43 protein-coding genes and 3 pseudogenes (1 of these 46 running past the window's edge) are annotated in these 57,671 nt (G+C 67.6%); 26 read left to right on the top strand and 20 right to left on the bottom strand.

Annotation, left to right across the window (positions count from 1 at the left end):
- The first annotated feature begins 696 nt into the window (after positions 1-696).
- The 3 genes from OG251_RS36350 to OG251_RS36360 all read left to right on the top strand — a co-directional run bounded on the left by OG251_RS36350 (position 697) and on the right by OG251_RS36360 (position 6,879).
- The gene (locus OG251_RS36350) at positions 697-3,219 is read left to right on the top strand and encodes a DEAD/DEAH box helicase (RefSeq protein WP_326681542.1); all 2,523 of its coding nucleotides are present in this window, start codon (positions 697-699) and stop codon (positions 3,217-3,219) included.
- A gap of 40 nt (positions 3,220-3,259) precedes the next feature.
- The gene (locus tag OG251_RS36355; RefSeq protein WP_326681543.1) at positions 3,260-4,405 is read left to right on the top strand and encodes a hypothetical protein; all 1,146 of its coding nucleotides are present in this window, start codon (positions 3,260-3,262) and stop codon (positions 4,403-4,405) included.
- A 626-nt stretch (positions 4,406-5,031) separates the two neighbouring features.
- Positions 5,032-6,879, top strand: a complete 1,848-nt coding sequence (locus OG251_RS36360; protein ID WP_326681544.1) for a hypothetical protein — start codon at positions 5,032-5,034, stop codon at positions 6,877-6,879.
- 236 nt (positions 6,880-7,115) lie between these two features.
- Here OG251_RS36360 and OG251_RS36365 read toward each other — a convergent pair whose 3' ends face one another.
- Complete coding sequence (locus tag OG251_RS36365) at positions 7,116-7,562, bottom strand: hypothetical protein (protein WP_326681545.1); 447 nt, start codon at positions 7,560-7,562, stop codon at positions 7,116-7,118.
- Between the two features lie 333 nt (positions 7,563-7,895).
- Between OG251_RS36365 and OG251_RS45055 the strand changes: the two are divergent.
- The 6 genes and pseudogenes from OG251_RS45055 to OG251_RS36390 form a co-directional block, all read left to right on the top strand.
- Positions 7,896-8,030: pseudogene (locus OG251_RS45055) on the top strand (helicase associated domain-containing protein); the annotation flags it as partial.
- Positions 8,031-8,068: 38 nt separating this feature from the next.
- Positions 8,069-8,632, top strand: coding sequence for a helicase associated domain-containing protein (locus tag OG251_RS36370; protein ID WP_326682813.1), 564 nt, complete (start codon positions 8,069-8,071; stop codon positions 8,630-8,632).
- A 12-nt stretch (positions 8,633-8,644) separates the two neighbouring features.
- Positions 8,645-8,752, top strand: a complete 108-nt coding sequence (locus OG251_RS36375) for a helicase (protein WP_326681546.1) — start codon at positions 8,645-8,647, stop codon at positions 8,750-8,752.
- Positions 8,753-8,871: 119 nt separating this feature from the next.
- Positions 8,872-9,264: a hypothetical protein gene (locus tag OG251_RS36380; RefSeq protein ID WP_326681547.1), complete on the top strand. Its 393-nt coding sequence runs from the start codon at positions 8,872-8,874 to the stop codon at positions 9,262-9,264.
- A gap of 311 nt (positions 9,265-9,575) precedes the next feature.
- Positions 9,576-9,851, top strand: a complete 276-nt coding sequence (locus OG251_RS36385) for a hypothetical protein (RefSeq protein WP_326681548.1) — start codon at positions 9,576-9,578, stop codon at positions 9,849-9,851.
- Between the two features lie 253 nt (positions 9,852-10,104).
- Entirely contained in the window at positions 10,105-10,938 is an 834-nt protein-coding gene (locus OG251_RS36390) for an SDR family oxidoreductase (RefSeq protein ID WP_326682741.1), read from the top strand.
- Between the two features lie 426 nt (positions 10,939-11,364).
- Here the strand turns inward: OG251_RS36390 and OG251_RS36395 are convergent, their stop codons facing one another.
- Together OG251_RS36395 and OG251_RS36400 are read right to left on the bottom strand one after the other, a co-directional pair.
- On the bottom strand, positions 11,365-11,982 hold the full coding sequence (locus OG251_RS36395; RefSeq protein ID WP_326681549.1) for a hypothetical protein: 618 nt from the start codon (positions 11,980-11,982) through the stop codon (positions 11,365-11,367).
- Between the two features lie 251 nt (positions 11,983-12,233).
- Positions 12,234-15,581, bottom strand: a complete 3,348-nt coding sequence (locus OG251_RS36400) for an nSTAND1 domain-containing NTPase (RefSeq protein ID WP_326681550.1) — start codon at positions 15,579-15,581, stop codon at positions 12,234-12,236.
- Between the two features lie 389 nt (positions 15,582-15,970).
- Between OG251_RS36400 and OG251_RS36405 the strand changes: the two genes are divergently transcribed.
- Both OG251_RS36405 and OG251_RS36410 read left to right on the top strand, forming a co-directional pair.
- A complete protein-coding gene (locus OG251_RS36405; protein WP_326681551.1) occupies positions 15,971-16,372 on the top strand; it encodes an SH3 domain-containing protein in 402 nt (133 codons plus the stop codon).
- Between the two features lie 445 nt (positions 16,373-16,817).
- Positions 16,818-17,228 (top strand): hypothetical protein, encoded by a 411-nt coding sequence (locus tag OG251_RS36410; protein ID WP_326681552.1) that lies wholly within the window; start codon positions 16,818-16,820, stop codon positions 17,226-17,228.
- A gap of 344 nt (positions 17,229-17,572) precedes the next feature.
- On the opposite strand, the gene OG251_RS36415 is transcribed toward OG251_RS36410, so the two are convergent.
- Together OG251_RS36415 and OG251_RS36420 are read right to left on the bottom strand one after the other, a co-directional pair.
- On the bottom strand, positions 17,573-18,259 hold the full coding sequence (locus OG251_RS36415; protein ID WP_326681553.1) for a hypothetical protein: 687 nt from the start codon (positions 18,257-18,259) through the stop codon (positions 17,573-17,575).
- Between the two features lie 221 nt (positions 18,260-18,480).
- The gene (locus OG251_RS36420) at positions 18,481-18,636 is read right to left on the bottom strand and encodes a hypothetical protein (RefSeq protein ID WP_326681554.1); all 156 of its coding nucleotides are present in this window, start codon (positions 18,634-18,636) and stop codon (positions 18,481-18,483) included.
- A 496-nt stretch (positions 18,637-19,132) separates the two neighbouring features.
- Here OG251_RS36420 and OG251_RS36425 point away from each other — a divergent pair, with 496 nt between their 5' ends.
- Positions 19,133-20,116, top strand: a complete 984-nt coding sequence (locus OG251_RS36425) for a pentapeptide repeat-containing protein (RefSeq protein ID WP_326681555.1) — start codon at positions 19,133-19,135, stop codon at positions 20,114-20,116.
- A gap of 773 nt (positions 20,117-20,889) precedes the next feature.
- Here OG251_RS36425 and OG251_RS36430 read toward each other — a convergent pair.
- The 4 genes from OG251_RS36430 to OG251_RS36445 are packed head-to-tail and all read right to left on the bottom strand — an operon-like array spanning position 20,890 to position 24,462.
- Positions 20,890-22,083, bottom strand: coding sequence for an ABC transporter permease (locus OG251_RS36430; protein WP_326681556.1), 1,194 nt, complete (start codon positions 22,081-22,083; stop codon positions 20,890-20,892).
- Positions 22,080-22,808: an ABC transporter ATP-binding protein gene (locus OG251_RS36435; protein WP_326681557.1), complete on the bottom strand. Its 729-nt coding sequence runs from the start codon at positions 22,806-22,808 to the stop codon at positions 22,080-22,082. Before OG251_RS36435 ends, OG251_RS36430 begins: the two co-directional genes overlap by 4 nt.
- The gene (locus tag OG251_RS36440) at positions 22,805-23,932 is read right to left on the bottom strand and encodes a peptidoglycan-binding domain-containing protein (RefSeq protein ID WP_326681558.1); all 1,128 of its coding nucleotides are present in this window, start codon (positions 23,930-23,932) and stop codon (positions 22,805-22,807) included. Before OG251_RS36440 ends, OG251_RS36435 begins: the two co-directional genes overlap by 4 nt.
- Positions 23,933-23,934: 2 nt before the next feature.
- On the bottom strand, positions 23,935-24,462 hold the full coding sequence (locus OG251_RS36445; RefSeq protein WP_326681559.1) for a hypothetical protein: 528 nt from the start codon (positions 24,460-24,462) through the stop codon (positions 23,935-23,937).
- A gap of 190 nt (positions 24,463-24,652) precedes the next feature.
- Between OG251_RS36445 and OG251_RS36450 the strand changes: the two genes are divergently transcribed.
- From OG251_RS36450 to OG251_RS36465, 4 genes are all read left to right on the top strand, one after another.
- Complete coding sequence (locus OG251_RS36450) at positions 24,653-25,309, top strand: response regulator transcription factor (protein WP_326681560.1); 657 nt, start codon at positions 24,653-24,655, stop codon at positions 25,307-25,309.
- The gene (locus OG251_RS36455; protein WP_326681561.1) at positions 25,306-26,553 is read left to right on the top strand and encodes a sensor histidine kinase; all 1,248 of its coding nucleotides are present in this window, start codon (positions 25,306-25,308) and stop codon (positions 26,551-26,553) included. The genes OG251_RS36450 and OG251_RS36455 overlap by 4 nt, the downstream gene beginning before the upstream one ends.
- A gap of 279 nt (positions 26,554-26,832) precedes the next feature.
- Positions 26,833-27,090: a hypothetical protein gene (locus OG251_RS36460; RefSeq protein ID WP_326681562.1), complete on the top strand. Its 258-nt coding sequence runs from the start codon at positions 26,833-26,835 to the stop codon at positions 27,088-27,090.
- A gap of 117 nt (positions 27,091-27,207) precedes the next feature.
- Entirely contained in the window at positions 27,208-27,483 is a 276-nt protein-coding gene (locus OG251_RS36465; protein ID WP_326681563.1) for a hypothetical protein, read from the top strand.
- Positions 27,484-27,497: 14 nt separating this feature from the next.
- Here the strand turns inward: OG251_RS36465 and OG251_RS36470 are convergent.
- From OG251_RS36470 to OG251_RS36485, 3 genes and pseudogenes are all read right to left on the bottom strand, one after another.
- Positions 27,498-28,923, bottom strand: a pseudogene (locus OG251_RS36470) (NF041680 family putative transposase); the annotation flags it as partial.
- A 775-nt stretch (positions 28,924-29,698) separates the two neighbouring features.
- Positions 29,699-30,454 (bottom strand): transposase, encoded by a 756-nt coding sequence (locus OG251_RS36480; protein WP_326681565.1) that lies wholly within the window; start codon positions 30,452-30,454, stop codon positions 29,699-29,701.
- Between the two features lie 196 nt (positions 30,455-30,650).
- Complete coding sequence (locus OG251_RS36485) at positions 30,651-31,097, bottom strand: hypothetical protein (RefSeq protein ID WP_326682814.1); 447 nt, start codon at positions 31,095-31,097, stop codon at positions 30,651-30,653.
- On the opposite strand from OG251_RS36485, the pseudogene OG251_RS36490 reads away from it, so the two are divergent.
- Positions 31,095-31,253: pseudogene (locus OG251_RS36490) on the top strand (IS110 family transposase); the annotation flags it as partial. The gene OG251_RS36485 and the pseudogene OG251_RS36490 overlap by 3 nt on opposite strands.
- Positions 31,254-31,682: 429 nt before the next feature.
- Here the strand turns inward: OG251_RS36490 and OG251_RS36495 are convergent.
- From OG251_RS36495 to OG251_RS45060, 4 genes are all read right to left on the bottom strand, one after another.
- A complete protein-coding gene (locus OG251_RS36495; RefSeq protein WP_326681566.1) occupies positions 31,683-32,132 on the bottom strand; it encodes an SUKH-3 domain-containing protein in 450 nt (149 codons plus the stop codon).
- Between the two features lie 5 nt (positions 32,133-32,137).
- The gene (locus OG251_RS36500) at positions 32,138-39,241 is read right to left on the bottom strand and encodes a polymorphic toxin-type HINT domain-containing protein (protein ID WP_326681567.1); all 7,104 of its coding nucleotides are present in this window, start codon (positions 39,239-39,241) and stop codon (positions 32,138-32,140) included.
- A 174-nt stretch (positions 39,242-39,415) separates the two neighbouring features.
- Positions 39,416-42,949, bottom strand: a complete 3,534-nt coding sequence (locus tag OG251_RS36505; RefSeq protein ID WP_326681568.1) for a LamG domain-containing protein — start codon at positions 42,947-42,949, stop codon at positions 39,416-39,418.
- 1,524 nt (positions 42,950-44,473) lie between these two features.
- On the bottom strand, positions 44,474-44,710 hold the full coding sequence (locus OG251_RS45060; RefSeq protein ID WP_442818443.1) for a hypothetical protein: 237 nt from the start codon (positions 44,708-44,710) through the stop codon (positions 44,474-44,476).
- Between the two features lie 120 nt (positions 44,711-44,830).
- On the opposite strand from OG251_RS45060, the gene OG251_RS36515 reads away from it, so the two are divergent.
- The 3 genes from OG251_RS36515 to OG251_RS36525 all read left to right on the top strand — a co-directional run bounded on the left by OG251_RS36515 (position 44,831) and on the right by OG251_RS36525 (position 48,251).
- On the top strand, positions 44,831-45,451 hold the full coding sequence (locus OG251_RS36515; protein WP_326681569.1) for a hypothetical protein: 621 nt from the start codon (positions 44,831-44,833) through the stop codon (positions 45,449-45,451).
- A 432-nt stretch (positions 45,452-45,883) separates the two neighbouring features.
- Positions 45,884-46,114, top strand: coding sequence for a hypothetical protein (locus OG251_RS36520; protein WP_326681570.1), 231 nt, complete (start codon positions 45,884-45,886; stop codon positions 46,112-46,114).
- 1,162 nt (positions 46,115-47,276) lie between these two features.
- Complete coding sequence (locus OG251_RS36525) at positions 47,277-48,251, top strand: helix-turn-helix domain-containing protein (RefSeq protein ID WP_326681571.1); 975 nt, start codon at positions 47,277-47,279, stop codon at positions 48,249-48,251.
- Positions 48,252-48,750: 499 nt separating this feature from the next.
- On the opposite strand, the gene OG251_RS36530 is transcribed toward OG251_RS36525, so the two are convergent.
- Positions 48,751-49,128, bottom strand: coding sequence for a hypothetical protein (locus tag OG251_RS36530; RefSeq protein ID WP_326681572.1), 378 nt, complete (start codon positions 49,126-49,128; stop codon positions 48,751-48,753).
- A gap of 866 nt (positions 49,129-49,994) precedes the next feature.
- On the opposite strand from OG251_RS36530, the gene OG251_RS36535 reads away from it, so the two are divergent.
- The gene (locus OG251_RS36535; protein ID WP_326681573.1) at positions 49,995-50,291 is read left to right on the top strand and encodes a hypothetical protein; all 297 of its coding nucleotides are present in this window, start codon (positions 49,995-49,997) and stop codon (positions 50,289-50,291) included.
- Positions 50,292-50,395: 104 nt separating this feature from the next.
- Here OG251_RS36535 and mobF read toward each other — a convergent pair whose 3' ends face one another.
- Positions 50,396-51,619, bottom strand: a complete 1,224-nt coding sequence (gene mobF, locus OG251_RS36540; protein ID WP_326681574.1) for a MobF family relaxase — start codon at positions 51,617-51,619, stop codon at positions 50,396-50,398.
- A gap of 296 nt (positions 51,620-51,915) precedes the next feature.
- Between mobF and OG251_RS36545 the strand changes: the two genes are divergently transcribed.
- Both OG251_RS36545 and OG251_RS36550 read left to right on the top strand, forming a co-directional pair.
- Positions 51,916-52,074 (top strand): hypothetical protein, encoded by a 159-nt coding sequence (locus tag OG251_RS36545; protein ID WP_326681575.1) that lies wholly within the window; start codon positions 51,916-51,918, stop codon positions 52,072-52,074.
- 51 nt (positions 52,075-52,125) lie between these two features.
- Positions 52,126-52,934, top strand: a protein-coding gene (locus tag OG251_RS36550) for an IS5 family transposase (protein WP_442818444.1) whose coding sequence is annotated in 2 segments (ribosomal slippage) — positions 52,126-52,465 and positions 52,465-52,934 — 810 coding nt in all. Because the reading frame shifts where the segments join, the coding sequence is not laid out codon by codon here.
- Positions 52,935-52,943: 9 nt separating this feature from the next.
- On the opposite strand, the gene OG251_RS36555 is transcribed toward OG251_RS36550, so the two are convergent.
- Positions 52,944-53,348: a hypothetical protein gene (locus OG251_RS36555; protein ID WP_326681577.1), complete on the bottom strand. Its 405-nt coding sequence runs from the start codon at positions 53,346-53,348 to the stop codon at positions 52,944-52,946.
- Between the two features lie 137 nt (positions 53,349-53,485).
- Between OG251_RS36555 and OG251_RS36560 the strand changes: the two genes are divergently transcribed.
- Complete coding sequence (locus tag OG251_RS36560; protein ID WP_326682742.1) at positions 53,486-54,520, top strand: NAD-dependent epimerase/dehydratase family protein; 1,035 nt, start codon at positions 53,486-53,488, stop codon at positions 54,518-54,520.
- On the opposite strand, the gene OG251_RS36565 is transcribed toward OG251_RS36560, so the two are convergent.
- Complete coding sequence (locus tag OG251_RS36565) at positions 54,521-55,876, bottom strand: hypothetical protein (RefSeq protein ID WP_326681578.1); 1,356 nt, start codon at positions 55,874-55,876, stop codon at positions 54,521-54,523.
- A 203-nt stretch (positions 55,877-56,079) separates the two neighbouring features.
- Here OG251_RS36565 and OG251_RS36570 point away from each other — a divergent pair, with 203 nt between their 5' ends.
- Together OG251_RS36570 and OG251_RS36575 are read left to right on the top strand one after the other, a co-directional pair.
- Positions 56,080-56,610, top strand: a complete 531-nt coding sequence (locus OG251_RS36570) for an ATP-binding protein (RefSeq protein WP_326681579.1) — start codon at positions 56,080-56,082, stop codon at positions 56,608-56,610.
- 245 nt (positions 56,611-56,855) lie between these two features.
- Positions 56,856-57,671, top strand: the 5' portion of a protein-coding gene (locus OG251_RS36575) for a glycoside hydrolase family 15 protein (RefSeq protein ID WP_326682743.1). It continues 1,032 nt past the right edge of the window; the window shows 816 of its 1,848 coding nt (coding positions 1-816); it begins with the start codon at positions 56,856-56,858; its stop codon lies beyond the right edge, outside the window.

A 57,671-nucleotide genomic window follows, 5' to 3' on the forward strand; every position in this document is an offset into this window, starting at 1 on the left:
GTCCCTACGCGCTGCGCGCGTAGCAGCGGGCTGGGCCCCTGCGGGGCCTGGCCGCTCCCGCTCCGCGTGCGCGGAGGCGGTTCACTGCGTTCACCGCCAGGTGGCACGCGCTCCGCGCCCGCCACCCAACCGCAGGGCAGGCGGCCCGCGTTGCGGGCCGGGGCCGGCCTCCGGCCGACCCGTGGCCTCCGCTGCGCTCCAGCCACCCCCCAGACCCCCTGTCAGCCCCAGTACAGCCAGGGGGTGGGTGGGCCACGCTCCGCGCGGCCCACCCACGGGCCTACGGCCCAAGCAGCAGCAAGGAGGAGGGGTGGTGGTGACGGGTGGTCGGGCGAGTGGCGCATCGCGGGGGCCGATCGCCCGCAGAAAGGGAGCGGACTGAGGGGGTGTCAAGGCGCTTGATTGGCTTGCGATAAGGCAAGACTAGCAGCTTTCGGCCACGTTAGAGGGAATCTCACGATTCTGTGTGCTTCATTTTTGGAGCCGAGATAAGCTATGGACTCAGAGCACACCACCCCGGACCGCCCCGAAGGGTTATCGAGATCCACCACACGGCCTTGCTGGTGCTCCGGTGAGGCAAAGCAACCACCCGATCGCGTCAGTCCAACCGTAGCCCTTGCAGCTCCTCTACGTGCAGGTTTCCCGTTTCCCGCCGCTCGAATCGACCGGACGGCATCCCAGGAGAAGGCAGGCGATATGTCGAGCACAGACCGCGTTGACCAGCGCGAGGCAGCCCAGCGAGAAGCCATTGACGCGGTCGTGCGTGCCCTCGAATTGCCTGCAAGATCACTGGTGCCTGAACGGGGGCTTCGAACGCAGGTGATCATGGCGACCGGGTCCGGGAAGACGCGGGTGGCGGTCCGCAGCGCGGAGGAGCTCCACGCGGGCCGTGTGCTGGTGCTCGTGCCCTCGCTGGACCTGCTCGCCCAGACCGAGTCCGCGTGGCGCGAGGGGGGCCGCCGGGGGCCGATGATCGGGGTGTCCTCGCTGCGGGGTGAGGAGGTGTCCTTCCCCAACACCACGGACGTGGACGAGCTGGTGGAGTGGACGCGGGGCCTGGACAAGGTGACCGTGTACGCCACGTACGCCTCGCTCGGTCTGGGCACACTGGAACGCGCGCACGCCGGGGGCCTCGCGGCTTGGGACCTGATCGTCGTGGACGAAGCCCACCGCGTTTCGGGCCGGATCGGGAAGCCGTGGGCGGTCGTCCACGACAACCAGAAGATCCCCTCCCTGCGCCGCCTCTACATGACGGCCACGCCCCGGCTGTGGCAGCTCGGGGACGAGGACCAGGACGGCGCACCCGGTGAGCTGGTCGCGAGCATGGAAGACGACCCCGACGGGTCCTTCGGCAGCAGGGCGTTCACTTTGACGCTCTCGGAGGCCATCGACCGGGGAATCTGTGCCCCTTACCAGGTGGTGTGCGTGGACGTCACCGACACCGCGCTCCAGGCCGCGCAGCTCCTGGGCGCCGAAGGCCGCTCGGCAGAGGTCCGCGGGGCGCGGCTCGCCGCCCTGCAGACCGCGCTGGTGAAGGCGTCCTCGGAGGAGGGCTTCCGCCGCACGCTGGTCTTCCACCACATGGTGAAGGAAGCCGAGGCGTTCGCGGCCGGCCTCCCCCAGGTCGCCGCGCAGCTGCACGCCGCCGACCCCGAGCTGTACCCGAAGACGATCTGGGCGGACTGGCTGTGCGGGGACCACAAGCCGCTCCACCGGCGGCGTCTGCTGGGCGAGTTCGCGGCCGGGATCGCCACGGACGGCACTGTGGTGGAGAAGTGCTTCCTGTGCTCGGTGAAGGTCTTGGGCGAGGGCGTCGACACCAAGCACTGCGACTCGGTGTACTGGGCGGACGTGCGCGGCTCGATGCCGGACCTGGTCCAGGCCGTGGGCCGGGCACTGCGGACGCAGCCCGGCGAGGGCAAGACGGCCTCGCTCGTGGTGCCGGTACTGCTCGGGCCGGGCGAGACAGCGGACAACATGCTCACCTCCCGGGCGTACGGCGGGCTGGCCAAGCTCCTGGAAGCGCTGCGGGCCCACGACGCGCGGATCGTGGAGAGCCTCGCGGAGCAGCAGGCCCCAAGCCGCTACAAGCCCGTAGCCAAGGACGAGAACGGGAAGAGCACGGACGGGAGCGGCAAAGGCTCCGGAGGCGTGAGTGCCCCCGCCAAGGCCCTGCTGAAGTTCTCCACGCCCCGCGACCCGGCCGCCCTCGCGGCGTTCATCAACTTGCGCGTCGTCAACCCGGAACACGCGCACTGGCGGCGCGGTGTGGAGGCCGCCGTCATCTACGCCCGCGAGCACGGCGACCTGCGGGTGCCGTTCACGTTCCGGGTGCCTGCCGTCGACGATCAGGAGGCGGAGGGCGAGGGGTGGCCGGTCTCGCTCGCCGGGTTCCCGCTGGGGCAGTGGACCGCCGATGCGCGGCGGTTCTACGCCCGCGGGGACATGGACGAGGACCGCATCGTCCAGTTGGAGAAGCTCGGCATGGTCTGGTCCCACTTCGACGTCGCGTGGGAAGAAGGTCTGTCCGCCGCGCGCGGGTGGGCCGCCGAACACGGCCACCTCCTGGCCCCGCTGGACGCCACGTTCCAGGGCGCGAAGGTGGGCATCTTCCTGAAGAACGCGCGGGCCGCCGCCCGGAAGGCTGCCGAGAACGAGCAGCGGCGGGCGGAGGGCCTGGCGGTTCAGTCGTCGGCCGGGGCGCTGTCGGACTCCCGGCGCGAGCAGTTGGAGGAGATCGACGCGTCCTGGTGCCCGACGTGGCCGGTGACGTGGCAGCGGTGCTTCCACCTGGTGCGGATGCACCTGGACGCCGGTGGGACGCTGCCCACCGGGGCGGGTGAGGTCCTGCGCCAGGGCGAGGATCTGGGCCGGTGGGTGACATCGGTGCGCTATGGGTGGGATCAGCTCACGACCGTGCAGCAGTGGATGTGCGAGCAGGTCCTCGGGATTACACCCGCAACCGAGGAGGAGAAGCCGAAGCCGCGACCGACGCAGGCCGACAAGTGGACCGCCAACCTCGCGGCCGCCCAGCAGTTCTACGAGCGCGAGGGACACCTCCAGGTGCCCCGCAAGCATGTCGAGACCGTGCTCTCCGAAGACGGCTGGGAACTCCAGTTCCGTCTGGGGGCATGGGTCAGCAACCAGCGGAGCCGGGTCGCCACGCTCACCCCGGAACGGATGGAACAGCTGTCCACGATCGGGATGCGGTGGTCCTGACGATCGCCGTCATCAACAGCCACGATCGCAAGGAGAACTGATGCACATCACCCCCACCGACGTGGCGCGCGGAGCGATCGGCCGGCAGGCCGAAGGGCTGGACGTGGAAGGAGCGCGGGCCAAGCGGGACGGATTGGTGCGGTTGATCGATCGGCAGCGGACGCCCGGCACACCGGAGCACGCGGACCTGCGGCGGCAGAACCCACTGATCGGCGGCTTCGAGCAGGACGACTGCTTCAGCGACTCCGTCGCCGATCGGGTGGCCCAGCACTTCGAGACGATGGACGCCAAGGTCAGCGAGTGGGATCGGGTCATCGCCCTGCTGGAGGAAACCGGCGGTGCGTACGCGGCCGCGCAGGATGCCGTGCAGACCGCCTGGGCAGCCGACTACGAAGAGCGCCGGACCACAGCCGTGGGTCGGCACCGGCAGCAGCTGGCTGAACGGCGGGCGTCCGAGCAGGACCGGCTGCACGGCATGCCGGTGCACCTCGGGGCGGACACCGCCGCAGCCGCCCGCCACCTCGCCCAGCGCATGGGCGCCATCCCCGAACACCTGGCAGCCGAAGTACTCCATGCGGTCCTCGCCGGTGCCGCCGTCCGGGCCGACGGCACACTTGCACTGCCCGCCGTGTCAGTCATGCCCCGTCAGCAGCTGGTATCCCCCGCCTCGGAGAAGACGCCGGTGAAGCCCCCAGCCCCGTCCTCGGTGCCAGCGCTGGAGGCGAAGGACATCCTGGCAGCGGCGGAACGGTTCCCGTGGGCCCTGGCCGCGCAGGGGACACGTCACTGGCCGGACGGAGAGTTCCTGGACGTCGCGCTGAGAACGGTGCGCACCCAGGAACACGACGGGTACATCGAGCGCCTGGACATGTTCATCGAGCAGCACCGCCGCCGCCTGGAGGAGCTGCTTCGGGCGTACGGGCCGGGCAGCAGGCCCGCCTCGCACGGCCGGTACACGCTGATCGGACAGCCCGAGACCCTGGTCATCCTGGAGCGGATGGAGACCAACCCGTTCGCTCTGCGCGGCCAGTGGGAGAAGGAAGAGGAGACCGTGCTGCTGGACGACCTTGAGTTCGCGTGGGGCCGCGCATCCGCCTCAGCCGGTGAGCAGCCGGGAAACAGCAGCGGGGCCAGGCAGGTAGGCCGCACGCCGTGCCTACCCGTGCACCGCGGATCGAGCCTGTGATCAGAGAGCGTCAGGGTCGGCGGCCCGGGAGAGCGCGCGTGCCGCCTGGGTCAGCGCGGCCTGGGTGAATTGGCGTGTCTCGCTGGATAGTGGCGCCGTTGTCCTGGGCACGACGCACAACAGTGGCTGAAGAGGAGTGAACAGTGAGCTACGGCGGAGGCGGCCCAGACTGGGCAATGATCGGTGCGAAGCGACGGGCAGAGCAAGAGGCTTCAAGTGCTCGGTCGGACGCGGGGCAGTGGAGGGCACGAGCAGAGGCGTTGGCCACCCATATCTACGAAACGGCTGATCGAATCTGCCCTGCGCACATTGCGGGCGACTGCCAGTGCCGACGGTGCTGGGAGCACCGCGTTGCCAAGATCTTCGGCATGGGTGCCGCAGGTAGGTCGGGACCCACCACCGGCGCAGGTCCTACGGACCCGTTCTGGAATCTCATCAACAAGATTTCGCGGGAAGCCGAGGAACGCCGTTAGACAACCCTGGGGCGCCGGCTGTCGCCCTGCGGGTGTCACGGCATGTGGCTTCCGGTCCGGGGGCGTGTTCGGACGTCACCCGGACAGCGGAGCGTCGTTTATCCGCTACAAGCACCGCGCGGGGAGCGCGATGGAGTCTGCGGGAGGCATCTGGTGGTCACGCTCAACGTCGAGTGCGAGCTGTTCGAAGTCGACGGGGTGGTGCATGAGTTGCGGTTCGGCGCCCCAATGGCCGCGCTGACCGGGGAGACCCGTTCGGGCAAGAGCACCGTGCTGGAGGTCTTGGGGTGGACGCTGGGGGTGGACGGCGCGAAGCTGATGTCGGCTGCGGCGGCGTGCAGCCGCGTCGGGTTCGTTGCCCGCATCGGGGGGTCACGGTGGCGGATCACCCGCAGCACGGTGGACCGCTCACAGGACGTGAGTTTCACCCACAGCACGCTAGGCACGGAGGAACATCACCCGGTCAAGCGCAGCGAGGCCCGCAGGTCTGCGGCTGACGTTTTCCAGGATCTCCTCGGGATTCCCAGGCTGGGTGCGGGGCGTACGCGCGTCACCCTGGATCTGCTGATGCCGTGGTTCTACGCACGCCAGCGGGACCTCCCCAACGACTACCTCGGCGGGCAGAGCAAGGAGCAGCGCAGTGCGGTGGGGCGGGTGCTGCTGGGTGCCGATGACGAAACGGTCGACGCGCTGCGCCAGGAGGCCGCTGGCAGGACGAAGGAGTGGCGGTCGGTGAGTAACCGTGTGAAGAGGATTCTGCGTGATCGGGAGGAGCGTGAGCTGCCGTCGGTCGAGGATCTTCAGCGCCGTGCCGCTCAGTGGACCGCTCAGCAGGAGAAGGCGTCTCTCAGGGCGAGGGAGGCGGGTGTGGTTCTCAGCCGTTTGCATGCCGAACTCGCGGCGCTCCAGAAGAAGGCGTCCGTGGCGGAGGAGGCGCGGGGTGTCGCTCGTGCGGCTGCGGACGAGCGGGAACGTACGGTGCGGCTGCTGGAGGCGGCCGCGGCCGAGGCCCGTGGCCGTCTGGCTGGTCTGCGGGAGGCTGCTACCGACCCGAGCCTGTGCCCCCAGTGCGTGCAGTTGCTCGATCTGACGGGGCTGTCGGAAAACGACTGCCGGGTATGCCGGCGGCCCGATCCCAAACGCCAGGACCGCGCCGAGCAGTTGAAGCGGCGGATGTCGCAGGCGCAGGAGGCTGCTGAGCGGGCCCGGGAGGCAGCCCGTCGCGCGTCCGAGGCCGCTGATGCCGCCCGTGGGCGTGCTCGCGATGCCGATCGGGCCGTGGTGGAGGCTTCGGCAGCCGCGCAGGTCTTCGCCCAGGACGTGGTCGCGCCGCAGCAGCAGACAGTGGTCGAGGCCGAGGCTGCCGTGCGTGAGCTGGCCGCACGGCTGGAGCAGAACGCCGAGCACCTGCGGGAGCTCGCGGAGCTGACCGAGCTGCGCGGGAGGCTGCCGCAGCTGGAGAAGGACAAGAACGCCGCCGAGGCCGCGTACGCCGCAGCACGCAACGACACCGATCTCATGGTGAAACAGGGCACCGACCGGTGGTCCCACCACATGCTGCGCCGAATGCAAGCATGCGACCCGGAGATCACCACCGTCTCCATCGACCCGGCGGACTTCTCCGTCACGATCAACGGCAGCGCGTTCGACGCGCGGGCCGTCGCCGGTCACGGCATGACCCGCACCAACGTCAGTGTCCTGCTGGCATTGCGCGACACCGCCTTGGAGGTCCCCGCGATGCCGGTGCCGCAGTTCCTGATCGTCGACGGCCCCTTCACCGGCCTCGGCAGCAGCCCGGAGGACCAGCGCACCGGGGCCGCGCTGCTCGACGGCCTGACAGACCTGGCCACGTCCGAGGACCTCTCGGGCGCCGGCGGGCAGGTCATCATCGCCTGCACCGAACTGCACGGCACTCCGGGACCAGCCGTCCGCGAAATCCGCACCAACTTCACAGACGGCGCCATCCCCGGGCTGCCTCCCCGACAGCCCACCACAAAGTAGGAGTCGGCAAAGTCCTCGTCGCACCACAGCCCATCCAGCCGGTCTCTCACCCACATCGCTGTCGTGCCACCCGGGTTCCTCGCCCGCGCGATGTGCGCGGTCAGAGGGGGGACTTGCTCACCGACGGGGACGGACGGACAACAGGCAACTCGGCAACTGCATCGGCCACTGGGACAGCCCGAGCACGCCCGTTGATAACGCTGCCGCGCTGGGAATCTCCAAGTTCCCCGACAGAGTCAAGGGCTCGTGTTCTCGCACGGAAGACCCGGGGGAGTGCCCGCGGGCAGGAAGCGTTTGCGCTCCTCCTCGGTGTAATCACGCCCGGCCGAGGAGCAGAGGTGGGGAAACCAGTTCGCGCGATCAAGGTCGTAGGTCTGCCGCCAGCCCTTGGCGTAGGCGACCAGGCGGTCTTCGTGGATGATCGCTGTCCGCCTGGTGTCGAGCACGGTGGGGATGGCGCCGATATGACGGCCTGTGTCAGTTGCCCACAGATCGTAGCCGCCGGAGGATTCGGTGATCGCTGTGCCGTCCGAGGTCAGAGAGACCACGTTGTCCAGGCGGTCCACGGCCATGGGGTGCCCCGTGGTTTTCCGCTGGTCCACGGTCCATTGGCGGACGGTGCCGTCCGCGCTCTGCACCAACAGACTCCGGCCGTCGGCGGAAAAGACGAGGCTGCGTTGCATGAAGTCATGGAAGACGGGGCTGATCGCGTCACCGGACAGGACCCCGATCCGTTGGCCGGCGAGGGTGTCCCAGAGTTGGATGGTGCCCCGGGTAACGCCGGCCCTGGTGACTACCGCGACTTGGTGCGGGTGGTCCGGTCGTGGCACCAGCTGTCCGGATGAGCGGAGGGGCGAGATGAGCGCCCCGTTCGTGTGCTCGACTTGCATGGGGCGTCCCACTTGTAGGCCGGTGACGGAGTCCACCCGTAGGAGCGAGCCTCCAACCGTCAGAGCAGCTATGTCGCCGCCCGCCAGAGGGGTGACCCAGTCCAACGCGCCGAGCAGCTTTCCGATATCCGTGCCGACGTCGAGGACAGGAACGACAACGGGGGCAGGGACGGGGGCGTTTTTCCGCTGGGGCGATGGCTGTCCGATCAGCGGCGGGCGATGCGGGCCGGGACACTGCTCCCCGAACGGGCGGCGGACCTGGAGGAACTCGACATCGTCTGGGACCCGGCGGACGCGGCGTGGGAGGAGAACTTGGGTGCCGCACGTGCGTACTTCGCGGCGTACGGAACACTCGCCGCACCCGTGACCGCCGCGATAATGACCGGCCCTTCGGACAATGGCTGGCCAACGCCCGGAAGAAGGGCGGAATCGGCAAGGACCTGGTGCGGGCGGAGCGCCGGGCGGAGCTGCTCGCCGCGATCGATCCGGACTGGCGGCCGGACTGGCCGGTGGACTGGCAGCGCCACTACACCGCCCTGGCAGGTCTTGTGACGCCCGGGGAGGTGCTCGGGGAAGTGGCGGCCGGGACGGTCGTGCACGGCATGGACGTCGGCCGGTGGCTGGCCACGCAACGGCAGGACTGGGACCGGCTCGCCGTAGGGCAGCGCGAGCGCCTGGCCCTCCTCGGCGTCACGCCCGCACCACGGCCGGCCACCCCGGCCCGGAAGACCCGGCAGAGGCAGGGGGCGGCGGCAGGCGGTGCGTCCGAGCGAGGTATCGCCGCGCTCACCCAGTACACCGAGCGGGAAGGAACGCTCGTCGTACCCCGGCCGTGGAGCGAAGAACTGCCCGACGGAACATAGGTATGGCTGGGTGTGTGGCTCTCCAACACCAAGAGCCGACGCGACAAGCTCACCCCCGAGCAGCGCCAGACCCTCGCCGGGATCGGAGTCGACTGGGCGTGGGGGCGGGTAGAAACCTGAGCGCGAGGTGCTTGGCATCTCTATACTCATCGCGTCCCAGCGGTCAACTTGCATAGGAAGCAACTACCTTGCGTAGAACACGAATAGCGACTGTCCTCAGTGGTATCGCCGCCGCAACATTGCTCACAATCAGCAACGCCTCGGCGGGCACCATCGAGGAAAACCTTGCCGGCACCAAGGCACCTCCGTTCAGTGCGGGCAAATGGGTGTGCGCGCCCCCCAACTCCGTGGGGAAGGGCTGTTTCCGCGAGGACGGGGACTGGTTCGAGATCGTCGACGAGAAGGAGGACGGGCACTCAACCGTGGTTGTCTGGCACAGCGTCTACCCCAGGAACCAGGCGACCGTTCGACAAGGACTCATCTGGCACACCGGTGGATTCCAGACGTATCGATGGACGAACAAAAACTTCGAAGAGGGATGGAACCTTGAGTTCCGTGTCTGCGCCGGCGAGTACGGCAACCGGCACATCATCGAGAACAGCTGCACCCAATGGAAGACAACTAAATCCTGACACCACTCACGGCAGCCCGCACGCTCCCAGCACGCGGGCTGTTCCCGGAACCCCGCAGATAGCCGCCCAGTGGGTGTGGAGTGGGCGTGACACCGGCCGTAGCCGGACCGTTGAACCGATCCGAACGGCACTGCACAGAGAGGCCCTGGGCGAAGCGCCCAGGGCCTCGTGCTGTCAGCGCCTTACGGCCGGGGGGCACCAGAAACCCAGGCATGGGTGCCCAGGATCTTCCGTTCGAATCAGGCACTTCCCGGGCCGCTCCTGACGTTGTGCGAGGGAGAACACCCGCACCGACCGGAGGAACCACCCCCATGCAGAACAGGGCCGAGCCCGCCGTCGCCCGCAGCGACTGGTACGTACGGGCCCGCGTCAGGATCATCCGCGACCACACCGCCGTCACCGAAGACCCGGCCGTCCACCGCCACTTCGCCCAGGGCGAGGAACTCACCCTCACCCAGTGGGGCAGGGCCGGACAACCCGTCAGCGACACCTGGTGGACAACCCAGAACACCAACACCGCCCACACCGTCCCCGACGGCCACGTCACCGTCCTGAGGATCATCGACGAGACATCACCCGCCGGGTAGACCGGGCGACGGAAGGACGGGCATGTCTACCGGCCTCCCCTCATGAACAGGGCCGAGGCCGAATGGACAGGCCCTTCTCCGACTGCTCGCTGTCCGCCGCGACGGTCCGTGTCGGCGTACACGTGAACGTGCACAGCCGAGTACGGATGAACGTGCCCACCTGCGGGCATGGCCAGGCGTCTTCTTGACCTGAAGCGTGATTGAGGTTCTAGCGTGTCGCCTACTCGATCATCTGACGATGGGAAACACGCTCGTGATCCTCGTGACCGGAGCCACTGGAAACATAGGCAGTGCCCTGCTGAAGGAGCTGCACGCACGCGGTGTCGGGCCGCTGAGAGGGCTCACCCGTGATGCCGCACGGGCCGTCTTCCCCCAAGGGGTCGAGGCTGTGGAGGGCGACTTCGCAGAGCCGGCGTCGTTGAAGCCCGCGCTGGAGGGGGTGCGCTCGCTGTTTCTTGTGTCGCGCCTGGGCTCGGACGCCGACATCCTCGAAGCCGCCCGGCAAGCGGGAGTGGAGCACGTCGTGTTGGTCTCGTCCATCACCGTCCAGACCCACCCGCACCTCGGCCCCGCCGACGAGAACCTGGCGGTGGAGCAACTGCTCAAGGAAACCGGCATGGCCTGGACGATCCTGCGGCCGACGCAGTTCGCGTCGAACGCCCTGATGTGGGCTGCGTCCATCCGTGGCCGCAGGACTATCCGCGCGCCGTACGCCGAGACCGCGCTGCCGACCATCCACCCCGCGGACATCGCATCGGTGGCACGAGTGGCACTGACCGAGCCCGGCCACCACGGACGCACGTATGCCTTGACCGGGCCAGAGCCGATATCCGCCCGACAGCAGGTCGAGGTCATCGCGGCAGTACTGGGTCGGGAGGTTCCCTTCGTCGAGATCAGCCGTCGGCAAGCCCACGAGCAGATGGTCGAGGTCTTCGGGGCCGAGGCCGCGGACGCGGTGCTCGACGTTACCGGTGGAGACGTGAACCCCGAGCTGCTGATGGTGCGCGACACGGTTTCTCAGGTAACCGGAACGCCGGCTCGCCCGTTCCGGCAGTGGGCTTCGGAGAACGCCGACGCCTTCCGTTGAATCGCCAGGGCCTGAGCACGTTCATCCGTACCCAGGTGTGCATTTTCAGGAGTACGCCGACAGTCCGGAGCTCCGCGGCGGTCGTGGCCACCTCCGCCGTCGGGTCACCCTGCTCCACCGCGACCCTGCCGAGACTGTGGGCGGCCCCGCGGTCTCCCCAACACCCGGTCCTCAGACCCCCCACCCTGCGACCAGACCGCACCCACCAGCCTCACTGCATAAGAACCCTCGAACCTTAAGACAGCGCCACCCACCATGAGACAACGCCTCATGACAGCAGAATCTCTCACCTCATGACAGTGAAACCAGACGATCGACACCGCCCTGACCAGCAACAAGAACCCACGCCAACAATCCCCGCCGCTGACCCTCACCACCACTGACACCAACCCGAGAGATCGCACCCTCCGGGGCCGTGGGGTGACGTCAGTCGTCGAACCAGACGACGAGCCTGACGTCGTCGTCGCCGTGCAGTTCGGCGAGGGTCCGCATGACGGTCCAGACGGGACCCCACTCTTCGTCCGGCACGGCGTCACCGCGGCTTAGGCGTTCAACACGGAACATCTGGTCTCCATCGATCCACCGGGAGCCCTCCGGGAAGTGCAGCTTGGGCCGGCCCGCGATGTAAGCCGGCTGTCCGCAGAGCTCGACGAACCGGCGAGGAGCGGAGTAGTGCCGCTGGAGGAACTGCCAGCCGCCCTGCGGGTCACGGTAGTACTCGCGGATGTAGGCATCGGGCTCGGCGGACTCCTCATCCCAGTCGACCCGCTTGATCTCCGCCCAGCTGACCCAACTCGCGCTTCGCCCGCCCGTCGTCCCATGCCCGTCGCGGACACGGTTCGACACGTCCTCAGGCAGTCCACGGACAGGAGCCACCGGCACGAACTGCTCGTTGTCGCAGACACCGAGCAGACAGCCAAAGGCGTCGTAATTCCTCGGCACTTCCAGATGGTCCAGGTCGATAGCGGCGTGCCAGAACGAATCCGCCTCATGGTCCCGATAGTCACGATGACACTCGATGAAGCCCCAGATGTCTCTACCCATACCGCGATAATGCCTGGTCCAGCCGAGAACTCTCGCTCTCGTGACATGAGCAGTCGCTCCCACGGCAGCCGTTCAACCACATGTCGGTCAAAGAGCAGCAGCAGCCACTTGGCCATCTCATGACAGCGGACCAGACCGGCCACCACACGCATGACCAGGAAACCGACAACAGAACGCGGCTGACGCACAGCCGCTGCCACCAACACTCCCACTCACACCACGAGGCCCGGGGCTTGACAGTACCGGCCAGGTCAGGGGCATACGGGAGAGTGCTTTTGATCCGGCAGATACAGCGACCGCTCGGCCGAGGTGAAATCTCGGTGCAGAGCGCGGCAGATCTTACGCATTGCCTCATTTGGTCCAAGCAGGGATACATTCCGCAGCTGAACTGTCTTGTCATCGCTGCCGGTGGCAATGGTCCGGCCGTCAGGACTGAACGCCATCGAGAAGAGCTCCTTGGTGTGGCGGGGGAGGGTGGCCCGGATCGTACGGGTGCCTACATCCCATAGCTGCACTGCCCATTCGCGGTCGCTGGTGGCCAGCGTACGGCCGTCCGGACTGAACACCGCCTGAGACCTGCTGCCGGTGAGAGTGGCACGAGTCTTGCCCGACGCCACGTCCCACAACATCGCTTCCCCGCCCTCGCTGCCAGTGGCGAGGGTCCGGCCGTCAGGACTGAACGCAACCGAGTCCGCTCCCCCGGTGAGGTAGACGCGGATCTCGCCCGACGCCACGTCCCACAACCGCACTGACCAGTCGCCTCCGGTGGCCAGAGTGCGCCCGTCAGGGCTGAACGCCACCGAGGCCACTCCCCCGGTATGGCCGGTGAGGGTGGTGCGGATCTTGCCCGACGCCACATCCCACAACCTCGCTGTCCCGTCCAGGCTGCCAGTGGCGAGGGTCCGGCCGTCAGGACTGAACGCCACCGAGGCCACTCCCCCGGTATGGCCGGTGAGGGTGGTGCGGATCTTGCCCGACGCCACATCCCACAACCTCGCTGTCCCGTCCAGGCTGCCAGTGGCGAGGGTCCGGCCGTCAGGACTGAACGCCACCGAGGCCACTCCCCCGGTATGGCCGGTGAGGGTGGTGCGGATCTTGCCCGTGCTCATGTCCCACAACCGCACCGACCAGTCGCCGCCACTGGTGGCCAGAGTGCGCCCGTCAGGGCTGAACGCCAACGAGTACACCCCTACGGTGTGGCCGGTGAAAATAATCCGGGCCTTGCCCGACGCCACATCCCACAACCGCACTGACAGATTGCCGTCTGCGGCAGCGAGGGTCCGGCCGTCAGGACTGAACGCAACCCAACCGGTGTCACCGGTGAGGGTGGTGCGGATCTTGCCCGTCGCAACATCCCACAACCGCACCTGTTCGTCATCACCGATGGCGAGAGTCCGGCCGTCAGGACTGAACGCCACCGAGCCCATCCCCTCGATGCGGCTGGTAATGCGGGCCCTACCTGACGATACATCCCACAACCGCACCTGTCCGTAATCACCGATGGCAAGGGTCCGGCCGTCAGGACTGAACGCCACCGAGTCCACCGAATCACTGTGGCCGGTGAGGGTGGTGCGGATCTTGCCCGACGCCACATCCCACAACCGCACCTGTTCGTCATAACCGATGGCGAGGGTCCGGCCGTCAGGACTGAACACCACCGAGTCCACCGGATCGCGGCCGGTGAGGACAGTGCGGGCCTTACCCGACGCCACATCCCACAACCGCGCATCTCCGAAATCACCGATGGCGAGGGTCCGGCCGTCAGGACTGAACGCCACCGAGAGAACCGGACTGGTACCGGAAAGAAGGTAACGGAGCGGATAGTCGGCGGCCGCGTTCAAGCTGGCCATGGCTTCGGTCGTGGGGCTGGTCCGGTAGGCCTGGACCGCCAGCAGCGAGGCGAGGTCGGGGTCCCTTCCCAGCAAGGCTGCGGACTGCGCGGCGGTCTGCCGGGACTGGGCCGTCCGCTCTGCGGTGAGGGCAGTCTGCCTCTGCCAGAAGGCAAACCCGGCAGCGAGCAGCGCCAGGGCGAGCATGCAGGACAGGACGGTGTTGAGGCGCCGGGTACGGCGTGCTGCGGCTTTCTGGCGTTGCTGGCTGGTGGTGAGGAATTCCTGTTCCGGGAGGGTGAGGTCGGTGCGGGTGTGGGGTGTTGTGAAGGTTTCTTCGGCGGTGGCGAGGCGGGTGCCGCGGTAGAGGGCTCCGGGGTCGTGGTCGAGGTTGTTCCAGATGTGGGTGGCTTCGGTGAGCTGTCGGTGGATGCGCAGGCGTTCGCGGTCTTCGTCGATCCATCGGCGGAGTCTGGGCCAGGCGGTGATGAGGGCTTCGTGGGCGAGGTCGATGGTGGGGCCGTCGACGGTGAGGAGGCGGGCGGAGGTGAGGCGTTCGAGTACGGCGTTGGTGTCTGTGGGGTCCGCGGTGTCGAGTTCGGTGCGGTCGACGGGGCGCCGGGTGTCCTGGGTTCCTTCGCCGGGTGTGATCAGGCGGAGCAGAATACGGCGGGCGAGGAGGGTCTGGGTGGGTGTGAGGGTGGTGTAGGCGGTTTCGGCGGTGTGGGTGATGGCGCCGTGGAGTCCGTCGGCGGCGTCGTAGGCGGCTTCGGTGAGGGCTTTGCCTCTGCGGCGGCGCCAGGTTTCCAGGAGGGCGTGGGACATCAGGGGCAGGGCACCGGGTTCGCCGTCGATGTCCTGGAGGATGCGGGCGGTCAGGCCGCGTTCGACGATCAGTCCGCGGGCGGTGGCGGGCTTGACGATCGCTTCCCGCAGTTCGTCCGCGTTCATCGGCCCGACGGGCATGGTGGCGTCGCGCAGCACGGTGATCAGGTTGTGGTGTTCGAGGCACCGGTTGTAGAAGTCGGCCCGGACCGCGATCAGGACGCGCAGCCGGCTGTCGGGATCGTTGGCGGTCAGGAGCCGGTCGATGAACGTGGTGCGTTCGGCCGGATCCCGGCACAGGGTGAAGATTTCCTCGAACTGATCGACGATCAGCCACGTCGCCGCCCCCTCGTTCCCGCCTGTCGTGGTTGCGGGGGTCAGGCGTTGTTCGTGGGTGCGCAGTGGGTGGGCGCCGGGGGTGATGATGCGCAGGGCCGCGGGTCGCAGGGCGGGTTGGTCGGTGTGGCGGAGGCGTGGGACCAGGCCGGCGCGCAGGAGGGAGGACTTGCCGCTGCCCGATGCTCCGACAACCGCGGTGACACGGCGGTTGCGGGCCAGTTCGAGCAGGTCGTCGATGAGGTGGTCGCGGCCGAAGAACAGGTCCGCGTCACCCGGCTCGAAGCGTGCGAGCCCCCGGTAGGGGGGCTCGGTGTCCTGGTCCGCCGGGCGGGGCAGGCGCAGGAGCTCCGCGTTCGCCCGCTCCCACCGGTCCTGCCAGTCCGCAGTGTCGCCGCGGCACACGGTGACGTAGGCCAGGAGGACCGGCAGGGTCGGTAAACGCTCCCCCCCGGCGGCCTGCGAGAGCGTCGCCCCGGAGTAGCCGGCCCGCCGCGCCATGGCCCGGTAGGCGGGTGCGCCGGCCTCGTCCCGCAGTTTGCGCAGCTCGTGAGCGAACCGCGCGATGGGCCCGTCCTGCGGATCGATCGGATTCTCCGGACGCCCCACGTATTTTCCCCGCTCCCACACCGGCCAGCCCTGTGCGAACGGCCACCGTAGAGAAACGGGCCACAGGCCCGCAACGGGGCGGGCAACAAACGAGCCACCAACGGCCACCGATTGATCAGTGCAGCTCAGACGGGCTGCCAATCAACTCCCCACCCGGTGAACTCGAACTCGTCGGACAGCGCTTCGCCGCTTCGGAACACCGGACGGCCGGCCCGCGAACGACGATCCGAACCCGGCGAACCATCACGGCCAGCCGCCACCCGCGGGGTGCGGAACAGGGGACCGCATCCCGCTTGGAAGGGAGCCCAAGCCAAGAAAGAGCAGGAGTCGCACAAGAACGACTCGACTGAGCAGCCGTCCTGGCTGCCTCTGGAAGAAAGAGAAGAACGATGAGCACACTCAATTCGCCCGTCCGGACCAGGAAGTGGGCCACCGCGGCCGCCGCATCGCTCCTCATGGCCGGCGCAGCTCTCACCGCGACAGCACCTGCGGCCACCGCCGTGCCCACCGGATCCAGCGCTTGCCCCGGCGGGGTCGGCTGGTCGAACAAATCCCCCGGGACGGGAACCGCCAAGGGAACCAGCGCCCTGCTCCGTTCCGGCCCCAGCGAGGACTGCGGCGTCACCTACACCGTCGGCACCGCGGTCGTGCTGAACTACCACTGCTGGGTGAAGAACTCCGCCGGCAACAAGTGGACCCACGTCCGCGTCGACAACACCAACTTCCAGGGCTGGGTCTACAACGCCCGCCTGGACGACGGCGGCTCCGTACACCCGGACAACAAGTGCTGACCTGAGAACACCACCAGCACGTGACACTGCCGGGAACCGTCGTCATAGGCCGTTCCCGGCAGTGTGGGCAAGCAGGGCCACCTCGGACTGTTCCCACGTGCCGACCTGTCGACCGGGCGCACGACCGGATTGGATTCCGGTCTCCCCCGGCGCGGCGTCGGTCGAGACCGGGACCCGACCCGCAGCATCAGGCAGCGCTGCCCCACCACAGTCCCGAATTCGTACCTTGTCGGCCAGTCAGCCCGTGTGCTGCTGTTGTGCACGCTGCGCGTGGCAGGCAGGCAGAACAACAGCCTCCAGTGGAGGAAGCGAAAATCGCGTGGCACCCATGGCAAAGCGCGTTTCAGCCATGGGAGGAGCGAGGAACAACATGCCCCCATCTATCCGGGTCGTCATGTCTAGCCCCCACTCATTTCCCGCACTGGCCCAAGGAGAGGACCCACCGATGAAGAAGTACGCACTACGCATCACCGTGGCCGCAGTCGCGCTGCTGGCTACGGGAATCGGGACACCAGCGTCAGCCCAGAGCACTCAACCGACCTCCGGTCCGGGCACAACCTACGGGCCCCGCTGCACAAAAATCAGCAGTGGGCGCTTATGTGCCTCTGTCATCGATGCAAATCATGACATCGTAGTCCAGTACGCCAAGAATTCAGGAAAGCGCATCACGGCTCGAATCGGTTACGAAAGGGCGGGGAAGAATCACTGGAAAGGGTGGTTCTACCTGAAGGCGGGCAAGACCAAGACAAAGCAGTGGAATGACGCGTACCCGCAGAAAGGGTGCCCGAAGTTCATCGGTAAAATTCAAGTGAAGGGGCAGCAGACCTTCCAGACGCCGCCCGCTTCCTGCAATTAGCCACGCACGTGCATGAGTCCTCGCCGGTTCACTGGCGAGGACTCTACAGTTGTGGGGTGCGGCATTCCCGAGGCCAGGGCAACGGCTGCGCCGCGCGGTTGAGTTGTCCGGTGAGGTTTCATCGCCGGCGTGGCCGCCGGGACGCACGGTCACTCATACGCGTACGAGAGTCGCACCAGTCGCCGGGCAGAACCGCCGGGTGACCACCCGCCGCCCGCTGAGCACAGAACCCACCTCCGTACATGCCGTCGGCAGCCCACAGTTGTCGCCCACGGCCGCGCCCCGGACCGGTCGACTCTATGGGCGTGCGCCGGTCCGGTGTGTCACAGCGAGCTGGCCAGTTCCTACTCCCTGAAATACTTTGTCCGTTGCGACTCAGTCTGGCGGCGATACACCTCGGCCCGTATTTCGGATGCGGTCATCGGGATGGGCTCGGGCACTGGGACGAAGCTGAACGGTTGGCCGGCCTGGTCGATGACGGCTGTGCCACTGCGGCCCGCGCTCATCCAGTCCAGCTCCAGGCGCCAATCGACCTCGAAGGCTGAGAGCGGGTAGATCACGAACAGCTCCGGGTCGCTGTTCGTCACGGTGAAGGGGAAATCTGCCGCCTCATTGGTCTTTGGCTTGAGCGCCGGTGCCTCAGCGTCCAGGTCTGTCGTGAAGCCGCGTGTGCTTAAAACTCCCCGTGTCACTTCTGAGCGAGCTGGGCGCGGTGGGCGGCGCGACAGGATGACGGGCCGCATCCGCTGCAGCACCACAGCCTGCGCCGTATGCGCTTCCACCAGCAGCCTGACCCCGTTCTTCGGCTGCCATCTGCGGGCGGGTTCCGCATCCAGGCTCATCAGCAAACTGCTGCTGCTGAGCAGTTCAACGGTCACGTGCAGCGGAACCTCCGGCTGTGGTGTCCGGCCGGTCACCACGGTGACATTGCCGTGCACATCGCGGGCTTGGATCACCGGCCCGTACACATGGGCCTGACCGGAGACCTGGTTCTCCGTCTGCTGGTCCTGCGGCTGTGGGGACTCGTCCATGTTCCGTTCCTCCTGTGATTGTTGAAATCGGGGCAGGACGGTACCGACCGTGCACAGGCATTGTGCCGGGCGATTGGGCCCGGAAGACCACGGTGAGCTGTCCGCCCAGGCGGCATGGGCATGACCAGCCGTGGTCGGTCGTTGATCCGGTGGAACGGCACTGCACAGAGAGACCCCGGGCATCATCGCCCGGGGTCTCGTGCTGTCGGGAACCGCACGCACTACGGGGCGCTGTCCGGGGTGCCCGGGAAGCTCAGACGGCCGAGTGTATCCAGCAGATGGGCGACGTGGCCGGGCTCCGGGGCACCCTGGGCCGCTGCGGCCGTGGTGAGGATGTCCTGCCGGATCTCCGGCGGTGCCTCCCGCCAGTGGGCCACCAGCTGATCGAGGCGTGCGGTATCGCCCGGCTCCGGGGCGGGCTGCGTCCCATCAGATTTCCTCCGGCCTGAGGTCCCGGACCCAGCGCCACCGGCCTGTCGTATCGGGTGCGTACAGCTCCACGTCGGTCGTCGTGTCGTCCACCACCTCACCGTACGAGGCAGACACCCCCACAGGTGAGCAATCCAGCCAGAAGGCAGGTCCGGAGCGGTCCGGCACCCAGGGAGTGCCGCCGCTTCCGGAAACCCGCCACACCACTGGTGTGCCGCACAGGGGCCGCGGCTTCATAGAACCGAATCGCTGCGCCGGAGTGGGGTGTTGGGATCGAATACAGGTATGCCTCCCACGCCTGCCCGCCCCCCGCGGTTACGCCGCACCACCCGTCTCACCGCCCGGACCTCCGTCGGCCTGGGAGCAGGCTCCACCCGGCCACCGGACACTCCCCCTCCTACCGAGGAGCGACCGGAAGGTCTGGACTGGGCGCGGCGGATCGAGTTGTTCACGGTCGTGGTCGCGGCCGTCGTGGCGGTGGTGGGTCTGTGGTACTCGAACGTTCAGACCAGGCAGGCCAATGAGCAGGCCCAGCAGGCTAACGCCCAGGCGCGGGATGACCGGGCGCTGGCCAAGGAGGGGCAGATCACCGACCGGTACACGGCAGCGGTGGGAAACCTCGGCGAGGACAAGGCGGACGTGCGGCTGGGCGGTATCTACGCCCTGCAGCGGATCATGCAGGACTCCCGCCGCGACCACCCCACCATCGCCCACGTCCTCGCCGCCTACATCCGCACCCACGCCGCGAAACCCCCGGCCAAAGACCAGGACGTCGCGGCCGATGTCCACGCCGCCCTCACCGTCCTCGCCACCCGGGACACAACCCGGGACGGCCCTTTCCTCCTTGATCTCCGCGCCGCCAAACTCCCCAACATCACCCTCGAATCCACAGCCGGATCAGCGGCGGTTCTGAGCTACGCGAACCTGCGCGGCGCAGACCTGACCGGCGCGAAGCTGCACGCGAAACTGATCGGCGCAGACTTGACCGGCGCGAAACTGAACGACGCGGACCTGGACGACGCGTACCTGAACAACGCGAACCTGCGCGGCGCGGACCTCAACGGCGCAGACCTGGACGACGCGAACCTGGACGGCGCGGACCTGCTGGGCGCGGACCTGCGCGGCGTGGACCTGGACGGCGCGAACCTCAACGGCGCGAACCTGAACAACGCGAAAATGAACGGTGCGTACCTGCAGCACACGGATCTGAACAGCGCGGACCTGAGCGGCACGGACCTGAGCGACGCGGAACTGCTGGGCGCGGACCTGCGCAGTGCGAAACTGAACGACGCGAAACTTAACGGCGCGGACCTGCTGGGCGCGGACCTGCGCGGCGTGGACCTGCGCGGCGCGTTTGACCTGACGAGGGAGCAGGTTGAGGCAGCCGTCACTGACGGCGATACGCGGTTGCCTGCCGCGCTCCGGTAGGCCCTGGCGGCTTCCCGCCCGCGTTGCCGGCCATCAGCCGCCCTGGCGGCCCGTGGGTCCGGGAGGGCGATGTGCCATGACCCTCCCGTCCCGGAGCCTCCGGCCAGGCCGGGCGCCGCCCTCGGCGACCACTGCCCCCGGCACGTCACACCCGTCACACCGGCCTGAACTCTGTTGTCCTCCGCCCGGCTTCGCCGCCTTCGGGAACCGGGGCGGTGTACGGGAGTACCGCACCACCTCACCGGACCAGCGCAGCAGCTGCTGTTCCTGGCCGGTGTACTTGCGCCTGACAGTAGAGGACACCACTGACAATCCAACCCGTCGGAGGGCTGAGCTGCGACGACAACGATCCTCGCCCGTGGCTTAGTGGTCGGCTCCGGAAATCCCTCGGGGGGGGTGACGTGAGGTCAGGTCATGTGTGGGTCCTGGATCGCCGTTTCGGGGTGCGGGGAAGCGGTCGGACGCGGCCGCGCACTCGGAGGATCATCGTCCGGGAAGAGGACGGGCGCCTGGTCTGCAGTGCCTGCTATCAGCGGCTGAACCGCGGCGACCGTCCGCGGCACCAGTGCGTCGACTGCGGAGAGATGAGGGCCGTCGACCGGCGCCGCCCCCGGGCACGGTGCGTGGCCTGGGAGCGGCGGGGCATGGGGTCTGCGGGTGCGAACTCAGGTCGAGCTTGAATGGGTCCGGAGAAGTGGCGCATGGGCATCGGCGTATGTCATGTCCGCGTAGTCGGGCCCAGTCTGCGACCTCGGCGGCTCCGGCGTCGTCGGTCAGGCCGAGCGCAGGGCGTCTGTCGGGGACACCCTGGCTGCGCGCAGTGCCGGGTAGATTCCGGCGGCGGCCGCCACCAGTACCGACACCAGGGGGCCGGCGATGACCGTGTAGAGCGGGATGGAGGCGGGCCAGCCCTGTGCGAGGGCGTAGCCGTAGACCGCGAGGCCGCCGACGAACAGCCCGCCGACTCCTCCGATGAGGCCCATCAGTACGGCTTCGATGAGGAACTGGACGGCGATCTGGCCGCCTCGGGCGCCCAGCGCGCGGCGCAGTCCGACTTCGCCGCGGCGTTCCATCACTCCCACGACCATGGTGTTGGCGATGCCGACGCCGCCTACGAGCAGGGCGACCGCGGCGAGGGCGAGGACGAGTCCGGTGAGGGAGTTCTTGGTCTCGGCCCGTGCTGTGTACAGGTCGGAAGGGCGGCTGACGGCGACCGTGCTCGGGTTGGCGGGGTCGGCGGTGGCTCCGGCAACGGTCTGTACGTCAGGGACGCGTTCGGGGTGGGCCCTGAGGTAGACCATGGCGGCGGTGCCGTCCGCGCCCAGGTGGGCGGTGGCCTCGGGCCAGCCGACCAGGGCGGCGGTGCCGAGCTCGGGTGCGAGCTCGTTCGGGGCCAGGATTCCGGTGACGACGAACCACTGTCCGCCCAGCCAGACCCGCTCACCCGGCGCGGTCACGCCGAGCCGGAGTGCGGCCTGGTCGCCGAGCACGGTCATCGGGAGGTTCTCGCTCGCTTTGTCCAGCCAGTGCCCGCTCCGCAGGGTGGCGTGCAGGACGTCGAGCAGGTTGAGCCGGGCGGCCAGCACGGTGAGGCTGTTGGTCTGCTGTGGTGGGACCAGGTCGTTGCGGTAGACCTGGGCTTTGGTGGCTCCGGTCGCGGTGACCTGTTGTACGGGGGCGATGTTGGCGAGCATTTTCTCGGCCGTGGGCGGCAGCGGCACCGGTTTCTGGTCGGCGCCGTTGCCGGGGGCGACGGTGATCAGGTTGGAGCCGAGCCGGTCCAGGCGCTCCAGCAGGTGTGCCTGGTTGGAGGCGGAGATTCCGGTCACGGCGATGACGGCGGCGATGCCCAGGGAGATGCCGAGCGCGGACAGGGCGGAGCGCATCTTGCGGGTGCGTGGTCCGATCATGCCGAGGCGCAGTGTGTCCGTCGGGCGTAGCCGGGTGCGTCGCAGGGGTGGCGTCATCGGACAGCTCCTGCGGGGTGCGGGCCGCGTTCGTCGGAGTCGATGCGGCCGTCGTGGAGGGCGATTCGCCGGGGGAAGGAGGAGGCCAGCTCGCGGTCGTGGGTGATGACGACGACGGTGGTGCCGTTGGCGTTCAGGGTGCGCAGCAGCTCGACGACGGCGGTGCCGGAGACGCTGTCCAGGGCCCCGGTGGGTTCGTCGGCGAGCAGCAGTGCGGGGCGGCCGACGAGGGCGCGGGCGATGGCGACGCGCTGCTTCTCGCCACCGGAGAGCTGGTCGGGGTGGTGGCGGAGCCGGTGTCCGAGGCCCACTTCTCGCAGGGCTTCGGCGGCTCTGGAGCGCCGGAGTGAGGCGGGGACGCCGCTGTAGAGGAGGCCGGTGGCGACGTTCTCGACCGTGGTGAGCCCGGACAGCAGGAAGAACTGCTGGAAGACGAAGCCGATCCGGTGGGCGCGCAGGGCGGCCAGTTCGGGGTCGGAGAGCGCGGACAGGTCGCGTCGTTCGAAGTACAGATTTCCTGCAGTGGGCCGGTCGAGGGAGCCGAGCAGCGCGAGGAGGGTGGACTTGCCGGAGCCGGAGGGTCCGACGACGGCGAGGAGTTCTCCGGCTTCGACGGTGAGGTCGATGCCGTGCAGGATGCGCAGCGGCGGTGATCCCGGGTATTCCTTGGTGATGCCGGAGAGTTCCAGTACGGGTGTGCTGCAGGGTTGCTGAGGGGGCGTCACTTCGGGATCACCACCTGGGCGTCGGCTTGGATGTCCCCGGTGATCTGCGCCTTGGCGTCGGCGACCAGTCCCAGCTGGATCCTGACCAGCCGGGTGGTGGCGCCGCTGACGACCTGGACTCCGTAGCCGCCGCCGTCCAGGGCGAGCAGCGCGGTGACGGGGACGATGAGCGCGTCGCTGACGGTCTCGCCGACGACGGTGACGGTCACGGAGGAGGGCCCGGCCTGCTTGGCCTGCCGCTGGTGGTCCAGCGCGATGGTGACGGTGGTCTTGTCCGCGCCGTCTGAGCCGTTGTCCCCGCCGTCGCCGGTACCGCCGCGGACCAGTGAGCGAATGCGTCCGTCGATGGTGCTGCCGTCGGCCAGCTTCACTGTCACCCGGCCGTTGGGCTTGAACTGGGAGAGCTGGTTGTCGGCGGGCTGCGCGGTGGCGACCAGGTCGGTGCCGGACACGGTCATGACCGCGGTGGCCCCGAGGGCCGAGCCGAGCTGCGCGCCGAGCTGCTGCACCCGCACGGCCGCCTGCGGCAGCATGACGACACTGCCGAGCGATACCGTTCCCGTCTGCTTCTCACCGAGGGCCTTCTGCCAGCGCTTGACGGCGGTGACGGTGGCAGGGGTGAACTTCTGGTCGGCCGTCAGGCCGAGTCCGTCGGCATGGCCGAGCTTGATCAGGTTGCGTTTGAGCTGTTCGACGTCGGGTCCGTCACTGATGTCGGGGCCGAGGTCGCGCCACGTCGGCCGGTCCCCGGTGAGCAGCACCACGGGCCGTCCGTCGACCTCGTACAACTTCGCTCCCGCCTTGACGACGGCACCGACGGCGGGCAGGGCGGTGAGCGTTCCGTGGCCGGAGGCGATGACGGGAGTCGGGGTGCTGTAGCTGAGCGCGCCGCCGACCTGGATGCCGGTGGACAGCGAGCCCTTCTGCACCGCGACGGTGCCGTGGCCGACGGACGGCTTCGCGGAGGCGGTGCCGCGGTGTTCCCAGGGGCGCATCGCGGCGAGCGCACCCGAGCCGCCGAGCGCGGCGACCAGGACGAGCGCGACGACGACCTTACGGCTCCCCTTTCGCGCCGGGGCGGGCGAGGTGCCGTTGGGGGCGGTGGTCTCAACAGTGTGGCTCATGATCACTGACCGATCGAGTAGCCGGGCATCGGGAGCTTGCCGCAGGCCGGCTGGATGGCGTCCCATTTGGCGTTGTTGAGAGATTTCGCCGGGAATATGAGGATGCCGGTCTTGGGGTCGGGGTCAGGGATGTCCGCGTAGCCGTGCTTCCGCGCGCACGCGACGAAGGCACGCGCTTGCTCGACGAACTTCTCGTTACCCTTCTGCTGGACCTGGTGGATGCCGGGGACCTTGGCGTCGCAGGCCTTGCTCGCCGTGTCGAGGCCGTTGGCCGAGCCGGGACTGTCGACACCGGCGGCTGGGAAGGTGATGTTGCCGTCCTTGTCCTGCTCGACGCTGGTCTGCCCCTGCTTGTGCATGCAGTCCACCCAGGCCCGCCGGACCGCGTCGTCGTCCTGCGGCTTGCTCTTTCCCGCGCCGTCGCCCCCGGCCACGCTGGGCGCAGTGCCCTGTGAGGAGCAGCCGGTCATCACCAGCGCCGCCGTCACGGCGGTCGCCACCAGTACGGTTCGTATGGTCTTGGTACGCATTTCGTGGTCTCCCTGCTGGATGTCGACATCGACCTCGGCATTTCTACGGACCGGCGAGTTACGCACCAGTGAGTGCGTGCCTAACCACCGGCTAACGCCCGCCGAGGCATCGTTGACCAAGAAGGGCCAGGACAGGCCGGTACGGGGCAGGACAGCGCAGCGCAGGGCGCGGCGAGGGGAGTGGAGCAGAATGCGAGTGCTGATCGTCGAGGACGAGGTGGACCTGGCCGCGATGCTCGCCGAGGGCCTGCGCGCCGAAGGCATGGTCTGCGACGTCGCCCACGACGGCGCCCGCGCGCTCGAAATGACGGCCGCCGCCGACTACGACGTCCTGCTCCTTGACCGGCACCTGCCCAAGCTGAGCGGGGACGCCGTCTGCCGGGCCCTGAACACAGCCGGCTACCCGGCCAGAATCCTGATGCTCACCGCCGCCGGATCCCTCGCCGACCTGGTCGACGGCCTCGGCCAGGGCGCCGACGACTACCTGGCCAAACCCTTCTCGTACCTGGAACTGATCGCCCGGCTGCGCGCGCTGGGCCGCCGCTCCCCTGCCGGCAGCAGTGCCACCGTGCTGAGCAGGCACGGCGTCAGCCTGGACACCGTGCGCAGGATCGCCGAACGCGACGGCCGGCCACTGAAGCTGACACCCAAGGAGCTCGGAGTGCTGGAACTGCTGCTGGCCGCGGACGGCGCCCCGGTCCACAGCGAGCAGCTGCGGGGCAGCCTGTGGGACGCAGCACTGGCCCCGGCCACCACCGCCGTCCGGGTCACCGTCCACTCGCTGCGCCGCAAGCTCGGCGACCCACCACTGATCATCAACGACCCCGGCTACGGGTACCGGCTGTGAGCCGGGCCCGGACCGGTCGCCGCCTCTCGCTGCACGATCTGCCCCTGCGCGGCCGACTGACCCTGATGACCACGACGGTCTTCGCAGTCCTGGGCAGCGGGCTGCTCCTGCTGAACTGGCTGAGCGCCCGCCAACTCCTGAAAGACAACCGCCACCGCGTCGAACCCGAGAGCGTGCTCGCTCCCGCCCAGACGGAGCCGATCCCCACCGCCACCCCGCAAGGCCCCTCGACCCCCGCCTCACTCACCAGTCCCGCACAGCGCTTCGAAGACTTCCAGCACACCGTCCTCAGCGATCTGCTGCTGCGCTCCCTGCTCCTGCTCGCCGTCTTCACCGCACTCGCCGGACTGCTCGCCTGGTGGGGCAGCAGCCGCTCACTGCACCGCCTCAGCCAGGTCACCGCGGCGGCCCGGCGCATCGGTACCGGCAGCACCCTGGACGAACGGCTCGGCCTGACCGGCCCGCGCGACGAGGTCCGCGAACTCGGCGACACCTTCGACACCATGCTCGACCGCCTGGACCGCAGCTTCACCGCCCAGCGCCGCTTCACCTCCCACGCCTCGCACGAACTGCGCACCCCGCTCACCCTCCAGCGCACCGCCCTGGAGATCCCACTCGCCCAAGGCCGGGTCCCGGCCGACCTGAGACCCGCCTTCCAACGGGCGCTGGACGCCAACGCCCGCAGCGAACGCCTGATCGCGGCACTGCTCACACTGGCACGCGGCGAGAGCACACAGCTGACGCCGCAACCGTTCGACCTGGAGGACGCCGCCAGGGACGCCTTGGCCGACCTGGCCGACGAGGCCCGGACGGCAGGCATCCGGATCACCGCCGACCCAGAGCCCGCCCCGGTCGCGGGCGACCCCTCACTGCTCCGGCAGATCGCACTGAACCTGCTGGCCAACGCTGTGCGGCATAATTACCGCGACGGCACGGCGACGGTGACCACCGGCACCCTCGGCGGCCTTGCCTTCATCGAAGTCGGCAACACCGGCCCGGTATTGGCACAGGACGAAATCCCCGCCCTCTTCGAACCGTTCCAGCCCGGTCGGGAACACCGCAGCGACGGGACCGGGCTGGGACTGGCCGTGGTCCGGGCGATCACCCTGACCCACCACGGCGAGCTCACCGCCACCCCACGCCCCGGCGGCGGCCTCACTGTCCGAGTCGAACTGCCCACCACACACATGGAACAGGTCCCGCAGAGTCCGGCCTCTGAGAATCCAACGCTTCGGAACATCTGATCTCCGCCGGTACAAGGCGCGCGCTGTATCCCGAGTCGCTGACCAGAAAAGTCACTCTCAGTGTTCCGCATCGAGAGTATCCAGCGATATCGAGTCTTGCTCGCCACCAGCAGGCACCACATGGCCCCGTCGGCCGCTCATAGAGACGGACGCCGGGTGGCCATCGGCTGCCGGAACGTCGCGCAGGTGAGAATGTCTGCTTTGCTGCACAGTAGGGCGTGTGCCATGAGCTGGTGGGCATGTTCGAGATCGATCACGCGTTGCTCGATCTCCCCGAGCTTGCTCCGGATCATCGCCTGCCTGCGCGGCCTCGGGCGGATAGCGTCGCCGTCCGCCCTGACGCTCGGGGCACGGGTGCAGCAACTCGTCCACTTCGGGCAACTGCTGGCTCTCGGCCGGGCATATCCCGCCCGACTGCACACCTGCGGCGCACTCCACGCCGGAGCCGCTCTCGCCAACCTCGTCGGGGTCGCTGAAAGCGCGCTGCTCACCTCGGGCCGCGCCGGCCTACGCGCTCGGCATCGAAATCGTCGCTGAACTCCAGCCAGCAGACGAAGGCACGGCACGTTCAGAGTCTCAGCTTGTTCTTTATGGTCTGATCCGCCTTGAGAGTGCGTGACGCGACCCGATCAGATGGTGAGTAGGGTCGTGGCCATGACCAAGGGGACGGGGCGGCGGCCCGAGGTGAACCTGGACAGCGGCGTCGAGGACGTGACGCTGTCCATCCTGGAGTGGCTTGGCGAGCAGGGCGTCCATGCCATGATCCGGGTCGATGCGGAGCGCATGCGTGACGGTCAGCCGGCGTGGACATTTGCTGCTTCTGGTGGGCCGCTGGACGGTGGGATGAGGGCCGACGGGGCCTCGGTCGCCGAGTGTATGGGCAGGGCACTGCTTCGATTGCGCGAGGCCGGGCTGGCTGTTCCCTTCTGAGGCTGGGGTCCACCTCTGAGCTGATCGCGTTCGATGATGCTTTCGGGGCGTCTGGTGGTTTTGCCGACGTCGTAGCGGGTGGCGGGGTGCCGGTTCTTCGAGCCGGGTGGCCTGCCGGGACCGGGCCGGTTGGGTTTGGGCGCACGGGTCGGACAAGGCAGGTTCGGGCGGAGGTTTCTGAACCCCCGGCGGACCCGGGCGGGGGTGAGTCGGTCGGGTTCGGCCGGCTTCTCCCAGGGGCGGCGGAGGTCTGCGGCCAGCGGCCGGGCGAGGCGGAGTTGGGTGTGGGCCGCGACGATAAGCCAAGTCCACCGGTCCGCCGCCTCGGGGGTGCGGAACTTCGGGCAGGTCCAGCCCAGCGTCTGCTTGATCATCCGGAAGGTGTGCTCCAAGTCGAATCTGCGCAGGAACGCCTGCCAGCGCAGGTCGACGCCTTCACCCTCCAGGCCGGTGGCTGACGTCCACAGCCAGACGGGGAGCGGATCGTTGCCGCCGGGCAGGCGGTCGACCTCCAGGCGAATCAACGTTCCCTCGATGAGGGGGAGTTCGCCGGTTTGGTCGATCCATGCCGAGCGCGTAGTCAGCCTCGGGTGAATGCGGTCCCAGGCCGTCGCGCGCGGTGCCGTAGCGGTCGGTGACCTGCACCGTCGCGGCGTCGGGTTCACCCCAGGTGTCGGGCTTGGCGAAGCGGAACTCCTTACCGTGCTTGGGCGGGCGTCCGCCCTGCGGCGGTGAGATCCACGGCACTGGGACCGGCTTGCGCATCACACGGTCCGTACGCATCCGTCCGAGGACCTCCACCGGCAGTCCTTCCAGGAGATAGGCCATGCGCGGAGCGTCGTAGCCGGCGTCGAAGACGATCAGGATGTCGCGGTCACCCGCCTGCCATCGGCCCATGGCGATGAGGTCCTCGACCACTCGGCGGACCTGGGCAGCGGTGACCTCGGCGACATCGTCGGAGGGGCCCAGCCGCAGCGTGTCCAGGATCTGACACCACGAAGTCCGGCCCGACTCCAGCGCGGCGACGAACGAGTAGGGCCAGCCGGGCACGAACTGATCCGAGGAGGGTCCGCTGCGGCCGTAGACGTGGCAGAACAAGCGATCCGCACTGGTCGGCGCGTCAACTTCAGCTTCGACCACGCGAACGCGGTGCGCTGCTCGGCGTCCGGCGGGACGACGACCTGCGTCGAGGAAGGGGGGCGCGACCAGTACTCGATCATGTCGGCCTCCGTGATCGGCCTCTCGGGGAGGGGGCCGTTCCTGTCCACGGCGCTGGGCGCGTTCGAGCGCACCCGGCTCGGCGTCACCAAGACATGCGAAGTCCCCGCGCTCAGCCTGGGCAGCGGCCAGCACGACGTCACCGCCACGTACGACCTGTGGGGGCGCGGCACCAAGGACGGCACCCGCGGCCTCAAGATCGTCGACCCGACGACCGGCGATACGTCCTTCCTCGACTGGCGCAACAAGTCCGGCCGCGACGCCGACGCGTACTACGCCGAGTCGCTCGTGGCGGCAACGGGCTTCGTCCCCGGCGTCACCGTGGACAAGGTGGAGGCACTGTCGGGCGGGAACAGCCAGAGCGTCCTGCAGGCGATCACCCAGGCCACCTCGCCGCGCAATCTCTCGCTCCAGGCCGCGGAGACCTACGCTGCCGGCGGCCTGTCCGTGCGCGTGGACGCGACCGGCGCCGTCACCGGCACCGCGCAGGTCACCGTCACCTTGACCAACCCCTCGGGCACCAACACCACGCTGCCGGCCCAGCAGGGCACCGCCGCCGTCACCGGCACCCCGACCGCCGGCGCCACCCTCACCGCCGTCCCGACCAACTGGACCGCCGGCTCCTGCTACCGCTTCCAATGGCTCGACAACGGCACGGCGATCACCGCCGCGCGCGCCGCCGCCTTCACCGTGCCGGCCAGCCCCGCCGGACATGTCTACACCGTTCGGATCACCGGACAGCAGTCCGGCTACCAGCCGCTGACGGTCACCTCGCCCTGACCCCACGCCGGCAGGCAACAGCGGCTGTCAGCGGGCCACGCACCCAGCCGTGAACATCAGGCGGTGCCGGCGAAACCCCTGAACCGGGCCTTCGCGAGGCGAAGGCAGACCAAGGGCCTCGGCGAGGCATCTCGCCGGGGCCCTGCCCGTACTCGATAGACCACTCCCCCGACAGCATCCGTGAGCTTGACTCTGTCGGGGATCTTGAAGGTGCCGGTCAGGTTCCCAGGGTTCGCCAGGACTTCGGCCGGGGTATCTCGCGCTGGTCGAGGTAGTGCTGGAAGGCAGTCGGTCGGCGGGACGTCGGTGTTTCTTCGGCCGGTGGCAGTCCGCTGAGGCGCTCGATGTTGACGGCAATGGCCGTCAGAACGTGCTGGATGTGGGCCTTTCCCTGTCCTCGGTAGCGGCAGCGCCGCATTCCGTGGCCGTGGGCGAACTCGTTGACCGTGCCCTCCACTCCCGAGCGGACCGCATAGCGGGTCTTCCACTCGGGCGTCTGTTGCTCCGCGCGGACGCGAAGTTGCAGGTCATGGAGTTCTTTCGGGGGAAAGCCCACAGTTCGGGCGCTGTCCGCGGTGGAGGTGCACTGAGTGCGGGCCGGGCAGGGACGGCACTGACTCTTGGTGAACCTGGCCACGATCAGCGGGGCCGCAGTGGGCGAGGAAGTCGGATAGGGGCCGTGCCAGCCCGCGCTGACCTGCCCCTGAGGGCAGGTGACCTGCTGACGGTCGTAGTCGATGTGGAAGTCGTCCCGGGCAAAGCCCTCGCCTCGGCGGTGCTGGCGGGTGGGATTGCCCGGCAGTGGTCCGGTGACGGTGACCTGGTGTTCTCGGGCGGCTTGTGCCAGGTGGGGCAGGGACGTGTAGCCGGCGTCGACCAGGTGCTCGGCGGGCAGCAGCCCACGGCACGCCAGACGAGTGTGGATGCCGGGCAGGACCTGACTGTCGTGGGTGGTGGCCGCGGTGGTGGCCACATCCGTGATCACATTCGGGCCGCCGGGAGCGCACCTCTCCGTCAGATGAGCGGCAAACCCCTTCCAGCTGATGATGTGCCCGTGCCTCGCGTAGCGGGCCGAGGTGTCGTACGGCGAGACGACTGCCCGGGACGAGGGAGGCAGCCCGGGTCCGCCTTCCTTCTCGGCGGTGCGCCAGCGCAGTCGGCCTGCCTGGTCACGGTGGTAGGTTCTGCACCATGATCTGGCGCAGGGCCTGGACGCGGGGGCCGGACGTGGGGCCTGTTTCGCGCCGGTAGAGGTGTTCCAGGAGCCGGACAGCATCGTCCCCGGCGGTCAAGATCCTGGTCGTGGGCTTGGTGGGGTTCCTGCCCAGACGGACCGGCCGACCGTAGCGGCGGCCCCACTCCTCATCGACCAGTTCGTCCAGCAGGTGAGGGGACACACCGGCGACTTCTTCGAGTGCGGCGCGGACCGCCTCGGTGACCAGCTCCAGACGGGTCAGGTCACGCACCGCTGCCAGGACGTGGGTGGAGTCGGTGCGCTGCGTGGTGCGCTCGCGCACCAGGCCGGCCTCCTTGAGACGGGCCAGCACGAGGTCGAGGAGGCGGTCAGCGCGGTCGCCTTCGGCGAGACGGTCGCGGAAGTCGGCCAGCACGCTCACGACCCTCGCACCCGCGACTACGTGGCACGACGCACCCTCGAAGGGCTCAAGACGAAGGACATCTTCCGATGCCTCAAGCGCTTCGTCGCACGAGAGGTCTACCGCCACCTCACCAGCGCATCCAGCACCGAACCATCAGCATCCAACCCGACTTGACGATCTATAGGAGCTTCAGAGTCAAGCTCAACGAGAACGGGAGAACCCCACGCCAGCAGGCCTATAGCCCCGCAAGACCGCTCACACAGGCTCAACCCAACCGGGATACCCCAGCAAAAAACGAAACCAGCCCCTCAACTACACCCTCACGAAACGACACCGTTCCGGGCTCCAACTCGGCTGCTTCGCAGCCGAGTTGGAGCCCACCTCGTGGGCGAGGGCGGGTCCGCTCCGCTCCCCCGCCACAGCCCTTGCGGCTTCGCCTCCAGGGCCGCGATGCCGTTCGGCCGTCAGCCCGCCACCTTGTGGATACCGCATGACTACGGTGACACCGCAGCCAACGGCCAGCCGTCACCCCTACGACACCACGAGTTCAATCGCTGTAACCGGAGAAATCCTAGTCGATTCACTGGGCCAGGGCTCGGATCCTTAAATACTTCCATCATTGATAACGGATGGTTGAACACCCAGGATCAGATTGCCCATAGCCTCCGGCATACGACCGAAGGAGGCCACCCACGTCTCGATGAGATACAGTTCGCCACACTCATCAATCCCAAGGAAGAAACGCCCCTCGTCGTGCACACCGACAGGGAAAATAGATTTCTTTATTTCCTCGCCCCATTCGAGAAACCTGTCCTCTTCCCCCAGACATAGCATGGGGTTAAATTCAAATGGTTCGCGCGCACGACTAATCCCCGGACCGGATATGTGCACAGCGAGCCCTCCAAACTCAGCCAGGAAGGCGCTGACTACCGGGTTCCTCTGGAGACCCTCAGACTCGAAGGCCGCCAGCCACGGTTCTGCGTTAATCTGCCTATCGGGCGTCCAGCCAGCCTCTCGTAGTACGCGGTTTACTTCTTCGGAAAAGATTCCCATCTAAATCACCTCGCGGTCACGAAATTGAGATCGAAGGCGTCTTCCAACGCCACACAGCTATTACAAGGGCCTACAGGGTAGCCGTGCATCGCTTTATCTCGCGACCCACGTACGATCACTCCGGCCGCCGACGATCCTGTCGGGTTGTACCCATCTGTCAGCGCTCGTGAAACACACACGGCCAAGCCGCAGCTTCCGTGGCCGACTCCGCGCTCCATAACTGGGATATCGTCCAGAATATCCTGAACGATGGGGTGCAGCGTAGGAGGCGTTCCCCTTACGCTCGGACTTGAGTAAACCTGCCCACTTGGCAATTGAAGCGCCTCCGCAACAGCTGGACGCGCTTTGGAGGGCCGAACGGAAGATGTGATGTCTGCTTCGGCGCGAGCAGCATTAGTGACACCGCAATTGTGCACGAGGACCGGTGTGGCCCCCGCCAACACATAGTACGCGTGGACGTCCTCGATGCTGAGGTCGTGGGTTCGCTGACGCTGGGTGTAGTGCTTGACTTCGGATATCTGGACGTGCACGCCGGCGCTGGTGCGGAGCAGATGTCCGGCTTGGAGGTCTCCGGCCTGGATCCATTTTTTCAGGTCGGGTATCCAGAAGGGGTGTGTATCGGTTGCTACGATGCTTGATTGGCCGCCGTCTACGGATACGTAGATTTCAGTGAATGCCTTGTCATCTTCCGTGGTGATCGTCTGGGCAACTTTTTTCTTGACCGTTTCTCCGGTATCGACATCGGTGGTGGTTATAGTGTCGCCGACTTCGATGTCTTCGATGTCTTTTCGTGTGCCGTCTGCTAGGAGGACACCGGTTCCCGGCAAGAAGCTATGGCATACCTTTGCAATCTTGTGTGTTGCGGCAGCCAGGACGACATCGAATGTGATCTTGGCTGCTCCTTCTGTGGATCTCCCGTCAATGAAATCGTCAGCAATTTCACTGCCTCTGGCAATGATTGATTCTGCGAATCCTACTCCGGTTATTTCTTTCATTTTTCCGGTCACATACTCAGTGCATGTGCCGTCGAGAGTGACGCAGTTATATGCGTTTTTGACTTCGTCGCCTACCGCACCAATCAGGCCGGTGCCAAACTCTCTACCTTGTTCCACGAGAGCGTCGGTAAAGGAGGAAAGCCACCCCCCGACACCTCCTCCGCCACCGCCATTACCGCCGCCGCCGTTACCACCTCCGCCGCCGTTACCACCTCCACCGCCATTACCGCCTCCGCCACCACCTCCGCCACCGCCGCCGCCACCGCTGCCGGAAGTACCGCCGGTGTTCGGTGCCGGGTTGGTGTTGATCGGGAAGGCCGGGTCCGGCTTGCCGCTGTTGTTGCCCGGCTGGCAGTGGCCGTTGCCCGGGTCGAGGCAGGTGCCGGTGGGGTCCGAGTTGGTGGCAGGGCTCTGGCCGGCGTAGCTGTATCCGTTGAGTGTCTGGTGTTTGCCGAGTTCGAGGATGGGGTCGACGCTGATGAACTGGCCGATTCCCGGGTCGTATTCGCGGGCGCCGATGTGGGTGAGGCCGGTGGTGGCGTCAGTGGGCTTGCCGAGGAATGCTTTGTCGTCGGGCCAGGTGGTGGGGTTGGTGCCGCGGGGGGCGCCGAAGGGGGTGGTGTAGCGCTTGGTGACGGCCTGGGTGGTGGCGTCGGTGGCGATGCTGCTGGTGCCGTGGTGGTCTGCGGCGAGGAAGCTGATCTTGCTGCCCGGGGTGCCGAGCGTGGATGTGCGGACTGCGATGTTCTGGCCTGCCGCGCTGTAGTAGCGGGTGCCGGTGACCGTCTTTGTTGTGCCCTTGGTGGTCAGGCGTACCTCGGTGGCGCCGAGGTAGAGGACGGTGTCGCCGTCTCCCGTGGCGCGGCGGATGAGGAGTTCGCCGTCGGCGTCGTAGAGGTAGCTCGTGCCGAGGGCGGGCTTGGTGCCGACTGCGGGTTCGGTGGTGGAGGTCAGTTCGCCTTCGGTGTTCCAGGTGAGGGTCTGGGTGGCCTGGGTGCCGGGGCGGTTGGTGGTGTTGCCCGCGCCGTCGTATCCGTACGTCGCCGTCTTGGCTCCGGTGGTCTTGACGAGTGGGTGGGGCTGTCCGGTGGGTGTCTTGTATCCGTAGGTGGTGGTGGCGTCGCCCGCGGCGGCGTGGGCGGTTTCGGTGGCCCGTTGGCCGGCGTCGTTGTAGGTGTAGCTGGTCCAGTAGGGGGCGGCGCCGTCGAGGTTGGCGGTGGTGCGGCCGGTGGTGGCGCAGTCTGCGGTCTTGGGGGTCCAGGCTTCGGTGAGGCGGCGGTTGCCGTCGTAGGTGAAGCACTGGTTGTCGGCCTTGGTGGTGCCGCCGAGAGTGGTGGGGTCGAGGATGGACAGGACGTTGCCCGCGTCGTCCTGGGTGAAGTTCAGGTCCTGCAGCATGTACGAGTGGGTCTGGTCGGTGACGTGGCTGCGGGTGAGGCGGCCGGTGCCCGGCTCGTACTTGTTGGTGATGTAGGTGTTCTTGGCGCCTGCTCCGAGTGTGAGCTGTTCGGCCTGGCCGAGCGCGGAGTAGCTGACGCCGAGGAGGTAGGTGTTGGTCCCGGACAGCCCTGTGGTGAGGCCGAGGGAGTTGTATTTCGGTTCGACGATCTCTTTGGGGAGGCCCGCGACGCCGGGTTCCTTGGTGTTGTTGAGGGTGCCGTCAAGAAGGTAGTCGGTGCCGAAGGTGGTGGTGGCTGCCACTGCACCGGAGGTGACCAGCGGGTCGTCGGCGGGCAGCACGACATCGGTGCTGGTGGCCCGGCCGAGGGTGTCGTAGGCGGTGACCTGCTTCGTGTATGCCTTGCCGGTGGTGCCGCCGACGTAGCGGGTGGAAGCGTCCGGCTTGCCCTTGCGGAGTGTGTCGTAGCTCCAGTGGGCGAGCTGATTGGGGGGCGTCTCTTCGGTCTGCCACAGGTCGGTCTTGCGGCCGAGTTCGTCGTACTTGTAGAGCAGTTTCGCCTTGCGCGAGTCCTCGGTCAGGCTGATCTGGTCGAGGTCGGTGTACTCGGTGCTGGACGTGCCCTTGTCCGGGTCGGTCGTCTGGATCTGGCGGCCGAACAGGTCGTAGGTATAAGTCCACTTCGCGTCGTCGATGCCGGTGATCAGCGACTGCTTCCCGTCGCGGGTGTAGTCGTACTTCACCCGGGTGTAGGGGGTCCCTGTCGTGGCGCCGTACGCGGTGTCGTTGGGGGCTGTGCCCGCGTAGGTGCGGGTCTCCGCGGTGCGGCCCAGGACGTCGGTGATGGTGCGGGTGGCGTTGCCGCCCTTGACCGCGGTAGTGGCGGTCGAGTCTCCGGTGTAGCTGGTGGTGGTCGACCACCGGTCCACGCCGAATACCGTGAAGGTGCTGTTCGTGGGGCGTGCTGCCGCGTCGTAGGTGGTGCGGGTCAGGGCGGGGGTGTGGGCGTAGGAGGCGCGGGCGTATGTGCCGTTCGGGGCGGCGAGGTTGTCGTAGATGTCTGCGTACGTCTCATAGGCGAGGCCGCGTGAGTCGTATCGGGTGTCGGTCAGGATCCGGCCGCCGAGGGGCGAGGCGGTCTGGGTCTGGAGCGGGCGCAGCAGGGCGTCGGTGATGGCATAGCTGGTCTCGTAGCTGGTGCCGTTGGCTTTGAGGGTGGCGACGGACGTCCAGGGCTGGCTGCCGCGGGCGATGTTGTAGTCGTATTTCGCTGTCGGGGTGTCGATGCCCTTGGTGCGGTTGGGTGCCCAGGTGTCGGTGATGCGGCCGAGTGCGTCGTAGGCGTTCGCGGTGTCCTTGGCAGCGGCGTCGGTGGTGCCGGTGATGGATCCGCGTGCCGGGTCGATGTAGGTGTAGTTCTTGTGGATCTGGCCGTTTGAGGTGAGTTTGGGGGAGGCGACCACCATGGTGGTGAGGGGGCCGGCTGCGGCCGGGTAGTAGGTGGAGGACGTGACGTTTTTTTGGGCGTCCTCGACGGTCAGGGGGCGTCCCAGTTTTGCGGTCGCCGTGTCGTAGGTGGTCTTGGTGACCTTTTGCCAGCCGCCGTTGACGGGTGGGTGGCGGTCGCTGGTTCCGGCGGCGGCCGGGTAGGCCTTGGCTCTGCCGGTCCAGGTGGGGAGGCCGAGTGTCGGGGTCTGGGAAGCGGTCCAGCCGGTGGCGGTGGGGTTGTCGTAGACGACGGCGGTGTCGGAGAGTACGTCTCCGCGGCTGTCGGTGTTCGCGGGGAGGTTCAGTTTGTCGTCGGTGATGACGGCTCCGGCTGTGTCCAGGCAGGCGGATCCGATGGTTCGGGTACGGGAGACGAAGCTGGTGAGGCCCTTGTCGGGGTTGCGGGCGTACCAGGTGCGGGTGCAGGTTTCGTCACCTGTTTTGCTCTGGTCTCCTACGGCTTCGGTCTGGGTGACCATGCCGTAGGTGTGTGAGGTGTAGCTGCGGCGCCAGGTGTTGCTGACGGGGAGGTAGGTGTAGGCGTAGGAACGTGCGGTACGGACGAAGTGCGCCTTGGTGTTGGCGTACGAGCGCTGCTGGCTGGCTGTTTCCTTGTTCCAGATGTTGTTGACCGCGACGGAGACGGGTTGGGTCCCGTTGTAGGTGAGTTCCTGGCGCAGGAACCCTGCCAGTTGGTTGTGGTCGGTGGCGTCCGATACGTCCAGGCCCGCGATGTCGATCCCGGGGATGGTGGCAGTGCGGGTGGCGGTGCTGTCTAGGCGTTTGTCGCCGTGCATGCCCTGCATGTACTGGCGGACGGTCTTGGACTGGGGGTGGGCGGTGTCGCCGGTGTAGGTGGTGACCTTCCGGTAGCCGCGCCAATTGGACCAGGTCCGCTCGTCCGCCGGTGTGAAGGGGTCGTTGTTGTAGTGCCAGCCGGGGTTCTCGTAGGTGTAGAAGTTCTCGACCGCTTCGTTCTGGCCGGCCGGGTCCGAGGTGGATACGGAGGTGACGTTGTACTTGTGGAACCAGTCGAGTTGTGGGTCGCCGCCGTTGACGGGCCAGTAGACGGGGTAGCAGGAGAGGTTGTTGTCGTCCTCGGCCGTGGGCATCTTGCTGCCGCGTACGCACTGGGGGTCGGACAGGGTGACGGTGGTGATGGCGCCGGTCTCGGTGGTGATGGTGTTGATGCGGGGGCGGGTCAGCGGGAGGATGTTGTCGGTGGCGTCGACGCGGTTGGGCCGCATGTGGTAGCCGAACTCCACCGGAGGTACGACGATGGTGCCGCCGTTCTTCCCGGTGCGCTGGAGCGACTTGAGGGTCAGGGTTTTGTCGGAGGGGTTGCCGATGTCCCCGCCGTCCAGGAACTGGTAGCTCAGGGCGTAGGTGTCGACCGGCTTGTACGCGTCGGGCTCGGCGGCCGTGGACCAGACGCTCGTGTTGATGCCGGTGAGCATCTTGCGGGTGAAGAACGTCGGTCCCTTGGGCAGGCATTCGGTCTCATCGGCGCTGCAGATGGCGTCGAAGGGGACGTCGGGCCACTTGTCGGCGGTGTCTTCGGTCAGTGAAGGGCAGTCGGCGGCGGTGCACCGTTCCTTGTAGGTGAACTCGACCTTGCCGGAGGGGTTGCCGGTGAACAGGGTGTTGGAGCGCTGTCCGTACCTGATCTCTTCGAGGTAGCCGCCGCGGGTGTAGGAGGCGAGCTCGGTTTTGTCGCCGTTCTTGGCGTAGTGGTTCGATTCCGCCTTGTACCAGTACGTGGATGCATTGCCGTGGACATCGGTGACAAGGTCGAGGTTCCAGCGCCATGCCTGTGTTTTGGCGCGGCCGGAGTAACCGGTGCCGGAGGAGTATCCGGGCTCTCCGGAGTCGTCTCCGAAGACGGGGACGGTCCAGACGGAGTTGGTGCGTTCGGTGCCCGCACCGGGAAGTTTGTTCAGGCCGAAGGTGTACGTGGTGCCGTCACCGGTGACGACCTTCCAGTACTCGCCCTTTCCGTCGCCCTTGCCTGCGACGATGTCGTCGCCGTCGTCGCTGTTGTCTGCTCCGGTCTCGTGGGTGACCTGGGAGGCGTCGTCATTCTTGAGACGCCACACACCGGTGGTGTCGTCCTTGACGAGTTCGGTGGCCTTGCCGTTCAGGACGAGGGAGGCGTTCTCGTACTTCCAGCACTGGTCGGACTTGTCGGCCTGGCCGTCGTCCTCGCACGATCCGTATTTGCGCTCGATGTAGGAGGAGGTGAGGTCGAACCCCTCACCCGCCATGGAACCCTGGTTGTTCGTGTTCGAGGTCCGGCCATCCGTGCTGCCCGAGTCGTAGGACAGCGACAGCGACGGTGAAGGACCGGCAGCCGCCGGTGGCACGGTGACCGGATAGGACCAGGTGAAGGAGCCGGACGAGCCGCCGGCTTCCCAGGCGGAGGAAGCCGCCAGCGGGGTGGCCTTGTAGTCGCCCGCGCCGGAAGCCGCCGTCCGTGAGGTCGCCGTCACGGCGAACACGCCGGCAGACGCTGTGGTGTCCGTAGTGGTGACGGCGGGGAGGCTGACCTGGGCGGAGACAGTCTGCGCTGCGCCGTTGTTACGGTGGGTGACGGGGGTCTGGGTGCGGCACTGCGGTTTCTGCGGGCTGGTCAGCGCGCACGCGGGCAGGGACACCAGGCCCAGGCGGGCGCCCCAGTTTCCGCCGATGGCGTCGGCGAACTTCTCGTAGTCGATGGTGATGCCGGCGGCGCCCGGGGACTCCGCGGCGGCGGTGAACACCACGCCGGTGATGCCCGCCCTGCGGGAAGTCTTCTGGTCGAGCACGCGGACTGTGGCGGAACCGGTGGCAGCGCCGGCCTGCTGTGCGTTGCGTGCCTTGGCCTTGGCACGGGGCGGTGTGGTGACGGATACGGTGGCCCGACCGGGTGTGCCGTCGATCTTCTCTGTTCTGGTGGATGCCTTCGGCCAGTGGGTGGCATGCCGGCTGCGTGCCTGGGCGGCCTGTCTGCTGTTGGCAGCCTTGTTCTTGGCCACCCGTTCACGGTCTTCTTTCGCCCCCAGGGCGTTGACCGTCTTCACCTTGCTGACCCGGGGAGCGGGGAGGCCGGGCCGGCCCAGAGGGTCCGCGGCGACAGCCACCGGCGTCAGCGCCGCGGGCACGGACAGTGCGAGGGCCAGCACTCCGACCACGGGTATCCGAAACGCCCCGGCAGCAGGGGTGGGGCGTCGTCTGCTGCGTCGCTTCACGAATGAGGGGAACCATCTGGACACGGACACGTCTTCTCTCCGGGAACGGCCGACCGCCATTGGTTCGGGCAGCGCAGCAGGGTGGCGGTGGCGCAAAGCGGCGTGGGGCAGGGTGGGGCGGGGCCGGCGGTGATGGCCGGCCCCGCCGGTGGCGAAGCGCCGGGGCGGTGGGGTTCAGGTGCCGACGACGTCGGCGACCTGTGTGCCGTCGCTGAGCGCTCCTGACCAGAGCCGGATGTCGGTGAGCCGGCCGGGAAGGTAGTTGCCCCAGGCGCCGAGGTATCCCTTGCCGACAGAGAGCTCGCCGGTGCCGACCTCGGCGGTGTACTGCACGTCGTCGCTGGTCTGGCGGTCCGAGGTGACGTAGAGCTGGATCGTTCGGTCCTGGGCGTTGTACACACCGGTGAGGCGGGCCTCGGAGTCCAGGACGGCCTCGTCCTTGCTCTCGACGGATACTCCGGTGCCGTCCGCGGTGAGGCGGCCGAAGTTCCAGCGGCCCACCACAACGGGCTTCGATACGGGCAGACCGTTCTCGTCGAGGACCCGGTCGCCGTTCTCGTCGTACTCGGGTTCCTGCCGGCTTCCGGTCTTCTCGAACCACAGGCTCCACGACGAACCGGTCGCCGTGCGCTGCCCGAGAATCTGCGCCTTGTAGTGATCCGGTTTCGCCAGGATCTTCGCCTCGTCGACGACCGCCTCTGTGGTCACCGTGAACGAACCGGAGTCATCCACCAACGGCCCCGGTGTGGTTGCGGCGCCCGTGGTGCCGTTCAGGACCAGTTCGTCATCGGCGAGGGATGCCCCCGAGGACAGGGCGAGGGACGGGCTGTAGCCCGAGACGGTGTCACTGAGTGACGTGCCCTGAGCGCCTGCGGGCTTCCACGCGGCAACGAGCTCGACGGAAGGCTTCTTGTACGCGTCGAGCAGCGAGCTCTCCTGCGCGATCTGTTCCTTGGTCAGTGCTACCTGCCAGACCGCCGCTTCGTCGATGACACCGGGGAAGTAGTCGGTGTGTGTCCCGGACCAGTGGACACGTCCGATCTGGAGCGGGCCGTTCGCAGCCCACGGTGTTGTGAACGGGGTGCTGCCCTGCGGCTCTCCGTTGACGTAGAGGCTGATGGTGCCGGCGGTCGCGTCGAAGACTCCGGCCAGGTGGGTCCATACCTTGGGGGTTGCGGGGTTCTTGGAGGCCACTTTCTGGTAGGTCCACGGCGTCCCTGCAGGGGCGTCGGTGCTGGCCTCGCGGAAGGACCACTTCTTGATGGTGGATTCGTAGCTGAGAAGGAACGGGCTTCGGTTGGTGCCGTCCTGGCTCAGGACGGTGGAAGTGGGGCTGGCGATGTCGTCCAGGCGGACCCATGCGGCGACTGTGTAGGAAGCCCGGGTGTCGATGACCGGGCCGGTGGTGGCTGCGTAGCCCGTGGTGCCGTTCAGCTTGAGCCCGCTGTCCGTGGTCCTGACCGCGGGGGCGGTGTCTGTGGCCGGGGTGACGGTGACTTCGCCTCGGCGCCCCTGATTGGTGCGGGTGGCTCCGCCGGTCAGTGCCGCGTTGTCCCGCAGGCTGGGGTCGGTGGTGGAGGAGTCGACCGCGTCCCCGGAGGGTTCGCTGAAGTTCCAGCGGCCGACCGGCCCGTCGCCTTCCTTGACGACGAACTCGACTGTGTTGCCCTCGCCGGGGCCATAGCTGTCCTTCGCTTCGGCTTCCAGGACGATGGTGCCGGACGTGGGCGGTACCGCGTTGATGTCCACTGTCGCCCCGGGCAGGTAGCTGGACCAGGCCGTGTCCGTGGACAGCTTGTACCGGTAGGCCGTGTTGACGTCACCGGCGGCCGGGCCGAGGGTGAATGTTCCTCTCTGGCCGGGCTTTCCTCCGGGGACACAGTCGTTCGCGGTGCACAGCGAATACGGGTTGCCGGGTTTGAAGGTGATGGTCGGAGGCTTGGGAGCGGTGCTGTCGACCTTGAAGTAGCACCATCCGGTCGTCGAGCCGTTCGATGGCCCCGCCAGGTGTTCGCTGCCGTAGTACGACCGGGTCCAGGACCGGTAGCGGTAGAGAGCGTTCTCCTCCAGGTTCGTGCTGGGTGACGCGGTGATCTTGACGTTGTCGCCCACCGGACTGGACGGCGCCAGAATGTCACCGATGGCTTTGGTCCAAGTGGTGCCGGTCTTCTTGTCCAGTGCCATGACGACCCGCAGTGCGGCTCCCGACTCACCGCCCGCCTCGGTCTGGGCTGTTGCGGTCAGGGCAGGGGTGGGATCGGTGGCGATCGCCGGGGCGGACTCGACGGTCTTGCACACCGAGGTGTTTCCGGTGACGAGACCGATGGCACTGGGCTTGGCCGGCTTGCCGACGTAGGTGACGCTCAGGACCGCATCGTCGTCGAACCGCTTCCACGCGATGGTGTCCGACTCGTCCTTGGCCATCAGCATCAACGTCAGACGGGGAAACTTCCCCTCCGCGAAACTGCGGACAGTCGGTGTCAGGTTCTCGTCCGGCTCCGGCGCATAGTCGTGGAACTCGATCGGGGCACGCGGCTGTGACGGTTTGCAGTTGTCGCCCCGCCCGGCTGAGACATTCCGGTCGCCCATCTGGTCCAGCTTCTTCGGCCCCGGCCACCGCGACGACGAGGAGATATTGCTGGTGCGCTCCAGATCGACCCATCGCTCGTCGCAGGAGAACGACCAGGTTTCCGTCACGCTGAACGTGGCGTCCAGAACGTGCTTGCCCTTCAGGTTCCCTGGGGCGAATTCGAAGTACATGCGGTTCACATAGCCGTTACCGCAGTAGTAGGAGACCCCGCCGATCACCGCGGACCCGCACTTGCCGACGCTCATGCCGTTCTTGCCACCGGAGAAGTTCCAGAACACATCGCCGTCCGAGGACAGCACGGTGCGCTCAGAATCGTCCAGACCGACCGGCGGATCGATGTAGAGAGGGAAGTCCGCCCTGCTCGTTGCCTCAATGAGGTCCGTGTCGGGCTTGACGGTTACCGATCCTTCCGCGACCGCAATGTCCAGGACCGAGGACTCGTCCCCCGCTCCGGGACCGGCCAGCGGGTCACCCTCCCCGGGCGGGCCTGCCGGTACCGGCTCGGACGCGCCGGTGTCTGCGGACTCGGCGAGGTACAGCGACTGCCGAGCCGCCGCGGGGGTGGTGTTCCCTCCGGCGGAGTTCCACATCTGCGCGGCCGGAGAGCGGAACACGGTCTGTCCATTGCCGTCCAGCGCGTCCACGCCCCCGCCGGCGCCCGCCTGCACGGTGAGATTCTCGGCTCCCAGCTGGTACTCGATGCTCGCCAGGGCAGGGTTCGCGGCCGCTTCCGGAGTCTCGACCTCCAGCACCTGGCGGAAGCCCTCCACCGTCGCGGTCAGGATCAGATTCACATCCGGCAGCACGTCCTCATAGACGGCACGCTCGCCCTCCAGACGAGGAGCGGGCAGAGTACCCGGCCAGCCCAGGGATACCGACTGTGTTCCCTCAGCGATCGTGACCAGACCCGCTCCACTGCCTCCGGGAGAGAACGACAGATCCACCGCAGCGGCCTTCGGACCGACCGACCCGTCGGATTTCTTCACAAGAGTGGCATCCGGACTCGTCCACCCACCGTCCGGCAGAGCGACCCGCACCGGACTGATCGCCTTGTCCAGCGTGAAGGTCGTTCCGTCGGGGTTCGCGAACACCGTCTCCCGTTCGGTGCGCTCCTCCACGACCTCAACACGTTCACCCGACTCAACCGCCTCGGCGGAAGCCCGAGCCTCCGCCGAGCCAGAAACCGGGGAAACGCTCTCAGCGGCTGCGGGCACTGCCGCGGCCTGCCAGGTCAGGGCAGGAATCCCGCCCACCATCGTGGATGCGACGGCCAGCGCGCACACACGGTGACGCACTCGACGCCACAGAGCCGAGGAGTAAAAGGCCGTGCGCCAGACAGAAGAACAGGACGCGGGACACAACAGGGCGAACGCCGCAGGTGAGTGGTCCGGCAGAGGGGTTCGCGTACCTCCAGGCCGCCCTACCAGCTGCCCGGGTCGGCGACGCGCCAGCAGTTGTCCGTGAACGCCGTCCCGCAACCGGGGCAGACAGAGCGGCCCGCTTCACGTTCACCTCGCCGGCGTGCGCACCCCGGCCGCCCAAACGGCGCCCCCAGCGGCGGCGCTCCCGCGAGAAGAGACCTCATCCGAGCGGCAGGGCCACGAACCGGACCGCCGGCCGATGCAGGTGCTGGAGGTCGCGCGGGGCGCGGCCGGGGCTATGAGCAGGCGCAGGACGCTCTGTATGCGGCGGTCGGGGAGGTGTTGGCGGCGCGGCCCTACCGAGGTGCGGTCCATCCCACGGTGGTGCGCGCGGCGCTGGAGGCCGGTGAAGACGTGCCGGAGAGGTCGGCGGAGTACGCGGCCTTGTGCACCTGATCGTGGCGATCGGCCTGGGCGTGGAAGAAGTCGGAGCGAACGCGCTGGCAGCACCGCCACGGCTGCGACGATGAGGCCCCTCCCCTGTGTCCCCATGGCGCGGGAGCGTAACAGCAGGTCAATCCCCGATGAACGAAAACTGCATCCCTGATTTGTGCAACTCGCGGCGGAGTTGTGATCGCAGTGCGTAATCTCAGCGGGAACGCGTGTCGTGTCGCGTAAGCCTCGGGTCGCCGGGCATCGACCTCGCCCACCGTATCGACGGTGGCAGGTGTTCGGTGCACTGCGACTGGAGGCTTCATGAGCCGACACGCAAAGCCCCGCAAGGGGCGAGAAGACGGCCCCGACCGCAAGAAGCTCTGGCTCCTGCTGATCAATATCTTGATCAGCGGCTGGAACCACTTCTAACGGCCGAGGCCGGCACAGGTGGGCGTCGACCTCTCCCTTGCCAGAGCTGGGGTCGGCGCACCATCCACGGTTACAACCTCGCCACTCACACCGTTATCCACTGTCAAGTGACGTGTGCCCACCGTAGCGTCGACTCTTATAACTTGCATCCGTGACGGCGAACTGCGTCAAGTTTTACGTGTCACGAGGCCCGACGCCGTCCCGTATCGCTACTGGGGCCGTAACCGCCCTCACCTCCTGCCGTCGAGGCGTTTGTCGTCGAGACTGCTGATCCCTGTGTCCAGCTGGTCAGGGTCGGCCCGCTCGGTCAGGGACTCCGGCGTCCGTGCGGTCCGGGGAGTCCATGCCAGCAACCCAGGTGACCATCTGGTCCTCCAGCTTCGGGTGGATGCCGACGTGGTGGATGAGGCCCTGTTCCTAGAGCTGTGCGATCGGCTCGGCCCGGAGGCGTTTGCCGACCTTCGCAGTAACCTCCAGGACCATGGGCTTAAGGAGGCCGCGGGCTTCGCCGCTGCGCTGGAGCTGTTCCCACGCCTGGCGGACGATCTGGCGGGCCATGTCTCCCTCGTAGTCGGACTCGACGGCGACTCCCTCGGGCGGAGGTGGGTGAAGGGCGGTCCGCAAGGTGTCCGCTGTCGGCAACGTCGTGCACATCGAGCTGAAGTTCGCCAAGGGGCACGCCAAGCCCAGGACCTGGGTCGTCTACACCGCTTATCCGGAGTATACATGACATACGAGACCGGTCTCTCCTGGCTTTCGGAACAGTGTGGGGAAATGACCGACCTGCTTCCTTCGGAACTTGACTGCCTCGTCGAGCGGGGGCCGGTCTCCGCCATGGTCCTGATCGCCGAGCGGTCGGTGACGGACTTGGACGGTCCGGCGGCACTGCAACTGGGCCGCGACGTGCGTCGTCTGCTGGATTCCGCGCTGGCCGAGGAGACGATACGGACGGCTTGGGTCGGCTCCACAGACCACGTGTTCGACCCGTGCAAGGAGGACGTCGGTCCTCGGGCCTGGCTGAAGAAAATCAAAGCTGCCTGGCTGTCCGCCGAGTTCCGGTGTGCTCCCAGGTTCGTTCCGCCTGCTGCCGATCCGGTGACGGACGACACACTGCGCGCAGCCGTGGTCCGGGCGATGGGCGGGGTCGTCGCTGATCTGACCCTGGCGGACGAGGCGGGGCAGCAGTTCAACTCCTTGCCGCAGACAGGACTGGTGCCTGCGCTGGAACAGGTGGTCGTCCACGTCTGCGCCGACCTCGGCTACCGGCTGTTCCTGCGAGCCATGAAGGCGTACTACGTGGCGGTCGACGCGAGCAGCCGCGACGCGTTCGTGGCGCTCGGCAGACAATTCGGATACCCGGACCCGCTCGTAGAGGAAGGCCTCAACCAGCGCTGAGCAGGTTTCGGGCGGGGCGGGAGAACCAGGTGCCTGCCTCGCCCGGGCAGTGCACGTACCACCATTAAGGCGTCCCACGCAGTGATGCGGGGGACGCCCCAAATCTTCGTTGGGTGTAACTCTGTCTGAGTGAGCGTTGCGGTGAGACTGCGAGGTCAGGTCTGTCCTGGTAGCGGACCTGGTGGGCGCATTGATGTGCGTGAGTGACGTGTCAGGTGGAGCTGTGAGCGGTCACGGATTTCCCCAGGCTTCGAGATCTGAGCGTCACGTAATTCCCCACCCCGGCGGTCATGAGTCCCCATGGAGATGGCGACCGTGATGCCCTGCCAGTCACCCGGACCGAGGTCGACTAGGACCGCTGCGCACGGAAGAGACGGCGGTCCCCGCTCGCTGCACTCCAGCCCGCCTCGGCTGGCCGACCACCTCGCCGTCGTGCCCGACGAACACGCCAGCTGCGAGGCCGGGTACGTCATGGACAAGCTGGTGGCGGTGGCGAGCAGGTACCTCAAGCGGTGGTGCCTCGCGAGCGGCAACGGGGCGCACACCGCGCGGATCACGGCCGGGTTCCTGATCGAAGTCATGCAGGAGGTCGATCAGGTGAGCCAGTTCCTCGCCGACGTCCGCAGCGACGCCGCCCGGTGGCCAGCGGCTGTGGCGTCCTGAGCTCAGTGGGATCCGGGACGGCGCCCGGGGACGGAGTTTTCTCCTCCCCAGGCGCTGTCCTGTTCGGGCGGGATGTCGCAGGTAGCGAACCCTGTCAAGGAACAATGCACTGCCTCCAACGACGGTGGGGCATCGGATGCTGTGCACTCCCCCATCGCGATGTCGTGCACTCCTGAGGCAATGCAGGGCACTCCCACCGCGATGTCGCGCATCGGATGCGGTGCATCGTCCGGACATCGGGTGCGGTGGCGGCCATCGGGTGCACTCCACTCCACACGATGGCGTCCACTCCCGGGCTGGTGGTGCGCCCGCCGCGCACTTCGGGTGCGGTGGTGCGCAATACCGGGAGTGGCGGTGCGCATCGTGATGCGGTCGGTGCGCGCACCGACCCGAGCTGGCGGGCCGACGGGTGCGCCCACCACGGCCTGGCGGTGCGCGTCATGGCGCGCGCGGCGCGTTCCGGACGGCGCGCGGGGTGCTGCGATGGAAGGCCGGATCGAGCAAAGTCCCCGTACCAAACGCCCCCTTGACTTCAGTCCCCTCGAAATCCCATATGCACAGTATGCACGTCCTATGTGTGCGGCGGATCATGCGAACTGGGCACGAGGTCCGGGTCCGGTGGGCGCGCTTCGGTGGGGCAGCCAAGCGATGCGCACAGGCTCGGGCAGACGGTGCGCTGGGTGCGCGCACCAGGGCCGACCGGTGCGCGCATCATCACCTCCATGCGCGCACCGCGGTGCGGTGGACGGCGAGTACGGCGCACCACGATGCGCAAGCGACCTGCCACTCAACTCGACCGGCACAATCCAGCCCACCGCCCACACCCTGTAGAGGCGGTCCACCCCAACTCAGCATGTAGAAAGCCGTCTTGTTCTCACCAGTCCCCTGTTGAGCACCGTGGCAGGCACGGACATGATGGTGGCAGGACACGTCATTTTTTGAGGGGGGACAGCCCAGTGGACGAACGGCACCGCAGGACGTGGGCCGAGCCGAATGACATATGTCGTCCCGCTCTCTTCCGCATGGCCCATTCGCCTGCCGCTTGTGCGACGCGGGCTTCGGTCTCCCCTAGCCAATGTCCACCGAGTCCGAGCGACCGCAGGCGTAGACGCCCCGTGTTCCAGAGGATCACGCCAGCCGCGTTGCCGGGTGGTGCCGTTCTGTGAGCATGACTTTGGACACCTCGCCCATGCTGGCGGGGGACCGGGAGGAGGCGGTCCGGCACGCTGTCTGGGAATCCGTCGTGCGGATCGACATTGACCACCATCCTTCACCGGAGGAAATCTCGGTCAAGGTCAAGCTGAACACGGTCGGTTCCATCGGCATCTGCTCGGGGCAGGCGACCGGCCTGACGATACGGCGGACACAACGGCTGGCGCGGGAGGACACTGAGCCGTTCGTCTTTCTGGGCCTCCAGATGACCGGCACCAGCCTGGCAGCGCAGAACGACAACCAAGCTGTGCTGAAGCCGGGAGAGTTTGTCCTCTACGAGACATCCCGCCCCTACACGCTCGCCTTCGATACCGGTGTCGACCACCACTTCCTACGCTTCCCCCGCGCCGCGCTCGAGCTGCCCGAGCGATCGCTGCGGGAGATGACCGCGGTCACCTTCGCCCCCGACAATCCCGTTGCCGCCCTCGCCTTCGCGTACTTCTCCCGGCTGGCCGTAACGGACGGGCTGCATCACGAACGGCACGCCCAGGCGGTCAGGGAGCCCAGCATCGAACTCCTCCGCGCAGCCGTCGTCTCCCAGCTGGGCGAATCGCCCCTGGCCCAGGAGTCACTGGAGGCAACGCTCAACCTTCGGATCATGCGATACATGCGGGAACACCTGTGTGATCGTGAGTTATCGGCCGCACAAATCGCCTCGGCGCACAACATCTCAGTCCGGCGCCTGTACACGCTGCTGGCCCGGTCGGGCATCACCCTCGGCGACTGGATCCGCTCCCACCGCCTGGAGGCGTGCCGCCGCGAACTGGCCACCCCCAATGCCCGATACCGGACGATCGCTGCGATCGGGCACAGCTGGGGCTTCATTGACGCCGCCCACTTCAGCAAAGTATTCAAACAGACATACGGCCTCTCCCCCCGTGCCTGGCGCGACCTCAACCACACCGCCCCGCCACCCTGCGCGTAGAGCCGGTCGACCAGCACGGTGACCATCGCTCTGCGCGCCGAACAGAGGCTCATCGGTCTCGCGCAATGCGGTCTGCTTGTCTGCTCCAGCGGTGGCTTCTCCAAGCCAGGGTTGTCGTGCACCAGCGAGCCAGGCTGCCCAGGCAGCGGTGCCCTGGTGGCCTTGTCGGAACACCTCGTCGGCGTGGTCGCGGGCGGGCGAGTTGCTGACAGGGTCTGGTTCGGGGCGGTTACGGCAAGCGGAGGATCGGTGTTGGCCGTGTGCGCGGGACGACCTGCACGGGCGCGGGTAGGCCTGCACGCTGCCGGCCCGCCGCGGACGACATGAATCTGCGCATACCGTGATCCCATCACGGGCGAAAGGATCGCAGGTCCTGTGCCGGGTGCGGTTGGATGTGTCGGCTGACAAGATGCGCCCTCCCCGCAGGCTGGGTGGGGACGCAACCTGGGGGCGGACAGTGGATCGCCACCGCCCGCCCCCAGAAGAGCATCAAATGCGGTCAGCAGCTGCGCCACTCCATCGCCGCGTATCCGTAGAAGGCGTAACCGGATGGCGTGTTGACCCCGAAGGAGATCCTGCGCCCCTTGGGTCCAACCGACGGACCGTTGACCTCCTTGCCGGTCGCGCTGTCCCAGAACCGGACGAAGGGGCACCGTCCGTCTGCGCGCCGGTCCTCCACCCAACCTGACGCCGAGTTTCCGCAGATCCACCCATCTGCGGCACCTTCATTGCTCACCAGATCGAAATGGGTACAGTCCTGGGCGCCCATCGGTGCCAGTCTTGCGACCGTGGACGGTGCGGAGGCCATGGCGGGAGTTGCCATGAGACCGGTGAGCAACATCATGCCCCCGGCGATGCTGACGACAGTCTTGCGCATATATGAGCTCCTTCGAAGAGGTCGAACGGGTAGCGCGGCCTCAATCGTTCACCCTGTCTGCACTGTCTGTCGTTGGCTCCCAGCGCAGGAACCTTGTCCCTGCGTGCAGGATTTACCTCTGTCTGTGCTCGCCCCGCCACGAGATATCGAGATGGAAAAGCCACCGCTGCCGCTCCACCGCGCTCGCTGCCGCCGGCGGAGATCTGCTGGCTCAACAGGCGCTGGGGAGGTCCATCTCGCTCCTGCAAGATCAAGACGGCTCTTTACGAGATGCCACGTGCCCTCGATCACGCCGGTCGCGATCGGCCAGCCCAGGGCGAGGGCGAGATCGTAGACGAGATAGGGCTGCTGGGCCTCGAGGTAGCCCGCAGCTCGGGTGGCCGCAGTCGTGGTTGCCCAAGGAGAGCGACTCGAATGCGCGTCGCGGCCCGGTCTGAAGAGCCAGAGCCGCTGACGCGTCATCCGGAGCCGCGAAGAACTCGATGATGATGCTCACCCCGGCATCATGCCGGACCGCCCACAACCGAGATCGGCCGGACGGGTCGCCGTCTTCCTGGCACTGGCCCCGTACGTCATCTCAACCGGCCTTCCTCCCGTGCCGGATGCCAACGCCCCCGATTCTCAGTCCGGCTCGCCGGGCCTCGCGAGTGAAGTCGCCGATCGGCCAGCCGCTGGCTGATTGGTGTCCTCGTCAGCGGTTGGGGCCCGCCCCCTGCCCCGATCCGGCTGGTTGGTGTGCTGTTGCTGACGGGCGGGGTCGGTCGCGTCCTTGTCAGGCTGCTTGGGCTGCTGTCCGTCTGCGACGTCGCGGCTGCGGGCTTCGGACGCCTTCGTGAGGGCGGCCAGCCAGCGAGGTTCTTCGGGGTGTGCAGCCACGTCGCGGGATCGGTCGTACGGCCCTCCAGGTGCTCCTCGGGCATCGCAGCCTGCTGATGAGCGTGAACGGCGGCGGCCCGCTGCGCCGGGGTGAGGGCGGCGTCCCGGTCCGGGTGGTCGACGGCGTGCGGCGCCGCCTGGTCGTCGTGGTGGTGGTCGTCGGCGTACGCGGTGGCCGACGTGTGCGCGGCCGGCCCTTCGTCCCGCGCGCCGGAGAGAATCCGGGCGTCGTGGATCGCGTTCTGCAGGACAAGGCTGGCGACCCGGGCCCGCTCGTACCGGGATGACTCCCGCGGCGGCTTCCCGCCGATCCCGGCGACCCACCAGCGGTGCGGCCAGGCGAAGTCCGCGGTGTAAGTGAGCTGGTCCGGGGCGGGAGCCGGGCGGCCCTTCAGGGGCGCGGTGAGCTGACGGGAGTGCCGGGACAGGGCCGCATCCGCGATGTAGTCGTCCAGGCCGCGCGCGAAGCCACGGCCGCGCAGGGTCTCCAGCAGATGCCGTCGCGCTTCGGCCAGGACGTGGCGGTGGTAGAAGACTCCGCGCACGTAAAGACGACCGCGGCGACGTCGACCGTGGCGAGTGCGGTGTCCACCCAGGGCCCCACCCGGGCCCGGATCGCCGCCCCGGCCGCCTGGCACCGCTGAAGGAGCCCGTCGACCATCCGCTGCCCGAACTTCAGGAGCGCGGAGACACGCCACCACGCGAGCAGCTGGTCCAGCGGGCGCGGGGTCTTCTTGTCCGAGCGGGTCTCCTGCGCCGCCCACCATGCCAGGCCGTGGCGGGCTCGCTCGCCGGGCAGCCGGCCGTGCTTCTTCACGTAGTCGTCGGTGATGCCCTCGAGGACGTCCTCGATCCGGCGGCGGCGGGTGGAGGACCAGTCGATGAGCTCCTGGTCGACGCCAGCTATCTCCATCACCGGGCGCAGGCCGGGCGTCACCTCCCTCGGCACAGTCGCCAGCCCGAGCTCCTCGCACACCTCGGTGGTCATCTGAAGGGTGTACAGCGTGTCGGCCGCGACCGTGCTCTCGTGCAGGGCCAGGGTGTGGATCGAGCCCCACTTCCCGTCCAGGCGCTGCCCCGTCACGGACAGCAGCAGATGATCATGGAGCAGCGGCATCCCGGAGCGTGCTTCGTAGTGGCGGAAGCGGGCGGCGACCAGACCGCCGGGCGGCCGGACCCGGGAGATGCCGTCCTTGCCGTACCGGATCACCGCGACCTCGTCCTCGATCCACTCCAGCACCCGTATGATCGCGTACTCGTGCGCGGCCTCGATCACCCGTCGGGTCTCCTCATCCCCCAGTGCCCACAGGAGGTAGATCGTCGGCTGCGGCCGGAACACGAAGTCGACACCTGTGACCGTCACCCGGCGTCCCAGAGCGCCGGCCTTGAATGCCTTCTTCGGGGAGGCGCCCTCGGCGAGCAGGTCGGCTTCGATGCGGTCCGCGTCGGGATGGCGGCCGCGCTCGCCGAACAAGTTCCGCAACTGGCTCTCCGTGACTTCCTCACCCGGTGCGAGTCCGAGCGCGGCCGGGCGGCGGCCGTCGCCGACGACGGTCTGGCGTAGGTAGTAGCGGTACATCTGACCGGCCCGAATGACCCTGATATCCACTGTCATGGAGACCACGTCACACGGCTCTGACCTGCAAGAAAAGGCCGATCAGTAGGACGTCCCGCCAGGGGGAGCAGCGGCCGAACTTTCTTTCCGAGTGCCCCTCGGGCGGGAAGCGGCCCCGGGCCGGACGCGAATGTCATCGCTCTCCGGCAGCCCTCACACCAAGGCCTGAACGACACCATCCAGCACCGCTGAGCACCATCCGGCACCACGGAACGAACACCCCAACAACGAGCCCCGCCTACACAGCCCCTGGCACCCGCCGGGGGCTTCGTCGTGCTGCCCCGAAGGAGTCCACCGTGCCCACCTTCGAGACCTGCCCCCGCTTCACCACCGACCTCCACCACCTCACCCCCGCCCAGCGCCGGCGCTTCCGCCGCGTAGTGCTGGACGCCTTCGTGCCGGACCTGCGCACCGGCCGCCAGTTCCGCCCCGGCTTACTGATCGTTTCAGAATGAGATCGGTGTGTTGGCTTGGCAGTTGGGTGTTGTGTCGGCAGGATCTGCCGGGTGTCTGCTGATCTAGTGCCCGATGACCTGTGGGAACGCGTAGCCCCGCTGCTGCCTCCTCGTCCGCCTCGGCGGCACCGGTATCCCGGGCGGCTGCCGGCCGATGACCGTGCTGCTCTGCGGGGCATCGTCTACGTGCTGCGCAAAAGTGTGAGCTGGCGGGACGTCCCTGCGGAGCAGGTGGGCTGCAGCGGGGTGACGGCCTGGCGGCGCCTGCGGGACTGGACCGAAGCCGGAGTCTGGCCCCGCCTCCACGAAGTCCTGCTGGCAGAACTGCGCAAAGAGGGCCTGCTGGAGATGGACGACGCCTCGATCGACGGCTCGCACGTCAGGGCCCTCAAAGGGGGGCTCACACCGGACCTTCGCCGGTCGACCGCGCACGCCCCGGCAGTAAACACCACTTGATCGTCGACCGGCGCGGAACCCCGCTCGCCGTCTCGCTGACCAGCGGGAACCGCCACGACGTCACCCAACTCATGCCCCTGCTGGACGCCATACCGCACATCCGCGGCCTGCGCGGCCGGCCACGCCACCGACCCCGACGACTGTTCGCCGACCGCGGCTACGACTACGACAAGTACCGCCGTCGCGTCCGAGCTCGTGGGATCACACAGAAGATCGCCCGCCGCGGCACACCGCACGGCTCCGGCCTGGGCAGGACCCGCTGGGTCGTCGAGCGCACCTTCGCCTGGCTCCACCAGTTCAAACGCCTTCGGATCCGCTACGAGATACGCGCCGACCTCCACCTCGAACTACTCCAACTCCCCTGCAGCATCATCTGCTTGAGACGACTCCGAACCGCATTCTGAAACGATCAGTTAGAGAATGTGCCACCGAAGTTCGGTGTCGTTGTCACGGAGTCCCTGCACTCGACGCTTCACCTCAGTGTCAGTTTCGGGCGCGTGGTGCATCTTGCGTGCGTTGGTGGTCACCATGCGGAGTTCGCGGATGGCTGCGAGGGTCTTGTAGCCGGGTTCGAGGGTGATGTCGAGGCCGTACTCGTCTGCGAAGGCTTCGTAAGGAAGGCCGTAGCCGAAGCGCCGGCAGTGGACTTCGATGGTGATGAGGTCCCATTCCGGCTGCCCGATGGCCAGGGTGTCCCAGTCGCGCAAGACGACGCCCTCTGGGGTATGGAGGGCGTTTCTGTGTTGTGGGGCCCCTTGGATGAGCCCTTGGGGCAGCGTGAACTGGACAGGGTTGAGTTCGGTTTCGAGTTGAATCACGAAGAGTGACTGGAGTGTCCGAAATCAAGCAAGCCGTGGCTTGTCCTGAGCTTCTGGCCGGCCCCTGCAACGATCGCGCATGCACGGAGACGCGGGCCACCTTCCACCAGTGGGTTGTTCAGGGCAAGATCTTTCTCATGCAGATTTTGGTACTTGGTGGGACGTGGTTTCTCGGCCGGGCTATCGCGGAGGAAGCTCTGCACCGCGGGTGGGAAGTGACCGTGTTCAACCGAGGTCGGTCGGGCACCGCGCCCGAGGGCACTAGCTCCGTGCAGGGCGACCGCACCGTTGCAGCAGACCTGACGCGGTTGTCTGACCATGGTCCTTGGGATGCTGTGATCGACACGTCCGCCTCCGAGATGGCGCCGAGAGATGTTCTGGCCGGGGCGCGTGCTCTGGAGCCGGTGGCTGGCCGGTACGTATACGTCTCCACGGTGAACGCGTATCGGGGGTGGCCCGAGGAACCGTTGTCCGAGGAGTCGGAATTGCTGGACGGGCCGCCAGACGCGGACGTGGAGTACGGACGCCTGCCCAAAGGGTGGGAGGGGCCGGACTGGTACTACGGGCGTCAGAAGGCCGGAGCAGAGCGGGCCGTGGGCACGGTCTTCGGCGGCGGCCGAACGGTGCTCCTTCGGCCGGGGGTCATCCTGGGTCCTGGCGAGTACGTGGGTCGACTGCCGTGGTGGTTGACACGAGCGGCCCGCGGCGGCCGCATGGTTGCCCCCGGGGCCCCTGAGAAGGCTATCCAGCCCATCGACGTTCGGGACGTCGCCATGTTCGCTCTCAACCAGGCAGCTGCCGACCTCGGCGGGGCTTACAACTGTGTGGCTCCTATCGGGCGGGACACGATGCGCGATCTCCTGACGGCATGCGTGCTGGCTACCGGGTCCGACGCGCGATTGGCGTGGGCACCGGACAAGCTGCTCTTGGACCATGGAGTTCAGCAGTGGACTGAACTCCCGCTCTGGCGTACGCACAAGGGTGTGTGGAGTATTCAGTCGACGCGGGCGCAGGCCGCTGGGCTGGTGTGCCGTCCGCTCGTCGAGACTGTGGAGGACACCTGGGCGTGGCTCAGCGGGGGTGGCATGCCGGTCGAGCATCCGCGGTGGGCCGAGCACGGGATGCGGCCTGAGAAGGAGGCCGCGGTTCTCGCCGCGCTCGGCCCTCGGTGATCACGCCTCGATGGCGAGGGGGTTTTGCGCACCGAGCCTGCGCGCGGGGGAGACAGCGCTGAACGCTTCGATTTGCTCAGCGAGAGACAGAGCTGCTGGCGCGCTCCGCAGTTGGGGGCGTGTCAGTTCTATGCGTGTGGCGATCAGGCGTTCCATGAGACCGGAGCCTCGCCAGTTCGGGGGGACCTGGAAGACGGGGGTCAGTGCTTCCCGCGCCCCCTCTACCTCGTTGCGCATGAGCCGTGCGCGGGCGAGGTCGATAGCGGCGGGCCCCGAAACGACGATCGGTACATTCGCCTGCGGCTGCGCGGAGAGCAGGTCCAAGGCGGTTGTCGCGAACTCCTCGGCACTCGTGGGATCGCGCATGAGCAGGCAGGTGGTTGCATGGCTCATGGCCGTGCGGGCGGCGTCGAAGCCGAACTCGCCACCGATGTCGTCGTGAAGTTCGTCCCGCCGACCAGTCGTCTGTTCGGACGCAGCCTTGATCGCGGCCTTCGCTTGGTCGTCCGCACGGAGATGGCCGTACGCGCGGGCCTCGATGGCGAGGAGGCGGCGTCGAGCGGTGTCTCCGATCCCTCCGAAGTTCTGGGCTGTATGAGCAAGCCGGACGGCTTCCCCAGGGCGGCCGTCCCAGAAGGCCATGAAGGCCAGCATTCCGTAGGCGTATGCCTGTACTGGCCCGTAGTCGATGGTTTTTCCGTACTGGGCCGCCGAGCGAGCGAACGACACTGCCGGGGCTAGCGCTCCCAGGTCGAAGGAGACGGCGCCGAGAAGTGCACTGGCCTGCGCTGCGGCGTGGTAGAGCCGTTTGTGCTGTTCGGGGGACCGAGTCCGTTCGAGGTTCACTTGCACCTGCTGAAGCAGGTTGTTCGCTTCGTGGAAGACTTCAGGCGGCGGGGTGTTGCCGTACTTCTGGCTGAGCTTCACCAGGTCGTCGTGGAGCTGGTCGAGCGTCAACTCGTCCAGACGCAAAGCGGCGGCTTCGCCGGAGTGAGAGGCGGCGTCCCTAGCGGTCATGAGCAGTTCACTTTCGTTGAGCACAGGCGGAGAGAGGACCCGTGAGGAGCTCTCTGACCCGTCCGTGGGCTCTTCGGAAGCCGGGCGAAGCAGAACTCCTACCGGTTGCTGGAACATACGCTCCAGAACACGGGCGGTTGGGGCGAAGGGTGTGGTCTTCACGTGACCTGCCATCAGCAGGCGTTCGTAGTGACGAGCTCCGGGCGGCGGTGCCACTTCGTGGCCCTCGCCTCGTAACTGCTCCTCCGTACGCGAGTACGCCTGGCTGAACGCTCTGTAGGAGCGGATGCCCATGTCCGTCGCCAGCTGGAACAGAACCGTGCGCCGACCCTTGTCCATGTTCCCTCCGGAATCGGTGATTCTCCTCGTATGGGATACCGCTCAGGTGTTCATTTGGAACTCTTCCCAGCGAGAAGGCAGTAAAAAGTCAGTCTCCAGTCATCGTGACACCCGAAAGGTCAGGGAGAAGTCAGTTCCACGACATAGCCTCCACTCCCCCCGTCGCCCACGCTAAGTGCTCAGTTCGTGACGAGGAGGGTTCCATGGGTAAGGCAACGACGCCGAGCAGCGCTCTCCCGGCCGGAGTTGTCTCGGTCGGCAGAGCGCTCAGCCTGCGGAGTCCAGACGCCATAGGGCCTGGAAAGCCCACTAGCCCACAGGGCTGGACCACGGCTCGCACGAACGCGATGGGCCGGATCGAGTTCGCTGCCAGCATGCCCTGCACGCGCTCCTCGGTACGTTGCGCTCGAACCCTCGTCCTGGAGGCATTGAACGAGTGGGCCGTCAACGACGACCTCGTTCACTCCGGAGAGACTGTGGTCTCAGAGCTGATGACGAACGTGGTTGAGCACACAGCGACCGCGCACTGCGAAGTCACCGTCGAACTCGACGAACACGAGTCCATCCGGATCACGGTGTCCGACAGTTCTCGCGACGCCCCCTACGTTCGGGCCCCGGCGGACGAAGAGGAGCGCGGCCGGGGCCTCCGGTTGATCGCCGCCATGAGCCAGCGCTGGGGGTATGACTTTCACCCGTGGGGCAAGGTCACCTGGGCTGTCCTCTCCGCCGCTTGATCAGCCGACGCATCCGCTCTGGCGGCCTGAACAACTCGACCTGCCGGCCGTCCCGCATTCGAAGGCGACTCGCCTCCTTCGCGAACGGCCGTCGCCCGAACCTGCACTGCCCGAACTACCGGGCGAGCGCACGACCGAGATCGGACCTCATGGACAGCCGCAACTTCTCCGTGCAGAGCGTCCTCCCTCAGGGGGCAGCCACAGGAGTGTTCCTCCCCTCGCCTCGGCTAGCCGAATCGACCTTGTTGCGGCAGCACGGCCCTGCCCGGTCTGCACCGCGTATCGAGGACTACGGGCTGATCGGCAACTTGCGTACGGCCGCACTGGTCGACCGGTGGGGCAGCGTCGACTGGATGTGCGTGCCCCGGTTCGACTCCCCCGCGGTCTTCGCCAACCTTCTGGGCTCCGAGGAGCACGGGATGTGGGCCTTCGGACCGGTGGGCCTCGGCGGCGCTACCCCGGAAGCGAACCACCAGCGCTACCTCGACGGGACGCTTGTCCTCGAATCCACGTGGCTCACCCCGGCCGGCACCGTACAGATCCTCGACTTCATGCCCGTCGGAGAAGAGGCCGCACAGCTGGTCCGCATCGCGAGGGGCATCAGCGGGTGTGTACCGATGCGCTCTCTCTTCCGTGCGCGGCCCGGCTACGGGCGCCGTGTGCCGCCGATCGTGGCCGAAGACGGCCGGGCTCGTGTGGACCTCGGGGACGGACAGCTGTGGCTGGACGCCCCAGTGCCTGTCCGCGCGGAGAGCGGCGACCTGACCGCAGAGTGCAAGCTTTCGGAGGGCGAGACGGTGACCTTCTCCCTCTCGTGGCAACCCGGTACAGACGTGCCTCCGGTGCCGGATACGTCCCGCTTGCTGGGGGGTACGCAGGCATTCTGGCGGAACTGGGTCTCGCAGGGTACGTATGCCGGGCCCGATCGTGATGCTGTTGAACGGTCGCTGATCACGCTCAAGGCCTTGCAGTACCAGCCGACCGGTGCGTTCGTGGCCGCGCCCACGACGTCGCTTCCTGAAGAGATCGGCGGCGTGCGCAACTGGGACTATCGGTTCGCG

Source organism: Streptomyces sp. NBC_01237, from assembly GCF_035917275.1.
Classification (GTDB): Bacteria; Actinomycetota; Actinomycetes; order Streptomycetales; family Streptomycetaceae; genus Streptomyces.

Coding starts and splice junctions, on each gene's coding strand:
- OG251_RS36565 (WP_326681578.1), bottom strand. CDS start 55,876: ATGGACAAGGGTCGGCGCACGGTTCTGTTCCAGCTGGCGACGGACATG.
- OG251_RS45060 (WP_442818443.1), bottom strand. CDS start 44,710: ATGTGCACGACGTTGCCGACAGCGGACACCTTGCGGACCGCCCTTCAC.
- OG251_RS36405 (WP_326681551.1), top strand. CDS start 15,971: ATGAGCACACTCAATTCGCCCGTCCGGACCAGGAAGTGGGCCACCGCG.
- OG251_RS36410 (WP_326681552.1), top strand. CDS start 16,818: ATGAAGAAGTACGCACTACGCATCACCGTGGCCGCAGTCGCGCTGCTG.
- OG251_RS36350 (WP_326681542.1), top strand. CDS start 697: ATGTCGAGCACAGACCGCGTTGACCAGCGCGAGGCAGCCCAGCGAGAA.
- OG251_RS36560 (WP_326682742.1), top strand. CDS start 53,486: ATGCAGATTTTGGTACTTGGTGGGACGTGGTTTCTCGGCCGGGCTATC.
- OG251_RS36440 (WP_326681558.1), bottom strand. CDS start 23,932: ATGAGCCACACTGTTGAGACCACCGCCCCCAACGGCACCTCGCCCGCC.
- OG251_RS36495 (WP_326681566.1), bottom strand. CDS start 32,132: ATGGGAATCTTTTCCGAAGAAGTAAACCGCGTACTACGAGAGGCTGGC.
- OG251_RS36445 (WP_326681559.1), bottom strand. CDS start 24,462: ATGCGTACCAAGACCATACGAACCGTACTGGTGGCGACCGCCGTGACG.
- OG251_RS36570 (WP_326681579.1), top strand. CDS start 56,080: ATGGGTAAGGCAACGACGCCGAGCAGCGCTCTCCCGGCCGGAGTTGTC.
- OG251_RS36450 (WP_326681560.1), top strand. CDS start 24,653: ATGCGAGTGCTGATCGTCGAGGACGAGGTGGACCTGGCCGCGATGCTC.
- OG251_RS36365 (WP_326681545.1), bottom strand. CDS start 7,562: ATGCAACGCAGCCTCGTCTTTTCCGCCGACGGCCGGAGTCTGTTGGTG.
- OG251_RS36355 (WP_326681543.1), top strand. CDS start 3,260: ATGCACATCACCCCCACCGACGTGGCGCGCGGAGCGATCGGCCGGCAG.
- OG251_RS36530 (WP_326681572.1), bottom strand. CDS start 49,128: ATGCGCAAGACTGTCGTCAGCATCGCCGGGGGCATGATGTTGCTCACC.
- OG251_RS36415 (WP_326681553.1), bottom strand. CDS start 18,259: ATGGACGAGTCCCCACAGCCGCAGGACCAGCAGACGGAGAACCAGGTC.
- OG251_RS36385 (WP_326681548.1), top strand. CDS start 9,576: ATGCAGAACAGGGCCGAGCCCGCCGTCGCCCGCAGCGACTGGTACGTA.
- mobF (WP_326681574.1), bottom strand. CDS start 51,619: ATGACAGTGGATATCAGGGTCATTCGGGCCGGTCAGATGTACCGCTAC.
- OG251_RS36465 (WP_326681563.1), top strand. CDS start 27,208: ATGACCAAGGGGACGGGGCGGCGGCCCGAGGTGAACCTGGACAGCGGC.
- OG251_RS36395 (WP_326681549.1), bottom strand. CDS start 11,982: ATGGGTAGAGACATCTGGGGCTTCATCGAGTGTCATCGTGACTATCGG.
- OG251_RS36430 (WP_326681556.1), bottom strand. CDS start 22,083: ATGACGCCACCCCTGCGACGCACCCGGCTACGCCCGACGGACACACTG.
- OG251_RS36515 (WP_326681569.1), top strand. CDS start 44,831: ATGACCGACCTGCTTCCTTCGGAACTTGACTGCCTCGTCGAGCGGGGG.